Raw genomic sequence first — 57,671 nt, 5'->3', positions numbered from 1 at the left:
AAACAAATTATAAGCGGTTTGGCTGAAATTGGAGCTTTTGGACCCTACATTCCTGAGCAATACGGAGGAGCAGGTTTAGATCAAATATCATACGGTTTAATTATGCAAGAGATAGAAAGAGGGGATTCAGGCGTTCGTTCGACTGCCTCTGTTCAATCTTCATTGGTTATGTATCCTATATGGAAATATGGAAATGAAGAGCAACGAATGAAATATTTACCAAAACTTGCTTCAGGAGAATATTTAGGATGCTTCGGTTTGACCGAGCCTAATTATGGTTCCGATCCCGGAAGTATGATAACCAATTATAAAGATATGGGAGATCATTATCTTTTGAATGGAGCAAAAATGTGGATTTCTAATGCCCCTTTTGCAGATGTAGCAGTAGTTTGGGCAAAGAATGAGGAAGGTCGAATCCACGGATTAATTGTTGAGCGCGGAATGGAAGGCTTTTCAACTCCGGAAACACACAATAAATGGTCTCTTCGTGCTTCGGCAACTGGAGAATTAATTTTTGATAATGTAAAAGTTCCGAAGGGAAATTTATTACCTAATAAATCGGGATTAGGAGCGCCACTAGGTTGCCTAGATTCGGCACGATATGGAATTGCATGGGGTGCGATTGGTGCTGCAATGGATTGTTATGATACAGCTTTGAGGTATTCAAAAGAGAGAATTCAATTTAATAAACCTATTGCAGGTACTCAATTGCAACAGAAGAAATTAGCAGAAATGATTACTGAAATCACCAAAGCGCAATTACTAACCTGGCGTTTAGGTGTTTTGAGAAATGAAGGAAAAGCAACAACTGCCCAGATCTCAATGGCTAAGAGAAATAACGTGGACATGGCTATCAATATTGCTCGTGAAGCTCGTCAAATACTAGGAGGAATGGGAATTACTGGAGAATATTCAATCATGCGCCACATGATGAATTTAGAATCTGTAATTACCTATGAAGGTACTCATGACATTCATCTTTTGATTACAGGTGCTGATATCACGGGAATACCAGCATTCAAATAGTTTAAAAAAGACATTAAACAAATCCTAAAAGTTTATCAAAAGCTTCTCAAACAAGAGAAGCTTTTTTTAATTTTACAAATATAATGTTTTGAAAGATAGCGTTTAACAACTGTTTTTTAACTTGTACTCGTATAAAACGGAATTATTGAAGTGTAAAAACAACATGATGTCTCAGTCAGATAAACTCCCAGTAAAAGTGAAAATATATCTAAAGCTAATAGCATTATTTTTTGTCTCAATTGCTTTTGCACAATGTAGCGTTGAAAATACCAACGCAAATACCAATACGAATACCAACACAGACACCGATATTGAAGTTGAGCCCATAAGCAGACAATTAAAGTACTTAGCACTCGGTGATAGTTATACAATTGGTGAAAGTGTTTGTGAAACCTGTCGATTTCCGGAGCAACTCAAGTTAGGATTGGAAAACATCTTTCCTAAAGATTTTTTTTCATTAAAAATTATAGCTACTACAGGTTGGACAACAACGAATTTGATATCGGCAATAAATACTCAAAATCCAGATTCAAATTATGATTTGGTAACTTTATTGATAGGTGTCAATAACCAATTTCAAAAAAAGCCGTTCTCGATTTATGAACAAGAATTCCCTCAATTAGTTAGTACCGCAATACGATTGGCTAAGGGCGATAAATCTAAATTGATTGTCGTTTCAATACCCGATTATGCCTTTACACCCTTTGGAAAAAGATTTGGAGCCCCTGACCCGACAGCTATTTCAACAGATATTGAACGCTACAATACATTTGCCAAAAATTATTGTGTAGCTAATAATATTGAATTTGTAAATATTACAGATATCACTCAGCAAGGATTAGAAGACCCTAATTTAGTTGCTAAAGACGGATTGCACCCATCGGAACTTGCTTATTCTAAATTTGTAGAACGGATTTTGCCCAAGGCAGTTTCAATTTTATCAAATTAAAACTAGTTGTGGAATTTTTATTTGCTTGAAGTAAATAATTCAACAAGGTTGAAGCGACATTCAATTCAATGCTATATTGCAAACAAATATCATTTTTTTTGTGAAATACAGTCTGTTTTTGTGGGATAGTTTATCAGAATTGTATATTTGCCCCTCGAATTAAAAATATAAAATAACTATTCAATAGAAGAATAACGGTATCCGTTGTTAATTTCCAAGTAATGAAGATCAGAAAAGGCACAAAAGAAGATATTTCAGCGGTTTTAGCTTTAATTAAAGAATTGGCAGTCTTTGAGAAAGAGCCAGAAGCGGTTATCTTGACAGTCGATGATTTAGTTCGAGATGGTTTTGGCGAAAACCCATTATTTCACACTTTTGTCGCATCAGTCAATAGTGATTCAAACGGTAACAAAACGTCGGAGGAAATTGTTGGAGTAGCTTTATATTATTATCGATATTCGACTTGGAAAGGCAGAACCATTCATCTTGAAGATTTGATTGTAAAAGAAAAAATGAGAGGGTCGGGCATTGGAAAAGCTTTGTACAAAGAAGTTATTGCTCAAGGCAAAAAAGACAATGTAAATCGAATAGAATGGGCGGTTCTTGATTGGAACACAACAGCGATTGATTTTTATGAAAAATCGGGAGCAAAAGTATTAAAAGATTGGCGTGTAGCGCAAATGGATAAAAATGGAATTGATAATTTTTTAAGTAATTTATAATGAGAGTTTTCAAATTTGGTGGAGCATCAGTTAAAGATGCAGATGGAATTAAAAACGTTTATGATGTTTTGCAAAAAGTAGGTTATGAAGATGTTTTACTTGTAGTTTCGGCTATGGGAAAAACTACCAATGCACTCGAAGTAGTAGTAAAAGATTATTTTGAGAAATCGTCTACTTTACAAGCGTCTGTTCAGGAAGTAAAAAAATACCACAATCAAATTTTGTTGGATTTATTTGAAGATGAAAAGAGCGAGGTTTTTACCGCTGTAAATAACTTGTTCTTTGATTTAGAATACTTTTTAAGCCATAATAAATCACCAAATTATAATTTTGTTTACGATCAGATTGTAAGCTTTGGAGAGCTAATTTCCACAACAATTCTCTCGCATTTTATGACTTTTATGGGTATAAAAACCAATTGGATTGATGTGCGTAGTTATATTAAAACAGATTCAACTTATCGCGATGCAGAAGTAGATTGGGATACTACTCAACAAAACATTTCAAAAAACGTAAAGAAAAAAGTCTTGAACATTACACAAGGTTTTTTAGGATATGACGACAACGGATTTACAACTACACTTGGTCGTGAAGGTTCAGATTATACAGCTGCGATTTTTGCGTATTGCCTCAATGCAGAAAGTGTAACGATTTGGAAAGACGTTCCTGGAGTGATGAATGCCGATCCACGTTATTTTGAAAATGCTAGTTTGTTGAATCAAATCTCCTACAGAGAAGCTATTGAATTAGCTTTTTACGGAGCAAGCGTTATTCACCCAAAAACATTACAGCCGCTACAAAAGAAAGAAATTCCGTTATATGTAAAGTCGTTTATCAATCCATTGCTTCCCGGAACAAGTGTTTCCAAAGGAGAAGATTTGGTTCCTTACATGCCTTGTTTTATTGTAAAGAAAAATCAATTGTTGGTATCACTTTCATCAATAGATTTTTCATTTATAATGGAAGAAAACATAAGCGAAATTTTTGGGTTGTTACACCAATATAAAATGAAAGTGAGTTTGATTCAAAATTCAGCTATTAGTTTTTCTATTTGTGTAGAAGACAAATTTGGAAATTTCAATGAATTGAAAAATATCTTAGCCAAAAAATTCAAAGTGTCTTATAGCGAAAATGTTTCTCTTTACACCATTAGACATTTCAATGAAAAAGCCTCACAAATGGTAGAAGAAAACAAGGAAGTCTTACTGAAACAAGTGAGTAGAGAAACGATGCAAATTGTAACCAAGGAAGTGATTTAAATCGTTTTTGAAACGAACATAAGGTTTCTAATCCCTTGAATTATCAAATAAAACACACTACTTTTGATGACTTGGCGTTATATTCTTTATGTTGAAAAAACTACTTTTTGGAGTTATTTTAGGCTTTTTTTCTGGACTTCACGCCCAACAGATTGTAACGCCGTATAAATCTGTAAAAATTCCTGTTTCGAGAGATACGATTCATTTGGAAAAAACGAGTATTAATTCCAGTTTTTTTAAAGTTTCGGATACACAATCTAATATCGTAGATTCCACCTTTTACTTTGTGAATTTTCAAAAAGGAACTCTAATTTTCAAAGAAAATTTCCCAAAAAGTATTGATTCTGTTACGATTGATTACTTGAGATTTCCAGATTATCTCACCAAAGAATACACCATTTATGACGACAGTCGTGTGATGAACAACGATTCAGGAGAGAATAATTTGTACAAAGTTTCTAATACAATTACCAAAAAATTTGTTCCTTTTGATGGCTTAAATACTTCGGGAAGCATCACCAGAGGCGTTACCATTGGGAATAATCAAAATGCGGTTGTCAATTCCAATCTCGACTTGCAAATTACTGGTAAAATTTCCAATACCGTTAGTTTGCGTGCCTCTATTCAAGACAGTAACATTCCGTTACAAAATGAAGGGTATTCTCAAAAATTAGACGAATTTGACCAAATTTTCATCGAATTATTTAGTGACAATTGGAACATTCGCGCAGGAGATTTATTTTTAGAAAATCGAAAATCCAGTTTTTTAAACTTTAACAAGAAGGTGCAAGGACTTTCGAGCAATTTTACCTTTGGAAATTCTGAAAATAAAACCTCTATTTTTGCTTCTGCTGCATTAGTACGAGGACAATATGCCAAAAGTAATTTTGTGGGTCAAGAGGGAAATCAAGGACCATATAAGTTAATTGGTTCCAGTGGTCAGCTTTACGTTTTAGTTATTTCGGGTTCAGAAAGAGTCTATGTCAATGGAATGCTGCTTCAACGGGGTGAAAATAATGATTACACTATCGATTACAATGCTGGAGAAATCACATTTACTTCACTTTTTCCCATTACTTCCGAAATGCGAATTGCTGTTGAATATCAATATTCAGATAGAAATTACACCCGTTTTGTAAGCTATTTTGGAGCCAATCACGAACGAGAAAAATGGAGTCTTGGTACTTATGTGTATTCTGAAAATGACGTTAAAAATCAACCTTTACAACAAAATCTTTCGACTGAACAGGTACAAATACTAAGTAACGCAGGTGATAATCCTGATTTAATGACTGCGCCATCTGCTTATGAGGATTCCTATTCAGACAATAAAAATTTGTATAAAAAAAATACCGCTGATGGCATTGAATTTTTTGAATATTCGAACAATCCGCAAGATGTTCTGTACAACGTAAAATTCAGTTTGGTTGGCAATAATCAAGGCAATTATACTGTATCCAACACTGCGGCAGTTGGTAAAATTTATTCTTATGTAGCACCAGTAAACGGAATAAAACAAGGAAATTACGAACCCGTGATGCGATTAGTTGCTCCAACTAAAATTCAAATTGCTTCCATCATAGGAAAATACAATCCCTCTGAAAAAAGCCATGTTGATTTTGAGTTAGGAGTTAGCAAGAATGACTTGAATCTTTTTTCGTCTCAAAACGACACTAATAACAACGGACTAGCAGGAAAAATAAATTCTAAAAAGCGCCTTTTTACAGGAAAATGGGAAGTTGATGCATTTGCTAATTTTCAATTTGTACAAGAAAATTTCAAAACCATTGAGCGACTGTACACTATTGAATTTGACCGGGATTGGAACCTAAATTCTGTCTCTGGAAATCAAAGTTTATTGGTTTCGGGTTTGAATTTTAATTTGCCCAAAAAAGGAATAGTGACCTATCAATTTGAAAAACTCGATTTTACCAAAACATTTTCAGGAAGCCGCCACAGCATTAATGGAATGCTATCATTCGATAGATGGAGCATTCAAAATAAAGGAAGCTTTTTAGCAAGTAATGCCACGATATCGGACTCAAAATTTCTAAGGAATCAAACACAAACACGCTATCATTTTAAGAAAAATTGGATTGGAGCAAGCATGCGATTGGAAGACAATCAAGAAAAAATCAAAGCGACCAACCAACTATCAGCGCTAAGTCAAAAATTTACGGAGTACGGTGCTTTTATAGGTCGAGGCGACAGCACAAAAGTATTCACTGAAATAGGCTATTTGAACAGAAAAAATGACAGTCTGCAAGATGGATTTCTCAAACGAGTGAATACCTCACAATCCTATTACATCAAATCTAAAGTAATTCAAAATGAGAGAAACGAATTGTCAATCTTTGTAAATTACAGGAATTTGAATTATGCAAATAACAGTCAACCCAATGAACCTTCGCTAAATTCTAGAGTACTGTATTCATCAAGATTTTTCAATCAATTGCTACAAAACACCACCGCTTTTGAGACCACATCAGGGAGCATTCCTCAACAGGAATTTACCTATCTCGAAGTCGAACCAGGACGTGGTGTGTATACCTGGAACGATTATAATAAAAATGGAATTCAGGAATTACAGGAGTTTGAAATTGCTCCATTTGTAGACCAGGCCAAGTATATCAGAGTGTTTTTGCCTCATCAGATTTTCCTAAAAACACATCAAAATAAATTTTCAGAGTCGGTTACTCTTAATCTTATTCAGTGGCAAAACGACAAAGGATTAAAAAAAATTCTTTCTTATTTTTACAACCAAACCACTTATTTAATTGACCGAAAAATAGAACGGAATGGGAATAATTTTGATCTAAACCCATTTAACACTTCTGAGGAGAATCTATTGGGATTGAATACAAGTTTTAGAAACAGCTTGTTTTATAATCGAGGAAAACAAAACCATTCGGTAACCTATACTTTTTTGAATAGTCGCACCAAAAATTTACTTACCATAGGTTCTTTTGATAGTAAAAACAGTTCACATCAACTACAATACCAGCATTTGTATAAAAAAAACTGGTTATTTACTATGGCTTCTCAAACCATCAAAACCATATCAAAGGTTGAAAACAGTAGCACAACAGATGATGTATCTTCTAGAAATTATAACATAGAAGGGTACAAAGTAGAACCAAAAATAGCGTACTTGTTTTCACGAAATGCGAGCTGGGATTGGTTCTGCGAATTTCAAAACAAGGAAAATAAAATAGGTAATTCAGAAATGTTAAAACAGACCAGAATTGGAACCTCATTTACCTATGCTAGCGAAAAAAAATTGACTATGAATGGCGAGTTTTCCTTATATCAAAACAAATTCAAAGGAGATGATTTGTCCGTTGTAGCATTTCAAATGTTAGAAGGATTACAAAAAGGACAAAATCTTACTTGGCGATTGTTAATCCAAAGGTCTTTAACCCAGTTTTTAGATATCAATCTGAATTACCAAGGACGAAAAAGCGAAACCAGCCAAACCATTCATACTGGGAATGTTCAGTTAAGAGCTTATTTTTAATTTTTTTTAGAATTAAATTAGTAACTTTATTGCTATTAAACTTTAAACATCGAATCATCATGAAAAAAGTAGTGTTATTATGTTTACTATTCGTTTTTTCTAGCACTTTTTATGCTCAAGAAACAAAATCAAAAAAAGCAACCAAAGCCAAAACTGAGAAAGCAGCAAAAGTAAAAGAAGAAAAAGAGAAAGCTAAAAAAGAGGCTGCAAAAGCAAAGAAAGAAGCCAAAAAAGCTGAGGACAAAGCTGAAAAAGAAGCAAAAAAGGCGCAAACGAAAACTAAAAAAGCAAAAACAGATGCTAAAAAGGAAACTAAAAAAATTGAAGACAAGGTAACTTCAAAAAATAAGAAAGAATCTAAAAAAGTAGAGGATAAAACCAAAGAAAAAGTTTCAAAAACAGAATCTAAAGCTAAGAAAGAAACTAAAAAAATTGAAGATAAAGTAACCTCAGGTACCAAAAAAGCCTCGCCAAAGATTAGAGAAACGACTGAGAGAGCGCCTAAAGTGGCTGACAAAGTTACAGGAACCTACAATGGTAAAAAAGTATATACTGGTCCAAGAGGTGGAAGATATTACATCAACTCAAACGGGAACAAAACCTATATTTCTGACGATAAGTAAAAAGTATCTTGAATAATAAAAACAAAAAACGCAACTTTTTAAGAGTTGCGTTTTTTTTGTGGAGAAGATGGGACTCGAACCCACGACTTCTTGCCTGCCAGGCAAGCACTCTAACCAGCTGAGCTACATCCCCAATTCAAGGGCAAAGATACATTTTTTTCTATTTAAAAAACCAAATTGCAAAATTCAAAGTAGAATCGTTACTATTTACTAAATTTGCATCAAAATCATCACAATGAGTAACATCAGAATCACCAAACAATTTAGTTTCGAAACAGGGCATGCGCTGTACGGTTACGACGGAAAATGTAAAAACGTTCACGGTCACAGCTATAAACTGTCAGTTACTGTTATTGGTAAACCTATCACAGACAAGAGCAACGTAAAATTTGGAATGGTGATTGATTTTTCTGATTTAAAAAAAATCGTCAAAGAAGAAATTGTAGACCAGTTTGATCATGCAACAGTTTTTAATGAAACCACTCCACATATTGAATTAGCCAACGAATTAAAATCACGTGGTCATCATGTTATTTTAGTTAATTATCAACCTACTAGCGAAAATATGGTTATCGATTTTGCCAAAAAAATAAGAAGCAGATTGCCAGAAGTTATTAAACTTCACTCGCTAAAACTACAGGAAACCGACACCTCATTTGCAGAATGGTATGCTAGTGATAATGAATAATTAAAAAACACTAAATTAGCCTCATGCAATTAGCCCAAAATAAAAAAATATACTTTGCCTCCGACCAGCATTTTGGTGCGCCAACACCCGAATTGAGTTTTCCTAGAGAACAGAAATTCGTTGCTTGGCTTGACGAAATAAAATCCGATGCTCAGGTTATCTTTTTATTAGGCGATTTGTTCGATTTTTGGTTCGAATACAAAACGGTTATACCTAAAGGATTTATAAGAGTTTTAGGAAAACTAGCCGAAATTCGTGATAGTGGTATTCCCATTTATTTCTTTGTAGGTAATCATGATTTGTGGATGTCAGATTATTTTGAAAAAGAATTGAACATTCCAGTGTATCACGACAACAAAGAATTTACTTTCAACGGAAAAACCTTCCTAATAGGTCATGGCGACGGAAAGGGTCCAGCCGACAAAGGCTACAAACGCATGAAAAAAGTCTTTACTAATCCGTTTTCCAAAACCTTGTTTCGATGGTTGCATCCTGATATTGGAGTTCGATTAGCGCAGTACCTTTCTGTAAAAAACAAACTCATTTCTGGCGAGGAAGACGTCAAATTTCTTGGCGAAGAAAACGAATGGTTGGTGCTTTATTCCAAACGCAAACTCGAAACCAAACACTACAATTACTTTGTTTTTGGACACCGCCACCTGCCTATGAAACTCGCTGTTGGCAAAAACTCAGAATACATCAATCTCGGCGATTGGATTGGCTATTTTACTTATGGTGTTTTTGATGGAGAGACTTTCGAGTTGAAGAAATTTTAGTAAAAAATATTTGCTTGAGAGAAAATTTAGCAATTACTACTGATGCTCATTTAAATCTTTCTGTAAATCCAACTTTCTAAACGATGGCGAAAAGAATCCAGTACCTAGCACAATCAAAAGCGTCATACTACCACCAAATACAACTGCTGTTACCGTCCCCATTAGTTTTGCTGTCAAACCGCTTTCAAAAGCTCCCAACTCGTTAGACGAACCCACAAAAATAGAATTCACCGCAGAAACTCTTCCTCTCATAGAATCCGGTGTTTTTAGCTGCAAAATCGTTTGGCGTATCACCACCGAAATGCCATCTACAACGCCACTCATAAATAAAGCAAAAACAGACAGCCAAAAAATGGTGGATAAACCAAACACAATAATGCAAACTCCAAATAAGAAAATAGCCGTGAGCAATTTCATTCCTGCATTTTTATTTACAGGGACATAAGCCGTGATAAACATCGTCAAAAAAGCTCCAACGGCTGGAGCAGCTCTCAAAATCCCAAAACCTTGAGGCCCTACTTTCAAAATATCTTGAGCAAATATGGGCAACAGCGCCACAGCACCACCAAAAAGAACCGCTACCATGTCTAGCGATAGTGCGCCTAGAATCGTTTTATTATTAAAAACAAATTTCACGCCTTCCTTGAGACTATCCATGATAGGTTCGCCAATTTTCGGATTCAAAATAGGCTTAGTCGTAATTTGGGATAAAGCCACCAATGACAAAACCGAACAGCCAAAAACAAAACACATCGACCAATGCACCCCAATCCAAGTAATCGAAAAACCAGCAACCGCAGGTCCTAAAACAGAACCTATCTGCCACACCGAACTGCTCCAAGTAGCTGCATTAGAATAAGCCTGCTTAGGAATAATTAAAGATAAAAGCGAAAAGATAGTAGGCCCTAAAAAGGCTCTAACAATTCCACCAAGAAAAACCAATCCATAAATACTATACAAAATGACTTTGGTAGAATAATCTTTAACTACCAGTGGCCAGGTTAACAAGAACAACCCCAAACTGATTACTGAAAAGGCAAAAATACATTTCAGTAGCAACCCTTTTTTTTCATTTTGGTCTACAAAATGTCCAGCAAAAAGTGCCATAGCAATAGCAGGAATAACCTCCATTAGTCCTATAATCCCTAACGAAAGAGGACTTTTAGTCAAACTATAAACGACCCACTCAATAACAATAAACTGCATTGACCAAGCAAAAACCATGGCAAATCGCAAGATTAAAAAAACATTAAATTCTCTGAAGCGCATGGCTGCATACGGATCGTTTTTTTTCATGATATTTTATAATTATTTAATATCTCTTATTCTCAATTGTGAACTCACTTTTCCGTTCCATTCGTTTTCGTCAATAGAATAGACCATGTCAAAGGTCTGTCCATTTTTTGTACTTTCCAATTTATTTCCTAAACCAAATCCAATAGCTCCTATTCCCTCAGTCCCGATACTTCGGGATTGTTTAACAAATAGTTTCAAGTGTTCATTGTCCTGACCTAATGGTTTCCCGTAACCCGTATCTATTACACTTTTAGTCAAAAAAACTGGGGTCATATTCTGCGGGCCGAAAGGTTCAAATTGTTTTAAAATCCGAGTCAGTTTGGGTGTAATCTCGGCAAAATCAATCTCGGCATCAATCGTAATTTCGGGAGTCAACAAATCGGGATGAATGGTTTCTTGTACCACTTTTTCAAAAGCAGCTTTGAAATCTTCATACTTTTCTGCCTTCAAAGTCATTCCAGCAGCATACATGTGTCCGCCAAATTGTTCCAAATGTTCTGAACAAGCTTCCAATGCATTATACACATCAAATCCTTTTACAGAACGTGCCGAAGCCGCATATTTGTCATCACTTTTAGTAAAAACCAAAGTCGGACGGTAATAGGTTTCAATCAATCGAGAAGCCACAATCCCAATAACTCCTTTATGCCAGTTTTCTTGAAAAACAACAGTCGTAAATCGTTCTTTTTCCTGATTTTCTTCAATTTGCAAAAGCGCTTCTTTAGTAATTTGCTTGTCTAAATCCTTTCGGTCTGAATTGTATTGTTCAATTTCAGCTGCAAATTGTTGGGCTTGCTCAAAATCAAATTCGGTTAACAACTCTACTGCATGATTCCCATGTTTGATTCTTCCTGCGGCGTTTATTCGGGGGGCAATAATAAATACTACATCGGTAATATCTAAAACCTTTTTTTTGATTTGATAGATTAAAGCTTTAATCCCAGGTCTCGGTTCGGAATTTATTACTTGTAAACCAAAATGGGCTAAAATCCGATTCTCTCCTGTCATAGGAACAATGTCCGCAGCAATGGCCGTCGCAACTAAATCCAAATAGGGAACTAAATCATCAATCGTTTGGTTTCTCCATTCTCCTAAAGCCTGAATTAACTTAAAACCAATGCCACAACCACACAATTCATCATAGGGATAAGTACAATCATCTCTTTTGGGATCTAAAACGGCAATCGCATCGGGCAAAACTGCTCCCGGTCTATGATGGTCACAAATGATGAAATCAATATTTCGTTCTTTAGCGTAAGCAACATGTTCTATTGATTTTATGCCGCAATCTAAGGCAATAATGAGCGAAAAACCATTGTCATCAGCAAAGTCAATTCCTTTAAAAGAAACACCGTACCCTTCATCATAACGGTCGGGGATATAGGTTGCAACGTTTGGATAATAGCTCTTGAGATAAGACGAAACCAGTGAAACCGCTGTTGTACCATCTACATCATAATCGCCGAAGACAAGAATATTTTCCTGATTAGCAATGGCGCTTTCAATTCGTTCCACCGCTTTGTCCATATCTTTCAACAAAAACGGATGGTGTAAATCGTTTAAAGTAGGTCGGAAAAATTGTCGGGCTTCCTCATAAGTTGTGATACCGCGTTGCAGAAGTAATTGTGCAATCAAACTATCCACTTGTAAAGCTTCGGATAGTGTTTTTATTTTTTCGAATTCGGGAATGGGTTTGATAGTCCAGCGCATAAATATAATTTTGAATGGTGTATAAAAATGAAATTCAAATTTACTATAATTTTTTAAAATGGAGTTCATCACCAATAAATTATGAACATTGAATTTATAAATTCAGAAAAAATTCGTTTCTTGTACCTCCAATTATTTTTTTACAAAACGTTAAATCTGTTACCAATGCATATTCAAGGACAAATTGTAGATATCAAAAATCGCCGCATTTTTTCAGGTGAAATTACGGTCGAAAACGGAAAAATTACTTCTATTACTGAAAAAGAACACGAGGTCAAAGATTATATTCTTCCGGGCTTTATAGATGCTCACATTCATATTGAAAGTTCGATGCTTGTTCCATCTGAATTTGCAAAACTGGCGGTGCTTCACGGAACCGTAGCAACCATATCCGACCCGCATGAGATTGCTAATGTATTAGGAAAAGAAGGCGTATATTACATGATTGAAAACAGTAAAAAAGTTCCGTTGAAATTTCATTTCGGAGCGCCATCCTGCGTTCCTGCTACCTCATTTGAAACCGCTGGAGCCATAATTGATTCTGAAGGAATTAAGGAATTGATGGCTTCGCCAGACATTTATTATTTGGCCGAAATGATGAATTATCCGGGTGTATTGTTTGACGATGAAGAAGTTTTGAAGAAAATAGAATGGGCAAAGCATTTCGGCAAACCAATAGACGGTCACGCACCAGGTTTGCGTGGTGAACCTGTAAAAAAATATATTTCCGCTGGAATAACAACCGATCATGAGTGTTTCACGTTTGATGAAGCTCAAGAAAAATTAAGCCTCGGCATGAAAGTTATTATTCGTGAAGGAAGTGCCGCCAAAAACTTCAATGCTTTGATTGATTTGCTTCCTGAGCATTATGAAAATATGATGTTTTGTTCAGACGACAAGCATCCTGATGATTTAATTGTGGGGCATATCAATTTGTTGTGTGCTCGAGCAGTTGCAAAAGGCATGGATGTTTTTAAAGTTTTGCAAGCTGCCTGTGTCAATCCGGTGTATCATTACAACATGAACGTAGGTTTATTGCAAGAAGGCGATGCAGCCGATTTTATTGTTGTGGAAGATTTAGTCCATTTTAAAATCCAACAAACCTATATCGATGGGGAATTGGTTGCGGAACATGGCAATTCGTTTGTACAACACGTTCCTTTTGAAACCCCAAATAATTTCAATATTTCAGCAAAAGAAGTTTCTGATTTTGAAATTCCAAGTACAGCGTCGAAAATTAGAGTAATTGAAGCCTTGGAAGGGCAGTTGATAACCAATGAAATTCATCATGAATCGCTACTGGAAAATGGAAAAATCGTTTCTGATGTAAAAAATGACATTTTGAAAATGGCGGTTGTCAATCGCTATCAAGATACTAAACCCGCCATCGCTTTCATCAAAAACTTCGGATTGAAAAAAGGCGCAATTGCTAGTTCCGTTGCTCATGATTGCCATAATATTGTTGTGGTGGGGACATCTGATGAGGAAATTTGTAAGGCGGTAAACCTAATCATAAAAAACACAGGCGGAATTTGTGCTGTGAATGGTTACGAAGCCAAATCCTTAGCGCTTCCAGTTGCCGGAATTATTAGCGACAAAAACGGCTGGGAAACAGGAAAATTATACGAAGAAATTGATGCTATGGCAAAAAGCTTAGGAAGCTCCTTAAAAGCCCCTTTTATGACTCTTTCTTTCATGGCACTGCTCGTTATTCCCGATTTAAAACTCTCAGACAAAGGATTGTTTAGTGGTAATTCGTTTACGTTTGTAGATTTAGAAGTGGAGTGATTACAAATGCCACGCAGATGACTCAGATTAAGCGGATTTTCAAAGATGCTTATAAGTGAAAGCTTCAAAAATCCGTTACATCCGTGTTCCAATGAAACGATGTTATTTTAAAATTAAAGTTTTGTCTCGGTAAAATGAAACCGTAAAAGCAACCCTTCCTCAAAAATTATTTGACACATGATTTTTATCATATTTAATGGTAGTAGGTGTATGTACATTTGTTAACAAACTTAAAACAAATGTAAAATGAAAAAATATAGTAAAAACGTAGAATGGATTAGAGTTTTTTTAGGAGTGTTTCTAATAGTGTATGCATTAAATAAATTTTTCCATTTCTTCCCTTCAAGTTACGGTCAGATGCCAAAGGAGGCTGAAGAGTTTTTAGATTCAACTCTAACCTTTTTGCCCTTCCTCTTTATTTTTGAAATTATTATTGGTTTGTTTTTAGTGTTCAACAAATGGCCCGCTGCCATTTATATTGTATTGTTTCCATTAACCGTTTCATTTCTTATATTTTCATTTACTAATAAAGATTTAGGAGATATGTGGCCAGCAATACTTGTTGCTATTTTAAACATCACAATGTTATATAGCGAAAGAGGAAAATACAAACCTATGTTTCAATAAAGAATGCTAAAAACGAAAACGGCAGACGTTGTAAATTAATTGTAATTCGTATTCTTAATTTATTTGTTTTATCCGTAAGGCAGTGAAATAGTATTATTTCAAAACCAAAGCCGTTCCTTCAAATTGAATTCCAGCCCAACCTGTTTTTATAAAATTACGGATATTCTGATGGTTTGTTCCCTCTGGGTTTGCTAGTACTTCTTCAAAATAGTAGGCGCCAAAACACGACAAGGTTTCTTCTTGAGATAGATGATGCAATTGTGCAAAAGCAAATAACTTGCACGAACCTGAATTTTCTCCTGCTGCGTTATGCTGTGAGCCATTCTGAAATGCTGTTGGTGTGAAAGTATAATTTTCATCAATCACAGCAAGGGTTTCCGTAAAATCTATCGTTTTTGGAGTTTGTTTGATTTTTTGTAGAAAAGAAGGAATGCTCATGAGTTTATATTATAATTCAGATTGTTTTTTATTCTCTTTAACCACAATTTTTCCGCCAACTACAACGACAATTTCGCCTCTTGGAGCTGTTTTTTCAAAATGGGTCAACACTTCTCTCGCCGTTCCACGGATGGTTTCTTCGTGTAGTTTAGACAATTCCCGACAAACACAAACCGGACGATCTTCGCCAAAATAAGTGATGAATTCTCCCAAAGTTTTCACCAATTTATGTGGAGAAACATACAAAATCATGGTTCGAGTTTCTTCGGCTAAGGCCAAATATCGGGTTTGTCTTCCTTTTTTTTCTGGTAAAAAACCTTCAAAAACAAATCGGTCATTGGGTAAGCCGCTGTTGACTAATGCAGGTACAAAGGCTGTAGCGCCCGGCAAACATTCTACTTCTATATTGTTTTCAACACAAGCTCGGGTCAATAAAAATCCAGGGTCAGAAATTGCAGGCGTACCTGCATCCGAAATTAAAGCAATATTTTCGCCTGCTTTCAATCGCGAAATTACATTTTCGATGGTTTTATGCTCGTTATGCATGTGGTGACTGTGCATGTGCGTGCTAATCTCAAAATGTTTTAAAAGTTTTCCGCTAGTGCGTGTATCTTCAGCCAAAATCAAATCGACTTCTTTTAGAATTCGAATCGCTCGAAAAGTCATGTCTTCGAGATTACCTATAGGAGTAGGGACGAGGTATAATTTTGACATTTGCTATGAGGATATTAAATCGATAAATTTATTTTAACCACATAGACACATAGTAAAGTTGAAGGTTTCAAGGCGTTTCACTTTTTACAAAAAACAGAGCCATGTTACAACAAGAATTGTTCTATTTCTTTCTTAATTCTATTGATTCTATGTGGTGAAAATTTTATGAAAATCTTTTTTCTAAAATTTCCATGAAACGAGCTTCATATTCTTCTTTTCCTTCCCAATTATTGTAATCTGGTTTTACCATATCATCAATAAAAGATTGTACTTCTTGAAACGTATCGAAAGTAATTAATTGAGACAAAACTCGGTTGTAATCCTCGCTGCTATTAGCAAAAAGGTGTTTCATAAAAGCAATTCTGTCGTTTAAACCAATGGTTATTCCTTTTGAAAGTCGGTCATTCAATGAAACTGTTCTTGAATCAGTGTCTTTATTGATGGAGATTACAGGCGATGAATCGGATAAATTTCTGCTTATCGAAATTACATTTTTAGGTTCGGTTTCTCTATTTTCCAATTCTTCAGGTTTAACAAAAACGGGGTCTGAATAATTTGGCCCTAGTAAATCGTCAAAAGTAATTTGAGTTGATTTGTTTTTTTGTTCTTCTTTAACTTCCTCTTTTACGTCTTCTATTTTGGATTCAAAAGCCAATTCAAAAGCAGGTCTAAAAACAGGCTCTTCAGCAACGACTGGTTCTGCTACTTTTTCTTCTTCTGCTAGCGCACTGATTTTTTCCTCTTGAATCTCTTCTACAGCTTCTCCTACTTCTTCCACTTCAGCTTGAACAGCTGCTACTTCTAGAATATTTTCTTCTTCAATACTTTCAGCAACGGATTCTGTAACTTCAGGCACTTCAGATTCTGTTTCTGTTGTTGCAACTACTTCTGCTTCAATTTCAGCCTGAGGTTCTTCTTCAACGGCTACGATAGCTGCAGGAGCATCAAAGGCTTCTTCTATCTTTTTTTCAATATCGGCATAGCCAATAGTTGGTTTTACATCGCCAAAATTTTCTTCTACAAAAAGTAAAACGGATAATTTCTCATATAGTTTTTGCGTTTCTTGATGCAATTGAACCAATTCCGATTTATTTTTAAGCTTTAAAATTCGATGTGCAATACTGATTAAATCAGCTTCCAACTTTTTTTTCATATCTACAGAATTATAATGAATACGGTGTATTTTATTTTTAATTAAAAGTGGCTACAAAACTTCCATTTGGCAAAATTTTTCTACTTTTGAAACGATGTAAAAGTATAAATTTTTTAGGTCAATTTGTTAGCGTTACAAAGTAATAAAAACTATTCATTTTAAGAGCAAGAAAAATACAAAATGTTTCTCGAAAATACAGTAAATCATAAAGAACAATTTGGTTGGATTGAAGTCATCTGCGGATCGATGTTCTCTGGAAAGACCGAAGAATTGATTCGTCGTCTGAAAAGAGCTCAATTTGCCAAGCAAAGAGTTGAAATTTTCAAACCTTCTATTGACACGCGCTATGACGAAGAGATGGTGGTTTCTCACAATAAAAATGAGATTCGCTCTACACCTGTTCCTGCAGCTGCTAATATTGCTCTTTTAGCTCAAGGTTGTGACGTGGTAGGTATTGATGAAGCGCAGTTTTTTGATGACGAAATTGTGAAAATTTGTAATGATTTGGCAAATAATGGCGTTCGCGTTATTGTTGCAGGATTGGATATGGATTTTAAAGGCAATCCTTTTGGACCAATGCCTGCACTTATGGCAACCGCCGAATATGTAACAAAAGTTCATGCCGTTTGCACCCGAACAGGGAATTTGGCCAATTATAGTTTTAGAAAAAGCAACAACGAAAAACTCGTTATGTTAGGAGAAACAGATGAGTACGAACCTTTAAGCCGTGCAGCCTATTATCATGCTATGAAAGAGAATCAAGAGAAAGAATTGGAGTCTAAAACAAAAAATAAAACCGAATAACTTTTGAGTTTAGACCTTAAAAATAGTGCTGCAATTCTACAAGCAAAATGGTTGGGAATCCATACCAACACTACCATTGAAAACATTTCTATTGACAGCCGTTCACTACAAAATGAAGACAAAACTTTATTTTTTGCCTTAGTTGGTCCAAATAACGACGCACACAATTACATCGCTTCTTTAATTGATAAAGGCGTTCAAAATTTTGTGGTGAATTATATTCCTCAAAATTTAGAAAATCAAGCTAATTTCCTCGTAGTTGAGAATACTCTAGACAGTTTACAGCATTTTGCAGCCCATCACCGAAGTCAGTTTAATTTCCCAATCATAGGAATCACGGGTAGTAACGGCAAAACCATTGTTAAAGAATGGCTTAATTTTCTCTTAAGCCCCGATTATAATATTATTCGAAGTCCTAAAAGCTATAATTCGCAAGTGGGCGTTCCCTTGTCTGTGATGGCGATTAATGAAAAACACAATTTAGGGATTTTTGAAGCTGGGATTTCTATGATAAATGAAATGGCAAAGCTAGAAACCATTATCAAGCCAAGCATTGGAATTCTAACCAACATAGGTTCCGCACATGATGAGGGTTTTGCTCATATTGGTGAAAAAATCAAAGAAAAACTGAAGTTATTTCAAAACGTAAAAGTTTTAATCTATAATAAAAACAAAACCATTGACGCTTTTATCAATCCAAAAATAAAAACCTTTTCTTGGAGCTGTAGAGATGAAAATGCGGATGTTTTTATTACCCAAAAATCGATTTTAGAGAAAACGGTTCTCAAAATTAAATATCATGATCACACTTTTGAGATTAAAATTCCTTTTCACGACGACGCTTCGATTGAAAATGCCATTCATTGCATGATGGTAATGCTCTATTTTGATTACGATTACAAAACCATCGAACATCGAATGGAATTATTGTTTCCAGTTGAAATGCGATTGAAACTCAAAAACGGAATTAACAATACCACCATAATTGACGATAGTTACAGCTCCGACTTTCAATCTTTGAAAATTGCATTGGATTTTTTAGAAAGTCAAAAACAGTACAAAAAGAAAACCTTAATCCTGTCGGATATTTTTGAAAGCGGATTGTCTAATGAAGATTTGTATTCAAAAGTTTCGCAGTTGATTATTTCCAATAAAGTAAATCGTGTGATTGGTATCGGTGAAACCATATCAAAATTCAAAAATAAGTTTCTCAACTGCATTACTTTTAAAGATACAGATGAATTTATCGCTGCTATTCATCATTTGAATTTTGGCAATGAGACCATTTTAATCAAAGGAGCAAGAGCCTTTCATTTTGAAAAAATTGTTGCTGCTCTAGCCGAAAAAACACATGAAACTGTTCTGGAAATCAACTTAAACGCAATTAGTCACAATTTAAATTTCTACAAATCAAAACTGAATCCAGAGACCAAAATGATGGTCATGGTAAAAGCATTTGGTTATGGAAATGGCGGATTTGAAATTGCCAAATTACTGGAACATCACAAGGTTGATTATCTTGGAGTGGCTTTTGCAGATGAAGGAATTTCGCTTAAAAATGCAGGGATTCGAATGCCAATTATGGTTTTAAATCCAGAAAACACCAGTTTTGAATCGATTATACAGCATCATTTAGAGCCTGAAATTTATAGTTTAAAAGGCCTAAAAGCATTTCTGAAAATTACAGAGCAAAAAAAGCTACATCGTTTCCCAATTCACATTAAACTCGATACAGGAATGCACCGTTTGGGTTTTGAGGAAGAACATTTAAATGAATTGATATCTATTTTAAAAGCTAACAAATCGGTTACTGTAAAAAGTATTTTGTCACACATGGCAACCAGTGATGATTTGAAGCATCGGGATTTTGCCCTTTCACAAATTGAATTATTTGAAAAATTATCATCCAAAATACGAAGTGAATTACATATCAATCCGATACGTCATATATTAAACACTTCTGGAATTAGTAATTTTCCGCAGGCACAATACAATATGGTTCGGTTGGGCATAGGTCTTTATGGTGTTTCAAACGATGCTGAAGAACAAAAACAGTTGGAAAATGTAGGAACCTTGAAATCTATCATTTCTCAAATCAGAACCATTGATGCAGGAGAAAGCGTGGGCTATGGTAGACGATTTATAGCAACTAAAACTACCAAAATTGGCACAATTCCTATAGGTTATGCCGACGGAATTTCGAGACATTGGGGTAATGGAGTAGGTTATATTACCGTAAATAATCAAAAAGCAACAATTGTAGGTAGTATTTGTATGGACATGTTGATGGTTGATGTTTCACATATTAATTGCGCTGAGGGCGATTCAGTAGTGATTTTTGGTGAAAATCCAACCGTGATTTACATGGCTGAAAAATTACAAACTATTCCATATGAAATTCTAACCAGTATTTCTCAACGAGTAAAAAGAGTTTTTTATAGAGAATAATTTTTTCCGTCACGATTGTTGATGTGTTAAAAATTTAATTAAATTCGTTGTATAAAATTAATTTCTAACTAAAACAAATTAAATTATGGGAATGATTTCAGAATTTAAAGAATTTATTGCTAAAGGAAACGCAATGGACTTAGCAGTAGGAGTAATTATAGGAGGCGCATTTGGGGCTATTGTAAACTCATTAGTTGCTGATGTAATTACACCAGCATTATTAAATCCTGCATTAAAAGCAGCGCAAGTTGAAGATTTAGCGGGTCTAAAGACCGATGGCGGAATTTTGTACGGAAAATTTTTAGCAGCTGTAATAAGTTTTCTTGTTATTGCGTTTGTGATTTTCATTTTTGTCAAAGCAATTAACAGCATGAAGAAAAAGCAAGAAGCTGCTCCCGCTGCGCCTGCAGGGCCAACTCAAGAAGAATTATTGACTCAAATTAGAGATTTATTGAAAAAATAATTTCCGCTACATTATATGTTCAATTTAAACCACGTCAAAAGCGTGGTTTTTCTTTTTTGTTATAAATACAACATTTTGTTATTTTTTGTGAACCCGATTGTTTTTATTCGAATAGTGCTTACTTTTGCATCTCAAAATAAATACTAAAAGTAAAATAGATACTATGAGAATTGCAGTTGTAGGTGCAACCGGAATGGTTGGTGAAGTAATGCTTCAAGTTTTAGCAGAAAGAAATTTTCCAGTAACTGAATTGATTCCTGTTGCTTCAGAAAAATCAGTTGGGAAAGAAATTGAATTTAAAGGAACAAAATATAAAGTTGTAGGGATGCAAACTGCAGTTGATATGAAAGCAGATATTGCTTTATTTTCAGCAGGTGGTCAAACTTCTTTAGACTGGGCTCCAAAATTTGCAGCCGCTGGTACAACCGTTATTGATAATTCGTCTGCTTGGAGAATGGATGCTACAAAAAAATTGGTTGTTCCTGAAATCAATGCTTCTCAATTGACAAAAGAAGATAAAATTATTGCAAATCCAAATTGCTCAACTATTCAAATGGTTTTAGCATTGGCTCCATTGCATAGAAAATATAATATCAAACGTATAATTGTTTCCACCTACCAATCTATCACAGGAACTGGTGTTAAAGCGGTGAAGCAATTAGAAAATGAATATGCTGGTATTCAGGGCGAAATGGCGTACAAATATCCTATCCATAGAAATGCAATTCCTCAATGTGATAGCTTTGAAGAAAACGGATATACTAAAGAAGAAATGAAGTTAGTTCGTGAAACTCAGAAAATTTTAAGCGATAAAACTATTGCTGTAACAGCTACTGCAGTTCGTGTACCTGTTGTTGGAGGTCATAGTGAGGCTGTAAATGTTGAGTTTTCTAATGATTTTGACGTAAACGAAGTTCGTGAAATTTTACATCATACAGATGGTGTTGTGGTTCAAGATAATTTAGATGCTTTTACCTATCCAATGCCTCTTTATGCTCAAGGCAAAAACGAAGTTTTTGTTGGAAGAATTCGTCGTGACGAAAGCCAACCTAAAACATTAAACATGTGGATTGTTGCAGACAACTTAAGAAAAGGAGCGGCTACGAATACTATTCAAATTGCAGAGTATTTGGTTGCGAATCAATTGGTTTAATATTTTTTCAAACCATTAAGATAATTAAGCTTTCTTAGGTGTGTCTTATTTTTCTTAAAAATCTTAATGGTTTCAATACATTTCCATTTAAGTTTTCAAATCTTAAAGATTGTTAATTTAAATGGTTTTTAATTTTTGCTTAGTTACTTTTGCTGTGATGAATAAGAAGAACTGCATAGTAAGTCTGATTTTTGGAGTAATTGTATTGTTATCACAACTTTTACAGTCTTTCCATTCGGGTTCACATTTAGCAAGTCTCTTTTCTGAAAAAGAATGTCATCATAAATACGCTGAAAATAAGACAGAAATTGGTCACGCTCATCATGATTTTGATCATTGTTTTACTTGCGAATTTACTTTCAGTGCGTCATTAAAATCTGAATTTTTTTCTTGGAATTTTAAGAAAACTGAAATTCCAGTTTCATATTCTTTTTTCTACTCCAAAGAAATTACACAATCGTTTCGAGGCAGTCTATTTGCTCTTCGAGCACCCCCAAGTTTTATTGTTTAAACTGAATTTATTTCAGTTTTCCCTGAAATTTTTCAGACCAAATATTTTTGGTCAACTCTGTTTTAACAATAAATACTATTCAAATGAAATCATTTCTACTTTCCCTATTTCTAGGGTTTTCTATATTTGTCAATGCACAAAACAAAATTATTGGTACTATAACTAACGCTCAAAACAAACCTCTCTCTGGTGTGAATATTATTATTTCTGAGATTCACAAAGAAACTATTTCAGACGAAAAAGGAGGGTATCAATTAGATAACTTGCCTATTGGGAGTTATAAAATAGTCTTTTCTTTTATGGGCTATGCAAAACAAACTAGAACCTTTCAAATAACTCAACAAGAAACTACGATTGACATTGTTTTAGAAGAAGCTGTGCATCAAATGGATGAAGTTATCGTTTCTACAGCTTTTAATAAGGTTCAATCTCAAAACGTAATGAAGGTAGAACATCAATCGATGAAATCACTTTCTCAAAAAGGAACTTCAACCCTAATTGAAGGATTGGCAACAATACCTGGAGTTTCACAAGTTTCTACAGGAACTTCCATTGGAAAACCAGTGATTAGAGGTTTGAGTGGCAACCGAGTTTTGGTATATTCACAAGGAGTTCGATTGGAAAATCAACAATTTGGAGAAGAGCACGGCTTAGGCTTAAATGATGCTGGGATTGAAAGCGTGGAAGTCATCAAAGGACCAGCATCTTTATTATATGGTTCTGATGCTATTGGCGGTGTTTTGTATTTTAATCCCGAAAAATTTGCTGCTGCAAATACATTTGAAGGAAATTTTAGTCAAAAATATTTTTCAAATACTAATGGAAGTAACTCGTCAATGGGTATAAAAACGTCTTCGGATAAATTTAAATTCCTTGCTCGTGGAAGTTATAATTCGCATGCCGATTACAAAATTGCTAATGGAAATCGAGTAACAAACACACGTTATAATGAAACCGATTTTAAAACAGCATTTGGGTATTCAAACTCTAAATTTAATTCTACTTTACGCTATAATTTCAACAAACTAGATTTAGGAATTCCAGAAAATGGAATAGCTGAACAATCGGCAACACACAAAACTACATTTCCAAAACAAGAGGTTTATGCTAATATTTTGAGTTTTAATAATACTGTTTTTTTCAACAATTCTAAATTAGATGCGGACTTAGGATATATTGCTAATGACAGAAGTGAATTTGAAGACAGTAATGTTGCCAATTTGCAAATGAAACTCAAAACGTACAATTATAATGTAAAATATTATTTGCCAAAACTTGGAAAAGTAGAATCTATAATAGGAACACAAGGAATGCATCAAACCAATGCAAATTTTGGGGAAGACTATTTAATTCCAGATGCTACAACGAATGATTTAGGACTTTTTGGAACGGTAAATTATGAATGGAATACCAATGTTATTCAAGCAGGAGCGCGTTTTGATAATAGAACTGTAACTTCTGTAGAACATGGAATTCAGGGAGACGAAGGGTATTTTCAAGCAATTGATAAAAAGTTTCAAAGTTTTAATTCGTCCTTAGGATTTAAAACTAATTTGGACAAAAAAACAACGTTGCGATTGAATTTTGCTTCGGGATTTAGAGCTCCAAATTTAGCCGAGCTAACCTCAAACGGTGTTCATGAAGGAAGCAATCGGTATGAAATAGGGAATACCAATTTAAGAAACGAGCAAAATTTTCAAACAGACTTGAATTTAGAATATCGAAATTCACATCTTGAATTATTTGTCAATGGATTTTACAATCACATTAATAATTATATTTTCATTTCTCCAAACGGAACTACAATTGATGATTTTAATGTATATGATTACACTCAAGCGAATGCAAATTTATATGGTGGTGAGGCTGGAGTTCATTTTCATCCGCATCCATTAGATTGGCTTCATTTTACAAGTAGTTTTGAAAGTGTAACCGGGAAGAAACAAAACGGGGATAATTTGCCGTTAATTCCAGCAAATAAGTTGAATAACTCTATTAAAACCGAATTTAAACCAAGTAAATATATTAAAGATGGTTTTGCAATTTTAAATATTGAACATACTTTGAATCAAAACAATCCAAGTCAATTTGAGACGAAATCAAATGATTATACGTTGTTAAATTTAGGTTTTGGAGGAAAAATAACACTTGGAAAAACTGCTTTTGATATTAATTTAAATGCCAATAATGTATTAAACAAAACCTATATTTCACATTTATCTAGATTGAAAACTGATGGAATTCCTAATATGGGCAGGAATATTGTTTTAGCTGTGAATTTTGTCATTTAAACATTGTTAAAAATTTATCTAATTCGTATAGAATTATTTAGTAATTTAGAATTGTTTTTAAAAATCAACTAACCAACTAAATTTATCTTTTATGAATTCTCAATTTTCATTACTTGTCAGAGTTACATTAGGAATTATGCTTGTTGTATTTGGTAGCAATAAGTTTTTGCATTTCATTCCATTACCTCCTCCAACTGGAGCTGCAGCAGATTTTATGAATTCTCTGGGTGCTACTGGATACATTTTTCCTATAGTTGGAATTCTTGAGGTCGGTATAGGAATATTACTATTATTAAAGAAATGGATAGCATTTGCATTAATTGTACTTGTGCCCATCTCAATTAATATTTTATTGTTTCATTTGTTTTTAGATATTCCTGGGGTAAGTGCGGCGCTATTAGTCGCAGTTTTGAATGGAATTTTGATTTACAAGCATTGGAAGCAATATACACCTTTGTTTATGTAATAGTTGTAATAAAATATGCTCAAAGGTCTGTCGAAAGTCAGACCTTTTTATTTGGTGTAAATCACAATAAACTATCAATCTTTAGTATATTTACACTGCCGTAAAAGAAAAATATGTTGAAATGAACATCGAATCTCAAATAGAAAAAATTTCCAGTTTTCAGCATTTAGAACTGCTGGCCAATCAGGTGGTTGAGGGTTTCATTTCGGGCATGCATAAGAGTCCGTTTCATGGTTTTTCTGCTGAGTTTGCCGAGCATAAAGTTTACAACTCTGGGGAGAGTACCAAGCATATGGACTGGAAATTATTTGCCAAGACCGATAGGTTGTACACCAAACGCTATGAAGAAGAAACCAATTTGCGATGTCATTTGATTATCGATAATTCATCGTCTATGCATTACCCAAAGTTAAAGTCGGGTCAGTCTTTTTACGAAAGTAAAATAGGATTTTCAGTCCTAGCATCGGCAGTTTTAATGAATTTATTAAAAAAACAGCGCGATGCAGTTGGGCTTAGTATTTATTCGGATAGTTACGAATATTATGCTCCCGAAAAAGGAAGCGACCGACATCATAGGATGTTGTTGAACCAATTGGAAAATCTGTTAGAAAATCCGAAGACAACAAAAAGTACAGATACCATTACTTTTTTACATCAAATTGCTGAAAAAATGCACAGGCGATCCATGATTGTACTTTTTACTGATATGTTTCAAACCGCAGATGAAAAAGCACTCTTTAATGCATTACAACATTTAAAACACAATAAACATAAGGTAGTTTTATTCCATGTTATAGATTCGGAGACAGAATTGAGTTTTAATTTTGACAATACTCCAAGAAAATTTATTGATATGGAATCGGGAGATGAGATAAATATATTTGCTGATACGATTAAAGAAGCATACGAAAAGCAAGCCGAGTCCTATTTTACTAGAATAGCACAAACGTGTACGCAAAATAAAATCAAATACGTTCCAGTTAGTGTAGGGGCTAATTTTGAGAAGATACTTACCACATACTTGGTTGAAAAACAAACTTTTGGTTAGTACAAGAGGAATTAAAAAAATATTTTTCAAACAAACGTTTGCAGATGTCAAAATCTGTAGTATATTTGCAACCGCAATCGCAAGATCGCCGAGCACATATGAAAGTAGATGTTAGGCGAGGCAATTAAGCAGAGGTTTGGTAGTTCAGTTGGTTAGAATACATGCCTGTCACGCATGGGGTCGCGGGTTCGAGTCCCGTCCAGACCGCTAAATTGGGAAAGGTTTTCAGAAATGAAAACCTTTTTTGCCCAAAAAAAGCATTTAAAATAGTTGTGTTGTTTTCGCTACGGCTTTGTAACCCGTAGCAGGTTTAGTAGTTAGACCAATGAAAAGCTTTCCCTTAACTGGGTAAGCTTTTTTGATTTTTAGTCATTTTGTTTTTTAAAACAACTGCGCTTTGTACTTCCAAACAGTCCACACAAACACTCCCAAATACATTATACAAACGACAAATTTTATAAAGCTAGAAGCCAATAATCCTATAAAAGAACCTGTTGCTGCTCTTAATGCTTTTTGGTGATTTTTAGAATCAAATAGTAATTCCCCTATCAAAGCACCTAAAAAAGGACCTATAACAAACCCAAAGGGAATAGGAGTAAAAATCCCTATAACCAAGCCTATATTGGTACCCCAAACTCCATAATTGCTACCTCCAAATTTTTTAGTGCCCTTAGCTGGTATCGTATAATCAAGAATAGAAATGAAAAGTGTGATGAATAAAGTAGTCCCTAAAATCCAATAATTTACAGGAACAGCATTTGTTAGGTACAAAAGTAAAACACCAAACCAACTCATGCTGGGGCCTGGAAGAATGGGTAGGAAACTACCTAAAACCCCTACAATCATACAAATAAAGCCAAATGTCAAAAGCAATACATCCATAACTAATTTTTTAGTATTTTTGAAAATTAAATTTGTATTTTTAGAAAAATTTAAAGAGCCTTTGTTTCGTCAACGAATATGAGAAAAATAATTCTAATAGTCTTATTAGCACCACTACTTTTTAATTCTTGCCAGTACTTCGAGAAACAAGTGCCTTCTAAAGAGGAATTGTTGCAAAAAGAGTTAAAGGCTATTAACTGGAAAGAAGTTGACGAATTTCCGTCTTTTACAAATTGTGATTCCGTACAAGACAAAACCCAAAAGAAGCAATGCTTTTTTGATTATTTAACCCAACTCATTCAAGAACGATTAAGTGTAGATACCTTATCGGTTTTGTATCCCCAGTTGGATACTATTGATGTGAAAGTCACCGTTTTCCCTAATGCAACCATGCAATTTGAGCCACAATTAAACGATACACTTTCCTATGACAAACCAAAGATTGACAGCATTCTCCATGCTCGTTTGGTAGGTTTTCCTAAAGTGAATCCTGCTATCAAACGAGGAATTCCTGTTAAGACTCAATTTGTACTTCCCGTAATTTTGAAAGTCGAATAGTTTATAGAAAGTTTTTTTCGGAGCTATTTCCAGCTATACGTTACAATCTTTGCTTTTTTGTCATTGCGAGTTTGCGAAGCAATCAAAAAAAGCAAAGGATTTCCACTGCTATCTGGGCTAGGGCTTTCGGCAATTTAAAACCGTCTCCCTTTCCATTCGTATTTCCCAAAAAAGGAAAACAACGCAACACTCACACAAAAAAACGGATACAGTAAACTGCTTAAAATCAAAAAGTGCATTCTTTTTTTACTAAAAAAGGAGTTGGTTTTTTGAAGAAGCATAAAATCAAATACAAATTTCACTAAAAATAATAAGGCAAAATGATTAGTCGAAATTTTCTCCACTACTAGCAATACAAGACCTATAATCATTGCCAGATTACCACCAAAAACAATAATCGCTAAATCTTTTCCAAAAACACTTTGATACGAACTCGTTTTTGATGCCCAACGCATTCTTTGTTGAAATAAAGACTTCCAATTATCTAAAGGTTTTGTATGAACGATATTTGATTTTGATTTCAAATAATGAACTTTTTCTGGAAAACGTTCCATGGCTTTTTGAACTAAAAAAACATCGTCACCGCTAGCCATTGTATTGTTTCCAATAAATCCATTCAATTGTTGGAACATTGATTTGGTATAACAAAAATTAGCGCCATTGCACATAAAACCAAGTCCTAAGCCAAAACTTCCGATAGTAGTTCCCTGTAAACTCAGTAAATCCAATTGCTGAAAATGATGTAAAAAAGATTTTTTACAATCATAGGAAACTGAACCTACAATCATAGAAACATCATGACTTTGGATGTAATTATCCAAAGTTAACAACCAATGTTCAGGAACTACACAATCAGCATCTGTAGTGATAATCCATTCGTTTTTGATAATAGGAATGGCTCTTGTAATGGCATCTTTTTTTGGGGAATTTGAGAGTCGCACATTTTCTAAAAGTGTGGTGTGGAACTCCCCATTTTGCATTCTCCAGTTATAAATTTGCTTCACCGAATCATCCTCAGAAAAATCATCCACTAGAATGATTTCAAATAAGGTTTTTGGATAATCCAGATTTTTAATGCTTTCTAAAAGCTGAGGTAAGTTCTTGCTTTCATTTCGGAATGGAACAACAATTGCAAAATAGGTCTTAGGTTTTATATCATTATTTTTATAGGTTTTTATTTGGTCAAAACCATAAATTAAATGCCCAATGGTAAGCGCATAAATAAGAAGAATCAATCCTAAAATTAGTGTCATGTTGTTTTTTGTATTTTAAAATTCAATACATAATAACTTCCAATACCAACAGGTAAAACTACGTTCAAAAACCACATTAAGGTTGAAATAAAAACCACAATCCATTCATTGACTCCTAATAATCCAAAGAAGTAAACTGCTACACTTCCTTTGACTGCAAAATCTAAAAATTGAAACGTAGGTAAAGACGACGCTAAAAAATAAATACTCGTTATGGCAGACATTAAAATGAGATACGGTAAATGGACATCGAAAGCTAAAAATAGAAAATAATACTGATGTGAAAAAACAAGATAACGACTCAATCCTAAAAGAATGTTTTTTTGATGAATAGGTTTCGGTATTTCGTTGATTTTATGAATCAATTTTTCGACAGAATAGCCTTTGATTGTAATCTTCTTTAATGAAAAAACAATAAGAAAAAGCAGCAAAAGCAGGCCAAAAAGAATCGCTACTGTTCTAGTTGTAATAATATTAAAATTAGCATTAAAATAGAGCAAACCAAAAATTCCGAAAATCACTGTAATGATCATTTGAATTCCATTGCAAATTAAATTGAGAAACACAATTTTTTTAGTCATTGATTTTTCAAAAAACAATGCTTTACCTGCATATTCACCCAAACCATTTGGTGTAAAGATTCCAGTAGTCAATGCGCCTAACACTTGGGAAGTAGCTTCTGATAAAGAGATTTTGCGTAAATAAGCAACCAAATTTTGCCATTTCAAAATTTCAAAAAAACGATTGGCAATACTAAAAGATACAATAAATAGAATACCCTCAACCGACTTGTTTTTTTGAAACAAAACGATGAACTTTTCCCAATTCAGTTGGTCGTTGTTGGCTAATTGGTTGTATATAAAATAAAATGCGCCAGTTACAATCAAAACTTTGATGGTAAAAACAAGGAATTGTTTAGCTTTGTGAGGAATTGAAATCATTGTTGCAAAGAAACAAAACTTTGAACTTGAAACGCTAAACTTGAAACAAAATCCTTTGGCACACGAACGCATCATATTAGGAATTGACCCAGGAACCACCATCATGGGATTTGGTTTGATTAAAGTAGTTGGAAAAAACATGCATTTCATTCAGCTTAACGAATTGCAATTGTCTAAATATGACAATCATTATCAAAAGTTGAGAATTATTTTTGAACGAACAATCGAACTAATCGACACCCACAATCCCGATGAAATCGCCATTGAAGCTCCTTTTTTTGGTAAAAACGTACAATCGATGTTGAAATTAGGAAGAGCTCAAGGCGTGGCAATGGCGGCAGGTTTATCGCGACAAATTCCCATTACCGAATACGAACCCAAGAAAATAAAAATGGCGATTACCGGAAATGGAAATGCCAGTAAGGAGCAAGTCGCTAAAATGCTTCAACAATTATTAGGATTAAAAGAATTACCTAAAAATTTGGATAGTACTGATGGTTTAGCCGCGGCAGTTTGTCATTTTTTCAACTCAGGAAAAACCGTTGGAGAAAAAAGTTATTCGGGTTGGGATGCTTTTGTAAAACAGAATGAAGAACGAATTAAAAAGTGATCAGTTTTCGGTTTTCAGTTTTCAAAACTGACCACTGACCGCTGATTACTGACCACTAAGATATGTCAGGAATCTACATCCACATCCCTTTTTGCAAACAAGCCTGTCATTACTGCGATTTTCATTTTTCTACTTCGATGAAAAAGAAAGACGAGATGGTTTTGGCATTGGCTAAGGAAATTAAAATGCGAAAAAGTGAGTTTGAAAATGAAGCTATAGAAACGATTTATTTTGGAGGTGGGACGCCAAGTGTATTGCAGATTGCAGATATACGATTTTTGATTGCAGAAATATATTCGAATTACAAAGTAGTTGAAAACCCTGAAATTACACTCGAAGCTAATCCTGATGATTTGTCCGAAGAACGAATTATCGAATTATCAGAAAGTCAAATCAACAGATTAAGTATTGGAATTCAGTCTTTTTTTGAAGATGATTTACAAATGATGAATCGCGCTCATAACTCGGATGAAGCCAAGAAATGCTTGGAAATAGCAACACATTATTTCGATAACATTTCTATTGATTTAATCTACGGAATTCCAAATATGACTAATGAAAAATGGAAACAAAACATAGCGACTGCTTTAAGTTTTGGGATTCCACATATTTCGAGTTATGCCTTGACAGTAGAACCTAAAACAACTTTAAACAAACTCATACAAACTGGGAAAGTGGCAAAACCTAAGGATGAAGTAGCACAAGAACATTTTCTGATTTTGGTTGAGATGCTAGAATCTCAAGGATTTATCCATTATGAATTATCCAATTTTGGCAAAGAAAATTATTTTTCCAAAAACAATTCCGCTTATTGGCTAGGGAAAAAGTACATAGGAATTGGACCCTCAGCTCATAGTTATGATGGAATTTCAAGAAGCTGGAATGTTGCCAATAATTTAGTATACCTCAAATCAATTCAAGAAAATAAATTGCCTAACGAAACAGAAATATTATCTTTAACAGACCGTTACAACGAATACATTATGACGGGATTGCGAACCATTTGGGGTGTTTCATTATTGCGAATTGAGAATGAATTTGGTACAATTTATTTAGAATATTTAATTAAACAATCCCAAAAATATTTGAAAGACGATTTGTTGTTTTTAGAAAAGGATATTTTGAAACCAACCAGTAAAGGAAAATTTTTAACTGACGGAATTGCTTCAGACTTATTCATGCTGAACTAGTTTCAGCATCTTTTCACATCTAATTTTCAATACAAAATCCGTTTCATCAGTGACCCATTTTTTGGAATTGGTTTTATTAAATACATTTGCAAGTGCATCCGTTGATGAGATGCTGAACTAAATACAGCATAAATGAATATCCAACAACTATATGAATTTTGTTTGTCTAAGAAAGGAGTTTCAGAGCATTTTCCATTTGATGAAGATACTTTAGTGTTTAAAGTTGGTGGAAAAATGTTTGCTCTAACTTCACTCAGACAATGGGAAAACAATACTCCGTCAATAAACCTTAAGTGTAGTCCTGATAAAGCCATTGAACTTCGTGCTGAATATGAAGCGATACGACCAGGATTTCATATGAGTAAAGTGCACTGGAATTCTGTAGATTTTAACAAAGATGTTTCAGATAAAATGATTTGTGAATTAATACATCATTCGTACGATTTGGTTTTCGAGAGTTTGACTAAGAAAATTCAGAATGAAATCACACAACTTGCAGAATAAAATAAAAACCATTAAGAGGTTAAGGTATATTAAGTAGCTAAGTCTTAACTTTCTTAATGCCTTAATTGTTCAAAGTAATTTTAATAAAGTTAAATCAAATTAAAGTGATTACAGTTAAAGGTTCTACAGTGTTTTTTTCTGTTTTTCTAGAAAGCCATTTGCTTGTAATTCTAATAATTCGGTAGCTTTTCGTCGTTGCAAATCGTATAGTTTTTTGTCTTGGGCAATATCGTCATAGACTTTATCGTGCATCGCAGCGCTTGTTTTTACCAATAATTCACGCTGGTATTTGTTTTGAGATAAAGTTGTTTTTAGTGCCGTTTCGATATCTTCTAATTTAAAATCATATTCTCCCTTTTGAGAAAGTAATTTGGCGATAATTGGCGAAGTTTCAATGGCTAAAAATAGTAACATGATAAATAAAGAAGGCAAAAGAGGCAAGGCATTCAAAGCATTTATTCTAGCCATTAATCCATCAAATCCATCGATAATAGGTTGGGTTTCGGTGATTTTTTTATCCAAATCGGTTTGAAGTGTTTTGGATTTACTATCGTTAAGTGCAATTTTCGCCAGATTGTTTTTTCTCAACGAATCAAGTTCTGCCGAAGCCAAATTGTGTTTGGCAATTTTTTCTTTAAAGACAGGACCTTTGCCTAATTTCATAGTGCCTTTAGTTCCTTCGGCCTCGGCAATATAGGTTTCGTATAAAGAATTTACTTCGGCTTCTTTCTTTGTGATTTCAGCTTTTAAAAGGTCGTTTTCGGCTTTGTTTTTGTCCAAATCAGATTTGAAATAGGTTGCTATTTCTTTTTTATTATTCAACGTCATTGCGTTTTTTTCTTTCAATAAAACGGTATTGATTTCTTTTTCAAAAATTTTGATTTCCAATGGTTTTGAAATCACTATAGCAATGATTATTGCTAATATAATCCTTGGCGATGCTTGTAAAAATTCACTACTAAAGGTATCTCGTTTTCTAATAGTGGAAACGATAAATCGATCAAGGTTAAAGATTAATAAACCCCAAATAATACCAAATCCCATGGCGATAAATGGATTGTCAAAAACAGTATAAAGAGCATAACTACTCGCTATCAAAGCCATAATTGCGGTAAAGAATACGGTCGCGCCAATACCAACATATTTGGTTTTTTCGCCTTCAGAACAACTTGTGAGTAGATTTCTATCTGCTCCAGAACAGAGAATAAAAAAGGATTGTAACATGATGATTGATTTTGATCCGCCAAGGCAGACAGGTTGATGATTAATTAGTGCAATTTTAACGCCAAAAGTTACCAAATGGTATAAATTGTTGATTGGTTTTGATTTAACCAATTCTAATTTTGTTGCAATAATGCTATTTTGGGGTTTACTGAAAATTGTGTGACAATTGAAAACTTTAATTTTATAATCATTTTTAACCATTAAGGCATTAAGAAAATTAAGCGTTTTATTGACTTAATGAACCTTAATATCTTAATGGTAAAATTTATTTCACACAAAATCCAGAAGAGCCCTATTTTTTGAGTTTAAAATACTGTTATTTTGCATCTGTTTCAAATAGTCAATACAGCAATGCAACAAGAAGTTTTAATTATAGGATTTGTATGGCCAGAGCCTAACTCGTCGGGTGCAGGAACAAGAATGATGCAATTGATAGAGGTGTTTCAAGAACAAAATTGGAAGATAACTTTTGCCTGCGCAGCGGCGGATAGCGAATACATGTTTGATGTTACTAGCATAGGTATTGAAAAAGTGACTATCGCTATAAATGATTCTAGTTTTGATTCTTTTGTTAAAAAATTAAATCCAAGTATTGTACTCTTTGACCGCTTTGTTGTTGAAGAACAATTCGGATGGCGTGTTGCTGAAAATTGCCCTAATGCCTTACGTGTGCTGGATACCATAGATTTGCATTGTTTGCGATTGGCACGCCAAAAAGCATTTAAAGACAACATAGAAATTTACCAAGCCGATTTGTTTTCAGATACGGCAAAGAGAGAAATTGCTAGTATTTTACGCTGTGATATTTCGCTTCTTATCTCAGAAATTGAAATGGATTTGTTGCAACACCATTTTAAAATTGATAAAAGTCTATTGTATTATTTGCCTTTTTTAGTGAAACCTATTGATGAAGCAACAGTTCAAAGTTGGCCCACATTTGAAGAGAGAAACCATTTTATTTTTATTGGTAATTTTCTTCATGAACCCAACTGGAATGCCGTTCAGTTTCTAAAAGAATCTATTTGGCCATTAATTAAGAAAAAACTTCCTGAAGCTTCTATGCAAATTTATGGAGCTTATCCATCACAAAAAGTGTTGCAATTGCACAAACCAAGTGAAGGTTTTCTCGTTTTAGGGCGAGCTGAAAATGCCGAAACTGTAGTACAAAAAGCGAGAGTGGTTCTCGCTCCTCTTCGTTTTGGAGCGGGCGCCAAAGGCAAACTGATTGAAGCTATGCAATGCGGAACGCCTAGTGTTACAACAACCGTTGGTGCCGAATCTATGAATGGTGATCTATCTTGGAACGGATTCATTGCTGATGAGGTTCAAGAAATCGCTAATGCTGCCATACAGTTGTATCAAGATAAAACCATTTGGCAACAAGCCCAAAAAAACGGAATTGAAATCGTCAATATAAGGTATGCCAAATCCTCATTCACAGCTCCTTTTGTAAAGCATATTACAGCCATTCAGGAGACACTACAAAAACATCGATTAAATAATTTTATGGGAGCCATTTTATTGCATCATACCATGGCAAGTACCAAATACATGTCTCGCTGGATTGAAGCTAAAAACGGTTTAAAATAATTGTTTTGACTTTCTACATTAAAAATATGCTACTGAAAATCAATTAGATAAAAATATTTTGTACATTTAGCATTCCCCAATTGTTATTTCATCCCCAAATTTCAAATTAAGTATTTATTCAACAACCTTAATACTAACCAATTTTGAAATTATGAAAACAATTAAACAAACATTTTTAGCAACTCTTCTCGGGATTTTGCTAATGAGTAATTCAAGTAGTGCTCAGGAAGACAAACAGTATCTTATTACTGCAACTACGCTGCATTGGAACATGAACAATGAAAATTTTTTTATGGATGAATGGAAAGCAGTAGAAAAAGAATATTTAGACAAGGTGGTAAAGAAGAATCCGTTAATCATTGGGCAAGAATTTTTGATGCACTATTTCACAGCAGATAACACCGAATTAATTCTAGTAACTACCTATGAATCATGGGATGCAATTGAAAAAGCGGGAGCTAAGGAAGATGAATTAGTAAAAGCGGCATGGCCAGATGAAAAAGCAAGAAATGCTTTTTTCGAAAAGAAAGCGAACTATTATGCGCACAATCATTCCGACGAAATTTACAGCACTTTTCCCGGAGCTAAAATGCCTAAAGCAAATTTTGATAAACCCGTTTTGTATTACATAAGAGAAAGCACTTTTGCCTATCCAAAAGACGGAAATAAGAAAGAGTTTACCGATTTAAGAAATCAATACTTAAACGCTGTCATTTTAAAAAATGATTATATCAAAGCCTATTACCCCAATGTACACGCTTGGGGAGCAGACAATACCAAATTTACTGAGGTTTTTGTGGTAGAATCTTTAGGAGATATCGAAAAAGCCTTAGACAAAAACGGCGAATTATTTAAAGCTACTTGGAACACTGATGAAAAAGCAAAAGAATTCAATAAAAAAGCTGAAAAATATTTTACTGGAGCTCATGGAGATTACATCTATCGTTTGGTTCCTGAATTGTCAAAATAAACATTACTTCAAAAGCTAAATAAAAGCGCCAGCGTAATAGTTGGCGTTTTTGGTTTTATTTATTTTCATAAAAGATATTTTAAATACTGATTTTTCACCTTTAATCATAGAAATCAAAAATTAAATACTAATTTTATATCATAACTATTTGTGTATGAAACATTTTTACCTTTTGTTTTGCTTCATCTTTGTTTGTACGGCAAACGGACAAATAATCAATTTTCCTGATCCTAATTTTAAAGCAAAATTGTTACAACCCAATGTTGCATACGACGAAAATTGGACGTTAAAAACTATTGATGAAAATAATAATGGTGAAATTGAAGTTAGTGAAACGCAAAACATATACTTTTTAGACGTTTCCAATAGCAATATTTCAGATTTAACAGGTATATCCTATTTCAAGGGGCTAAAATCTTTAAATTGTAGTAGAAATTTGTTGACCAGTCTAATTATTGATACTACAATAATTCTATACAGTTTAGAAGCTAATCATAATTTTTTATCATCATCTACTATAAGTTTTACAATGAATACTATTGTATACGGTTCTTTTGATTTGAGTTATAATAATTTAACATCGTTTTCTGCTGATGGCATTTACTATTCAGACATATTTAATTTAAGTCATAATCAACTTACTGATTTATCTTTCAATAATTGTCAATTTTATTATTTTTATATCGATAACAATAATTTAACCTCAGTTCAATTTACGGGAAATACTACTATTTATTCGAGCTCAAATTTTAGTAATAATCAATTCTCTTTGTTAGACTTTAAAGGTGTTCGTTTTGATAGTGAGAGCACCTTGTATTTGGGAAATAATACTATTGATAATGTACTTTTTGATGATGGTTATCCCAAACCGCAATGGCCATTCAAATATCAGCCTGGAAATATTGTTTACAGTTCTAACAATACTTTTTTTGATTTAGGAAATTTTAATAGAATTACAGATTGTGATCCAGAGAACACAGGACATCTCACTATAGAAAACTGTCCAAATTTAAATTATTTTATTTTAAAAAACGGGTTCAATCATACTGCCATTACTTGCAATGAAGGAGGTGATATTTTTCAAAATCCTGCATTAGGTTTATGGATTGATAATTGTCCCAGTTTATCTTTTATCTGTGTTGATGAATTGGAAAAACCTTATATCGAATCAACAATTAGTCGATGGGGTTTGCAAAGTCAGGTGGTAGTTAATTCCAATTGTAGTTCTACAGTTTTAGACACAGAAACATTTGCAAATGAAGAGCAATTTACAATTTCTCCTGTTCCAGCTCATACTGTTTTACAAATAGCAACAAACAATACTTTAGTGATTAACGGTATTGAAATTTATAACAATTTAGGTCAAATTGTACAAAATGAAAATAGTAATAATAGAAATATTGATGTTTCAAAATTGTCAATAGGGAGCTATTTCTTGAAGATAAAAACTAAAGATAGCATTTTTATAAAACGATTTTTAAAACAGTAATTCTATAAATGTTCTTTATTATTTAAATATCAACTCATCTCCACAAAATATTTATAAAACAACGGAATGGTTTCTATCCCTTTCAAGTAATTAAAAATCCCAAAATGCTCATTTGGGGAATGAATCGCATCACTATCGAGACCAAATCCCATTAAAATGGTTTTGCTTTTCAATTCTTTTTCAAACAAGGCTACAATAGGAATACTTCCTCCAGAACGAACGGGAATCGCAGGAACTCCAAAGGTTTCGGTATAGGCTTTGTTAGCTGCTTTGTAACCAATACTGTTTGTTGGGGTAACATAGCCTTGACCGCCATGATGTGGTTTTACTTTTACAGTAACTCCAGCTGGAGCAATACTAATGAAATGTTGGGTAAACAATTCGGTGATTTCCTCCCAATCTTGATGTGGTACCAAACGCATCGAAATTTTGGCAAATGCCTTACTAGCAATAACTGTTTTAGCACCTTCGCCAGTGTAACCGCCCCAAATTCCGTTGACATCCAGCGTAGGACGAATGGAGTTTCTTTCATTGGTAACATAGCCGCTTTCGCCATAAACAGCGTTGAGGTCTAAGGCTTTTTTATAGTCGTCTAAATTAAAGGGTGCTTTGGCCATTTCAGCTCGCTCTTCTAATGAAAGTTCTTCCACCTTGTCGTAAAAACCAGGAATAGTGATGTGATTGTTTTCATCATGAAGTGAAGCAATCATTTTGGCTAAAATATTGATGGGATTAGCTACGGCTCCACCATACAAACCAGAATGTAAATCGCGGTTAGGCCCAGTAACTTCTACTTCTACATAACTCAAGCCACGTAAACCCGTGGTGATGGATGGTTGCTGATTTGAAATCATTCCAGTATCAGAAATCAAAATAACATCACATCGTAGTTTTTCTTGATTGCGTTCTACAAACCAACTTAAACTTTTGGAACCCACTTCTTCTTCACCTTCAATCATGAATTTCACATTACAAGGCAAAGTATTCGATTGCACCATGTATTCCAATGCTTTTACATGCATGTACATTTGTCCCTTGTCATCACAGGAGCCTCGGGCAAAAATTGCGCCCTCAGGATGAATGTCGGTTGTTTTGATTACAGGTTCAAACGGGGGAGAAGTCCATAACTCGATGGGATCTGGTGGTTGCACATCGTAATGCCCATATACTAATACGGTTGGCAAGTTGGTATCAATGATTTTTTCTCCATACACAATCGGATAGCCAGGCGTATCACAAATTTCGACAACATCGCAGCCTGCTTTTTCTAAACTGGTTTTTACAGCTTCTGACATGTCTATAACATCTTGAGAATAAACAGGATCGGCACTTACAGAGGGAATTTTTAATAATTCGATTAATTCGTTAATGAATCGGTCTTTGTGTTCTTGAACATACGATTTGATGGTATCCATTGTTGTAAAGTGTTTTAGCAATTCAAAAGTACAAAAAAGACTAGTAGTAATTTTTGTGTTTTTTACTTTGAAAGTAAGAAGTTATGATTATATTTGCACTCACATTTCGCGGATATGGTGAAATTGGTAGACATGCCAGACTTAGGATCTGGTGCCGCAAGGCGTGTAGGTTCGAGTCCTATTATCCGCACTTTATAAATCTCTAATGCACTAATTACAAGTGTTTTAGAGATTTTTTATTTTTATATTCCCCGATAATTCCCCTAATTTTTATTTTTTCTGTTTGTTCATTTAATTTCATTAATTTCGATTAATTATCATAAAAACAATTAAATGGCAATTAAATTTTTTAATATTCTTGATATACAAACATTTTCAGATAAGTCTGAAAGTGAACAAAAAGCTATATTAATTGAAGCAGATATTTATAAAAAAGGCGAAAGCATTCCAATCGACTTTAGTTTGGAAGAGGGAGAAATTTGGAGGGGCAGTAATAGTTATCCAAAGTATCTGGGTCAAGATTTTGTATTTCAAGATATAAATTACAAATTAAATGATGATTTTTTAAATGAAGTTTTTCATGAATGTGTTAAATATTTTAAACTTAAAGAAGCTCCATTAATTGAAAATAATATCGAAACAATAAGACTTCAAACTGAATTTTTAGGTGATGGTTATATTTCGGAAATACTTCAAAAAGAGATAAAAAATTACAATAATTACCTTCAAAAAAAGCTCTTTAAGAAACTGCATAATTCAGATTTTGAAAATGAGCAACAACATTTTGATATACTCAAAAGTTTTCTAAGTATTAATTGGTATGATTTATCAGATTATTTATTTGGATTAAACAATATTCCAAATTATCACATTGTTTCAACTTACTACACTTATGTAAGAATGAAACGGACATTAATTTTTTTAAACTCAAAAAGGGTAATAGTGGAAGCTGTTGAAACAGACAATAAAAAAATAAGTAGACCAAAATTTATTGCAATGCTAAATGAGTTAGGTTTTTTCAAATGGGAATCGATTAAAGATTTAAACAATGACCATAAAGCACAAATTATTCTAGCTTTACTTGAACAAGATTATAATAACAAAAGTGCTATTCATAATGTTGTAAAGAATTTCCAAACACTAAATCCAAAAAGTGACTTAAACAACAAAAAATACACTGCATGGACTCACATGGGAGCGGTAAAAGAGATTTTCAATAAAATAACTAAAAAATTGTAATAATGTTTTATTTCAATTTGGTGGAATAACTAGTGGATTCCACCCCCTCCGACGTGAATTAATTTTGACTCATAATAATTTAAACAAATTAATATTATGAGAGAAACAATTCAAATCGAAAACATCAATTCAGAGGATTTCAAAAACGAAATCATTAATGGTGTAGTTGAGCAAATGAGAAATTTGACTCAAAATTCTACTGCAAAAACAGAAACCGACACGCTTCTCACACGGGAAGAAACTGCAAAATTACTTTCAATCTCTTTGGTTTCCCTTTGGAGTCTTACTAAGCAAAATGCTTTTCCTGTTTATCATATTGGTAAAAGTGTAAGGTATAAGAAAAGTGAGGTTCTTAGTGCATTGCAAAATAGATCTTCAATCTAAATTTATTTTGCAATGAACGATGAAAGTATAAACTATGATAAAGATGTCTTGTATCATCTTACTCAAATTACTCTTAATTGTGAATATTTACAATTGAACTACAACCGTGATCGAATAATCATTCGGTATGCACAAAACACCATTGAATCTATACAGTTAATTCAAAAATTATATCAATTCAGCAATAATTCAAAATTAATTGAAATAGGTAGAAACGTAAATAAATTATTTGAATCTGATGAGGATTTAAGTAAAGTATTAATCGTAATAGAAAACACAAAACGTATTACAAACCCTAGCAATGTAGCTTTTTTAAATTTCACACTATGAATGATATTGAACAATATATTAGAGTAGGAACTGACTACTACAGAATAGTTGAGATTCCATTGACCCACGACAAATTAAAAGTGTTAAAGAAATGGAATAAGCAGACGATAATTGACGATTATGGTAAATCTAAAATTGATGAGATTGCTAAATTTAAAGGCTTTTGTATAATTCCATCACACATTCAATTTGAGGGGGTAATTAATGGTTTTTACAATAAATATGAACCTTTATCGTATAAGCCAATCCAAAACGGAAAGTGGGAAAAAATAGAATTTTTCTTAAAACATATTTTTGGAGATCAATATCTATTGGGATTAGATTATCTAACGTTACTTTGGAGAAAACCAACACAAGTATTGCCGATTTTGTGTTTGGTAAGTACGGAGAGGAATACTGGAAAAACAACCTTTTTAAATCTGCTAAAATTAATTTTTGAGGGTAATATGACATTAAACACAAATGAGGATTTCAGAAGCAGATTTAATTCCGATTGGCTGGGTAAGCTACTAGTTGCCATCGACGAAGTTTTACTTGATAGAATAGAAGATAGTGAAAGAATTAAAAATTTGTCGACTGCTAGATATTATAAATCCGAGGCAAAGGGTAAGGACAGAGAAGAAGTAGAGTTTTTTGGTAAGTTTATTTTGTGTTCTAACAAAGAGGAAAACTTTGTTAAATTAGATAATAATGAAATTCGGTATTGGGTTCGCAAAATTCCTGTTTTGCAGAATGGTAGCAATACAAAGTTATTAGAGGATATGAAAAAGGAAATTCCAAGTTTTACTTATTTTCTTTCTAATCGAGAAATGGAAACTACCGAAAAAAGCAGGATGTGGTTTACGAAAGAGCAGATTCACACGGACGCTTTAAAAGTACTAATTCAAGGAAATAAAACAACATTAGAGAAAGAAATAGAAGAGTTAATTCTTGACGAATTAGCGTTTTTTGAAAAAGAGGAACTTTGTTACACAGCTCAAAACATAGTTGAAATGTTGAGTAAGAGAAACGTAAAAGTAAATAATAATTATGTTAAGACTATTCTCAATGATAAATTTAATCTAGTTTATGAAAAAAACAGTAGTTATCAATTGTATCGTTCGGATCATTCAAACCCTGAATTTTTGGATTTCACAAACCAAAAAGGTAGATTTTATAGATTTACAAAGGATGTTTTTGATGAAAAACCGTTGAAGCGTTGAAAAGTACTGTAAAAGCTTTGATAATTAATGGTTTTCGTTATCAAAACTTAATCAACTCGGTTTCAACACTTGAATTAACATAGGAGTTAATCCTTAAAAAATGTAACAGTTACAATAAATTTTCAAAAACAAAAAGTTTGTTCTTTTTCAATCTGGTGAAGAATGGTATTGCAAATGGGAAATTTTTTAGATCGTGTTGATTTGACTTTTGAAGGTAACAGAGCCATGATAAATTTAAACTTTGAATCAAACATTTTTAATGCACTAGGCACTAAAGACCTTCAAAATGAGCACAAAAAAAATAGATTGGTTTTGACATATTACAAATCACAAATTTATTTATATGAATTAAAGGGAAACGATACTTGGTCCATTGAAGAAAAAGACGAATTCTATCCCTGTTTATTTTTTCGTTTGAATGAAGTGTTTAAAATTATCAAACCATATATTGATTCAACAAAAAAAATAAACCTCAACAAATTCATTTTTTTGTCATTATAAATAAAAAAAGCGGTTATCCCACGAGGTACGCTTCCGTAATCCTAAAGACGAGGGGGAAAACCGCTTTGTTTTGTCAAATGTATAAAAAAATACAACAATTAAAAAAATGAAGACAATAAAATTGAATTTTTGTTTTAAAGCATGGATTAAAACTTATTTGCTTTCGGTAAAATGCAAAATAAAAAATAAATAAATTTCTTGTAATAAGCGTTTTATAGATTTTTAAAGAACGGATAATAGTACTACAACAATGTGGTAATTGTAAATTAATTGCTAACTTTGATCAAACGGATTCAAATGGAGACCTTGTAGGTGATGTTTGCGACAATTGTAAAACAGTAAACAACCCAGACCAAACTGACACTAACCATAACCGTATAGTAGATGTTTACAAAGGCTTAGCTTAAGGAGAAGGACAACTAGCGATTGCAGGTACGCCTTCTTTACATTCTCGATTTGTTTGTGACAAACAATATGAGTTAAGCAACCATCTAGGAAATGTACTCTCCGTTATATCTGACCGAAGTATTTTTAAAGAAAACATAGGGTGTTTTCCAGACGTTCTTAGATATTCAGATTACTATCCTTTTGGGATGCTAGTGCCGAATAGGCACTATTCAACGCCAGCCTACCGTTACGGCTTCCAAGGACAGGAAAAAGATGATGAATTAAAAGGAGAGGGAAATAGTTACGATTTTGGGGCTAGGATGTACGACCCGAGAGTGGGACGATGGTTTAAGACAGATCCGATTTTTGAACGATATCCTTATGATTCTCCTTATATATTTGCTGGAAATAGCCCTATATCTGTTATTGACCCTGATGGTGCGCGAAAAAAGAAAGTCACAAATATTTACAATGAAAATGGTGAATTTGTCAGACAAGAAATAAAAGTTGTAGATTATAGCTTTATTAAAAAGAGCGAATATAATAGAGATAAACTTATTCTGTTTGGCAAAGAAATTTATAACGACCAAGTCATAGAATATGATTATTATGATTCAGTTGACCTGGAGATGGCCGTTCAAGATGCCAACGGTAAGATAATATATTCCGAAATAATCCAAAAAGATATTTTAGCGGAGAAAAGAATCGATAATGTGAACCCGTCAACATCAGGACTTGTATCAAACGCCGTTTCTTTATCTGATAGAGCTGAAGATATGGCTGTAGAATCGAAATCAAATGGAGGTGGTTATGATTTTTATAGCAAAAAAGGCGAAGGTTCGGGAGTTGTCGCAGTTAATAGAGAAAATACCGACATGGTTAATGGCGATGACATGATGGCTTTGTTGCAAGTTGGCAAAGGTATTGGAGATAAGATGAGTAATCCTTCAGATCCATTTCCCACATCGGTTTCACGAAAATCAGATGCTGTGAAGTTTATGGAGAAATTCAAAAAAGGATTTAAAGTTGCTGAAAAAATCATGAAATACGTAGAGAAGTTCAAAAATCAGTTGTCAAAGTGTGAAATTTGTAATAGATATTTTGGCCCTAATAAAAAAGAAGTTGATTCTACAAATTTGTCTAATAGTCAAAAGACGGATACAAAAAAAATAACTCCTGAACAACATTAATATGAATTATGTAAGACACCTACTTATATGCTGTTTTTTTGTTACTTATTCTTGTAATAAAATGTCAACCGAAGAAAGCGCGTTAGGCGATTCAAAATTATTAACGTATCAACATTCTGATTCACTCGATCGAAAGACAATCGACTATTATGACCGAAATAATTTCCGGTACATGAGAGAGAGGTGGTTGGAAAATGGCTATAAGCGTGTTTTTTACAGATATTATAAATCTGGAAAATTACAATTGAAATACAAAACGATTAACGGGGAATTAGAAGGCAAGTTTGTAACATATTATGACAATGAACTGAACACAGTTAAAAAAACGGTAAACTTTAAAAAAAATGATGAAAATGGTAGGTCGATAGAATATTGCAGCTGTGGAAAAATAGTCAACGTTTCCGAATTTATAGATGGTAAAAAAGTATCCGACAGCAATTCTAACCACACAGAGTGATTGAACCAGCTACCCCGCTCTCCGAAATGTTCCTATGTAAAGCTCAGCAGATGTCTCCCGACTTTGCGTCAATAATAGTAAAACATTTATCACAATAAAAAAACTACAACCCTAGAAAAGTTGTGGTTTTTCGATTATATTTACCTTACGTTCTTTTACAAAATGTTAGATATCCTTTTGGGATGCTTGTGCCGAATAGACACTATTCAACGCCAGCTTACCGGTACGGCTTCCAAGGACAGGAAAAAGATGATGAGTTAAAGGGCGAAGGAAATTCTTTGAATTATACCTTTAGGATGCACGACCCGAGAGTAGGAAGGTTTTTTGCTGTGGATCCATTGGCAAGAAGTTATCCTTGGAATAGCCCTTATGCTTTTAGTGAAAATCAAGTCATAGCTTTTGTTGAACTTGAAGGTAAAGAAAAAAATTGGGCACAAGCTTGGAAGGATGAAAAAAGAGAATTTAAAGCACTATTCAAAGCGTCAACTTGGCGTGAAATAAGAGAAGAAATACATCAAGCTTTTAATGAAGATCCCAATAATCCAAAATTTATTAAGCCTCAAGGTGCAGTTGAAAATACTGTTTTTATAGGGGGACAAATAATCGCTAGTTTCCATCCAGTAGTTGCTATGAATAATTTGCAGTCTGGATATAATAGAGGCTTAGATTCTTTTGGCAATGAAATGACTACCACAGGAATGGTTCTTGAAGCTGGAGGATTAATACCTGCAGTTAAGTTAGGGAGAATTCTTAAAGTAGCAAGTGAAACTACTAAGGTGATGCCTTTTGTGGAAAATTTTCAACGAATCATTACTATAGCGGTAAAATCTTCATCAAATATTGAAAAAATTATAGTCACCGGAGAAAGAGTTACGGAAAAATTTATAGTAATTGGACGTAATATGGAAGAAAGAATTCATCCATTAGCAGAAAAGCTAAATAATACAGGAGTTGTTGCGGAGTCGTGGCGAGGTTTCGATGAAACTTTAGATGAGGCAACGAATTTAGCTAATAATAAGTCTTGGATAAAAGAAAAGATTGCAGATGGATATGGAGTTATTGATGCTGGTTTAGATCCTTATTGGACTAAGCAAGGAAATTTTGAAAAAGGGGTGTTTTATGAAATGGAAATGAAAACAGTACAAGAAGCAAATTTTGGGTCTAAAGCAGAAATAAACGTTGTGGCACCTTAAAATAAATTAATATGGATAAAGATTTTTTTTTAAGTTTTGTGAAGGAATCATTTTTGTTTCTGAATACTGATTATAAATTTATTTATAAAGGAATTAAGGATACGAGCCGTAACTTCTCTATTTTATATGAAAAGAATGATTTAATTGTTGAATTAAAATATAATAAACCTAATAAGTATTTTGAAGTTTCTATTTTTAATAATGTACACGAAATAGAAGAAATTAATCATGATATTGACTCAAGTATTGGTTTAACATGGTTAATTATAAAATATGAACCTACAAACAATAAAGAGATTAATAATCTAAAAATTGATTCTTTAGAAGAAATGATTAAATATAAAGCATTATTATTAAGAAAATATGGAGATTCCATTTTATCTGGTAAGGAATGGTTTTCCTGGGGCGATGTTATCAACTCACAAAAGTAAAATATGTAGCTTGATGTTTTGGACATCTTTACTGGCTCCATGGTGCGATCAATTTGTAACACTAAGCTAGTGGGATGCCTCTAGCTTATACCCGTATAGTTGTGAGACAAACGGGGAGGAAGTCAAAATAAATAAACGAATAAGCAACAAGTAAAATTGTTTTTATTTAATGCATTTTCCTAACGTTCTTACACAAAATATCCCCGCTCTCCGGAGTGTTCCTATGAAAAGCTCCGCAAATGTCTCCTGACTTTGCGGATTTTTTTTACTTAAAATCAAACATTATGAAAGAAGGTTATGTAATTAGAGACCAAACATTACCTCATTTTTTAACCGCTACAGTTGTAGATTGGGTAGATTTATTTTCAAGAAAATATACGGAGACAGCATCATAAAATATTTTAAGTATTGTATAAAAAATAAAGGAATGATTTTGAATAGTTATGTAATAATGAGCAATCATATACACATGATTGTGCAATCTGACAGAGGTGAGCTTTCAGATTTACTTCGTGATTTTAAAAAATTTACTTCCAAAACAATTCTAGAAAAAATTCAAACTGAACCTGAAAGTAGAAGAGAATGGATGATGGAACGTTTTCAATTAGCCACAGCAACCCATTCTAGAAATAAGAATTTTCAATTTTGGCAATATGGTAATCATGCCGAAGAGATTTATTCAGAAAAGTTTATGTGGTCAAAAATAGATTATATTCACTTTAATCCCGTTCGAGCTGGTATAGTTTCAAAACCACAAGATTATATTTATTCTAATGTATCAAATTATGTTGAAGGTAAAGGAATTATCGATATCGAATTAGTTGAAATTCCTGTTGTGAATGTTTTAAATTCATTCGTAAAATACAATAGTTATGAGTAATCGTTTTTTATAAAAATCCTGCAAAGTCGGGAGACATTTGCGGAGCATTTCGTTAATATAGAATACTTTGCAGAGTTGGGCTATTTTTTTATGTTCCATTTATAAAACAAATTAATAATTGCGTAATTGTATTATGCGTAATAATTTTATTATGCACAATTTTATTACGCATTATTGTGTAATAGTTTAATGCGTAGTAAAATTATTACGCATTTATATACTACGCAAATTGAAACCAAAAAAACACTAGAAAAAAAATTGTTTTTTTTCAGTCAAATGAAAATCCGCCAATTAGGAACATCGAATATCAAGCCATAGACTTCGAATAGCTGGGTTGCTTTTTTTGTTTAAAAAGTATCCTATAGCTCCCTTACTCCAAAAAAAACAATCTAATTTCAATCTTTCAATAAAAGTGTATTTTTGGCAAAAACCAAACTATGAAAAAGACAAGTCCTATTATTCCTCTATTCAAAAAGTTTATTAAAGAAACAGAAACTGGAAAACGACTCAAAAAAAATGGTGAAAAGATAAAGGCAAATTCCATTACAAATTATCATTATGTGTTGCAAAATTTGATTCGCTTTTCTACTGATATCTCCTTTGATTTGCGGTTGTGTGATGCCGCTAAATTGGACAAACGCGAACTGCAATCTGAAAAGAACTATTGGAAAAAATTTTATCAAAAGTATACCGAATATTTGTACAAAAATGACTGCCATGATAATTATGTAGGGGCTAATATAAAAATTATTCGAACGTTTTTTAATTATCTTAAAAATGATAAGGACATGTCAACTGGTGATTTTCAGCGTCTATTTTATGTCCGAAAAGAAGAAATTGGCATTTTCGTACTAACGCCAGAGCAGCTCAAGTTCTTGATTCATGACAAACTGTTTGAACAATCTCTCAGTCCTAGCCAAAGGCGTATAAAAGACATTTTTGTTTTTGGTTGCACTACTGGATTGCGGTACTCCGATATTTTTTTGCTAACCAATAAAAATTTTGAGTTGATGCAGGGCGATTGGTATCTCAAACTTAAATCCCAAAAGACCAAAACCTTTAGTTTTATTAAGCTTTCTCCTTATGCAGTGACTATCTTCCAAAAATACGAACAAAAAAATAGTAAGTCTACACTATTTGGGCAAATCAGTTTGTTTAACTTTAACAAAAACCTAAAACTGATTGGTGAACAAGCGGGCTTTACAGACGCTATTGAAGTTTCGCGGGAAAAGCAAGGTAAGACTCAAAAAATTGTTAAAAAAACAGATCATTTAAAAAACCGATTTTGTGATAAAATGAGTTCACACATGATGAGAAGAACCGCTATAACAACACTTTTAATTCTAGGAATGCCAGAACATTTAGTACGTAAAATTAGTGGCCATAGCCATGCGAGTAGCTCTTTTAACCGTTACGTGCATTATGCTCAAGGTTATATTGATGTAGAGATTGGTAAAGTGCACGAAAAGCTAGAAAGTTATGAAGTGTAAAAACAGGCAATTACGCCTGTTTTTTTACGCTTTATTTATTTGCTACAAAGTCGGGAGACTTTGTAGAGCGGTCCTAACTTTATTCATACTTGTCGAGCGGGGAGACATTTGCTTAGCTTTGCCGATACACACTTCGGCGATCGGGGGGCATAGCACTAGTAATCGGGGGGATTGTCTAAATCATCCTATTTTATTTTATCTTTTTTTCTATAATGATTAGCAAACGAATAACTAACACCGAGAACTATAGCACTAATAAAAGAATAATTCCAATTTATACCACTATTAGGTTCTTTATTGTATAGAAAATATACATTCAAAATAAAGAAAGGAACAAAAGTTATTAAAATAGCAATAAAATTTCTCATAATTATTTGTTTTTATATTTAAATCCTGCATTAACAATTTCTGCTGAATCTGTAATTTCCTCCGTCAAATACATTTCGCTAATTTCTGGTTTCATTTTAGAATATTTTACTTTGTAATATTTTTTTAAAGGAGAATCTTTTTTGTAATCATCACACACATAATTAATATATTTCAACTTATCAACATAATATTTATATTCAATATAAGAGTTTCCTCCATCATCAGTTCCTGAATACCTAACAGCTTTACCGACAGTAAAAACACAATTACTCTTAAGGTAAGTTTCACGCTGCATGCCTTTGTATTGTATAATTATAAACACTATAAAACTAATTATAATGATACTATTAAATATCTTTTCTTTGGTTATTTTCAATTTATTACTTTAAATAATTAATTGTTATTTATCACTTTTATTTACTTCTTTATTTACTTCTTTTTTCACAGCACCACTAACTCCTTTTGTCCCCATTATTAGAACATTTTCCATATATGTTCCGACACCAGCGCTAAATTGTGGGAGATTTAAAAGTTTTATTTTACTTCCGAAGCTGTCGCTTATCTTTCCAAAAGAAAAATCTAGAGCGAATTCATTAAAAGATGAAAATCTATAATTTCCTGTACTTTTGTCTTTCAGAAATGAAGATTTAATAAAAAGCCCACCAACCCCACCAAAAGGACTAGTGAAAATATTTTTAGTTACTGAAATAGAATTGACATCAAAACCAGAAGCTAAATATTGCCCCCCAGAAGTAGTTGCGAATCCAAGTAAAGCACCTTTTGCACTGTTTAGTGTAAATGCTTCAGCCACTGAGGTTCCTACATACCAAGAAGAATATGCCTCATAACCTCCAGCTACTATAGGTGCAGCCTCTACCGTAATTGGCAAAGCGGGCAAAGTTGCTATTGCGACAGCAAATCGCCAATCTGTTGAAGGTGCATATTCAGCATTATATGCAGCATTAAGCTCAGGAGAAATACTACTTGCTCCTGTCATTGCTCCAAGAACATCATTAACTCCACCCGCCACTGCTTGTAATGCTTTTGTTGCAACATTTACATTTTTAGTAGCTCTAACAGTAACTTCTGCTAATTCAGTAGCGGGATAAGCTTCTCCTGTATAGTTTCCAGCCGAATCTGTTTTTTCCCAATTATCTCCTTTTGGCTGTGACTCTGGATTGACTTTAGTATTAGAAGGCTCCAAACCTTCCAACTCTACCATATCAATAACCCTATTCCCACTAAACTGATAAGGAGAATAATATGGGTATTTAGCCTCAAGAGGGTCTCTAGCAAAAAACCTTCCCACCCTCGGGTCGTGCATTCTAAAAGTATAATTCAACGAATTCCCTTCCCCCTTTAACTCATCATCTTTCTCTTGCCCTTGAAACCCAAACCGATATTTCCCTGAATTCCCATGCCTATTAGGCACTAGCATCCCGAAAGGATTGAAACATTTTGTGTAAGAACTTGAGGTAAATGTATTAAAAAAGCAACTCTATTACAAGTTGCGTTATTTAAATTACCTCTGTTGCAAAACGCTCTATTTTATCTTTGTAAGTAAGTAGGCATTTGATTCAATCGAGAACCAGATTTATAAATAAAAAAAATCCGCAAAGTCAGGAGACGTTTGCGGAGCTTTTCGTTATAATAGAATACTTTGCGGAGCTGGGGTTTTATATACTACCTCTCAAAGTCAGGAGACTTTGCGGAGCGGGGGAAAATGCCGATTGCTTTTTTTAATATATCACGTTCTAGTTCTGCATCTTTCAACTTTTTCTCTAATTCGTGAATCTTTTCTTGTTCTGGTGTTAGTTTAAGATTTCCTTTTCCAGGAAAACTGCCTTCGCCAAATTCTTCGTATTCTTTTCGCCATTTGTAAAGTAAGGTAACTTTTATTCCAAGTTCTCTTGCCAGTTCTGAAATATTATCTCTTTCATTACTTAATTGGACTGCTTTTGTCTTAAAAGCTGGATCATAGATTTTTCTTTCTCGTTTCATATGTTAAAAATAAGATTTTATTCTTAACTTTAACTGGAAGCTAAATTAGTATATCCAAATATTCGCTTTATAAATTTCTTTCTCACTATTGCTTAAAATTAGCTTTCTGTTTTCATCAGGTTTATATTCAAATGATTCAACAATACCGTTTGAATATTTATATATGATTGAATCAGTTGTGTTTAAATTACCCTCTCTATAAAGAATGATTCTTTTTTGATAATCAAAAACTTTAACATAAATCCTGTATTTGTGATTATTATTTTTAACTTTTAACTTTTCAATTACTAAATATTTTTCATCATTTTTTTTAAAGAAATGATGATTTACAATTAAAATAAAAAATATTAATATAAAAAAGTATTTCATTTCAATCTTGTATTTGGGTTTCTGCTTTTTTTCCATTCCTTGTTTTCCAAAAAATTGTACCACCTTCAACAGCAGTCGCCTCATAACGCATTTTATTTTGGTTCCTATAATGAGCTTTCCCTCGATCATAATTCCACGCCCTACTATGCTGCGGAGCCACAAAAGAGCTTTTTCCTTGTTTATTCTCCACTGCTGTTTTAAATTTAGTATATAAACTCTTACTCATTGTCCAACCTAATGTAGCTGCATGCGATTCACAAGATTTTTTCCCTTTGGAAGTAGAATAAGTATCTTTACACTCTTGACCGTTTACTAAACCTTGTTCTATTCCATCCCAACTATCTGCTCCATTACTATAATCAATACCTCCTTGTTCAGCATTAATAACTGCTGCAATTGAAGTTTGTTTAAAATTGCCATTCCTCTTTTCATCAGTAGTTTTAATAAATGCTTTAGCTAAATCACTTCCTTCACCATAAGCCGCTTTATTTGGATGATTCTCGTGTACGCTTGCAATACCATAAGCTTCTTTAACACTTGAATGAGAACTCTCTGCATAAACAATTGAGGATTTTTTTACCAAGGTACTATAATCAATTCCTAAATCTGTAGAGAAATTCGCTGATATCTCAGTAAATGTTTCCGAAGGTATGTCATCTTTAATAGCTGTATTAATTTGTGCCATAACATCTTTTTCGACGGTATTACTATTAATAATCATCACTTTTGTTGACTCACCAACTTTGCCAATAAATTTTCCATCAGCGGCATAATAATATTCTAATCCATCTTCATCGACACCAGAAATGGGAGAATTACTAGCAAACTGATATGGTGTTAATTCTGGGTATTTTTTAGTTAAAGGATCTATACTAAAAAATCTTCCTGTTCTAGAATCGGTAACTCTCATACCATAATCATAATGATTTCCTTCTCCTTTAAGCTCGTTATCTAACTCCTTGCCGTTGAAGCCATAACGATATGAAAATGAGCTACCGTGACGATTTGGCACTAACTGTCCAAAAGAATCCTAGCCATCATCAACAAGAACGTGAGGTAAAAATAGCATTTATTATAATGTAAAAAGCAACTCGTTGAAAAGTTGCTTTGTTTATTTTATTTGCTTTGTGCGTCTGGGCAAGATGCTCTAACGAGCTCATACCTGATGCTCGAACCTGCTTGGAGAATACTTCGTAGAGCTGGAGAACCTTCTGTAATCAATAGATATTACTATTTCTTTTTTTCAATTACAATTACTTTGTGCGTAGCCCTAAATTCATTGCTAATTATCCTAACAGTTTGCTCCATCTTGCCATCCATAAGTTGTAATGTATCAATCATAACTTTATCAAATATAACTCCATCTAAATAATTCGTTCCTACTTTGTTAAAGGATATATTAAATAAGGGAATACTAGAATGTTCTTCAGCAAGCAAAGTATCCTTAAGTAGAGGTTTAATACTTTCGATATTTAATAATTTATTGTTTTTATAAAATCGATATTCTATGGACCTATACTTTTTAATATCCTCTAAACTAGTAGTGATTTTATCAAATTTTCCTTTATAATCTATTTTTCCCTCATATATTTCATTTACAAACATTGTATCTGGTAAATCAAAATGAAACTCATAAACTGCTTGTTTTGCAATTTCACTTTCTTTTTTTATTTCATTTTTTTTGCATGAGCAAAGGATAATAAATATATTTAGTAAACAAAGAATCTTAAATGTTTTCATCAAGTTGTAATTTTTATCTAACAGCATTTTTTCTCATTGATTGTTGTTCTTTTTTTCTTTTATTCTGTTTGGCTATTTCTGGTATTTTCGATAAATCTCTTTTATTTACTGAAGTGTCCTTTTCAACTCCTTCAATAACTTGGGAATCATTATTTGCCATTTTATCTGTAGAAAAAAACTGTCGTACTTGAATAGTTATGACTTCCACATTATCATATGCTGTAGCGGCATTTTTAAACTCTTCATTAATTTGTTTCCCTTTATCAAATACAGCTTGCATAGCCTTTAATTTGTTATTGTCACCCTTATTAATCATTGAACCTGGTCTTCCAAATCCTTTTCCAGAGCCAAGAGCCATAAAGAGATAAGTTGCATCAATAAGTTCGGGGTTCGGAGCAAAACTGTTATTTTCTATATTGGTAGAGCTATTTTTATCGTATAACTTATACCCATGTTTAAAATGCATTTTATTATTTCCTTTTAAGTTGTCGCTGTGCTCTTTAGGAATTAATTCTATTTTGCTATCTACATATGCAGCAGCCTTTTTTACAGGCTCAATGATATACTGCTTAATAGGCTCAACAATAGAAGCATTTGGGCCTTCAAAAATTTCTCCAGATGTAAAGACTTCAAGCATTGCCTTTACATCTTTTTTCATATCTTTTACACTTTTTTTTGCTTCTAAACCTTCTAACTCAACAGCATCAATAACTCTATTTTCGCTAAAAGCATACGTTGAATTCCATGAATATTCTCTAAACAATGGGTCAACACTAAAAAATCTTCCAACTCGTGGGTCGTGCACACGATTTTCGAAGTTTAACGAGTTCCCTTCACCTTTCAACTCATCATCTTTTTCTTGCCCTTGGAAGCCATACCGGTAGGTTTCTGCCGAGCCATGGCGGTTTGGAACGAGCATACCAAAAGAATTCTAGCCATTATCTATAAGAACGTGGGGTAAAAATAACATTTATTATTATGTAAAAAGCAACTCGTTGAAAAGTTGCTTTGTTATTTTATTTGCTTTTTGCGTCCGAGCAAAATGCTCGAACGAAAGCATTACCTAATGATTGAACAAACCAGATTGTGGTTATATTATCAATTTAATTCTGAAATACTATTTATATATTTATAATTAAATTCTTCAAAAAAACTGTCATTATAATCTGCTGAAATAACTTCATTCTTTATCTTAATCAATCTATTTAAATTGTAATAATATTCTTTATTAACAACTTTCTTTTTAAAAAAATAAGTTTCTCTAAGTATTTTATCACCATCCGAATAAATATTTAGAGAATCTAATCCTTCCGCTATTTCTGTATCACTATTGTTAGAGACATAGGGTAACAACATAAATATTTTATCTCCTTTAGTTTTATAATGATATTTATAAATGAAGATTGAATTGACAATTTTTTTTGAAATAGATAAATTATCATTATACAATCTCTCTATTTCTTTAAAATTAATATCATCATACAAATTAAAAGTATCTTTATAAATTATTCTCTTTCCCAAAATATTCGCTTTATAAATTTCTTTCTCACTATTGCTTAAAATTAGCTTTCTGTTTTCATCAGGTTTATATTCAAATGATTCAACAATACCGTTTGAATATTTATATATGATTGAATCAGTTGTGTTTAAATTACCCTCTCTATAAAGAATGATTCTTTTTTGATAATCAAAAACTTTAACATAAATCCTGTATTTGTGATTATTATTTTTAACTTTTAACTTTTCAATTACTAAATATTTTTCATCATTTTTTTTAAAGAAATGATGATTTACAATTAAAATAAAAAATATTAATATAAAAAAGTATTTCATTTCAATCTTGTATTTGGGTTTCTGCTTTTTTTCCATTCCTTGTTTTCCAAAAAATTGTACCACCTTCAACAGCAGTCGCCTCATAACGCATTTTATTTTGGTTCCTATAATGAGCTTTCCCTCGATCATAATTCCACGCCCTACTATGCTGCGGAGCCACAAAAGAGCTTTTTCCTTGTTTATTCTCCACTGCTGTTTTAAATTTAGTATATAAACTCTTACTCATTGTCCAACCTAATGTAGCTGCATGCGATTCACAAGATTTTTTCCCTTTGGAAGTAGAATAAGTATCTTTACACTCTTGACCGTTTACTAAACCTTGTTCTATTCCATCCCAACTATCTGCTCCATTACTATAATCAATACCTCCTTGTTCAGCATTAATAACTGCTGCAATTGAAGTTTGTTTAAAATTGCCATTCCTCTTTTCATCAGTAGTTTTAATAAATGCTTTAGCTAAATCACTTCCTTCACCATAAGCCGCTTTATTTGGATGATTCTCGTGTACGCTTGCAATACCATAAGCTTCTTTAACACTTGAATGAGAACTCTCTGCATAAACAATTGAGGATTTTTTTACCAAGGTACTATAATCAATTCCTAAATCTGTAGAGAAATTCGCTGATATCTCAGTAAATGTTTCCGAAGGTATGTCATCTTTAATAGCTGTATTAATTTGTGCCATAACATCTTTTTCGACGGTATTACTATTAATAATCATCACTTTTGTTGACTCACCAACTTTGCCAATAAATTTTCCATCAGCGGCATAATAATATTCTAATCCATCTTCATCGACACCAGAAATGGGAGAATTACTAGCAAACTGATATGGTGTTAATTCTGGGTATTTTTTAGTTAAAGGATCTATACTAAAAAATCTTCCTGTTCTAGAATCGGTAACTCTCATACCATAATCATAATGATTTCCTTCTCCCTTTAACTCGTTATCGAGTTCCTTACCATTAAACCCGTACCTATAGCTATCACTAGAGCCGTGTCGGTTAGGCACTAGCATCCCGAAAGAATATACGTATTTTGTGTAAGAACGTGAGGTAAATATATAAAAAAAGCAACAATTTTACTTGTTGCTTTTTTGTTTATTGACTTGTTTTGTCTACTCAACTGTGTAGGCTCGGAAAAAATTTCCGCGCTATCGTTCACGATAATAATTTGTTATATCCGAGCTATAGGGTATTTCAGGACAAGACAGTTAATATTCTAATAATCCCTTTCCTGTTATTTTATATAACAAACCTAATAGTATATAAACTATTATTAATATGATAAAAAACAATAACCAATATTTTAGGATTCTGTTCCTTATTACCTTAATTTTTAATATATGAATAAGGCCAATTGCTAATCCGTAGGCAAATAATACAATAACAAGAAATAAAACAATAATCAGGACAAATACGGAGCTGTTTATATCTAAGAACATAATTTTTTATTTATGAATTTGAATAGTAGTCCCAATGGATGTATTTTTTTGCCCATACTCCCACTGCTTTTGACTAAAAGGAATATTTTGTTCTTTAAGATACCCTCCTAATAATTCAGCCTGTGTAGATGTTAAACCTTTAAATGTACTTTGTTTGCCAGTGGTAATTTTGATATAAGCGTCAAACATAAAAATATTATTTTCTTTCGTTTTCCCATTTTTTTGAATATACTTAAATATATCCAAATTTGGATTACTATTTGTTATATCACTTGAAAATCCTTTTTTATATAAGTTTTTAAGTGTATATACATAATTCATATATTCAATAGGTCTATCACTTATATTATCAGCAATTTTACCATGCTTTGGACCACCTTCTGCATGTTCAAAAGTTATATTTCCTAAAAAATATCTTATCAGTGGGGCAGTCAATGGCTCATCTACTCCATGGTCACCATACATTACTCTTTCACCATTCTTGATGTAACTATGAGCCCAAGCATCTCCAACTTTATGTAATTGATATAATTCTCCTTTCATTACTCTAACTAAAGCATCATGCAAAACTTCCTTTTGTAATCCTCCTGTTAATCCATGATAGTCAGTTTGTAATTCAGGAACTGACCATGTACCTAAACCACCATCACTACCCCAACTTAAATTTGGATGTCTAGGGTTTGGCGTTATACTCATCGTATTATCTCCATGAACTGTATGGTCATATTTTTCGGCAGCAACAGCCAATTGTCTAGCCCTAGCTGGTTTCATACCCATGGCTATACCCATTGCATAAACTGTCCAAAAATGTCCATCTTCTTCCCAGTTCCCATCTTTATCCTTATACCTCATAGGATTATCAAAAGCAAATCTATAAGGTGACCATTCAGGTGCTCTGGATTTCATTTTATCAGCACTGAACCACCGTCCAACTCTGACATCTAACATCCTTGCTCCGAAGTCATAGCTGTTTCCTTCGCCTTTGAGTTCATCGTCTTTTTCCTGTCCTTGAAAGCCGTATCTATAGCTATCACTAGAGCCGTGTCGGTTAGGCACTAGCATCCCAAAAGGATAGTAATTTAATCCCTGCTAAAAACAATATATATAAGAACTGATTCACTTTATAAATACCTAA

55 protein-coding genes, 3 tRNA genes and 2 pseudogenes (1 of these 60 cut by a window edge) are annotated in these 57,671 nt (G+C 33.3%); 38 read left to right on the top strand and 22 right to left on the bottom strand.

The window, feature by feature from the left end:
• From AC23L6_RS08810 to AC23L6_RS08785, 6 genes are all read left to right on the top strand, one after another.
• Positions 1-1,026 carry the 3' portion of an acyl-CoA dehydrogenase family protein gene (locus AC23L6_RS08810; protein ID WP_487561796.1) on the top strand. The gene continues 153 nt to the left of window position 1, outside the view, so only the last 1,026 of its 1,179 coding nucleotides appear in the window; its start codon lies beyond the left edge, outside the window; the stop codon is at positions 1,024-1,026.
• A 163-nt stretch (positions 1,027-1,189) separates the two neighbouring features.
• Positions 1,190-1,975, top strand: a complete 786-nt coding sequence (locus AC23L6_RS08805) for an SGNH/GDSL hydrolase family protein (RefSeq protein WP_487561795.1) — start codon at positions 1,190-1,192, stop codon at positions 1,973-1,975.
• Positions 1,976-2,196: 221 nt separating this feature from the next.
• The gene (locus AC23L6_RS08800) at positions 2,197-2,697 is read left to right on the top strand and encodes an N-acetyltransferase family protein (RefSeq protein WP_487561794.1); all 501 of its coding nucleotides are present in this window, start codon (positions 2,197-2,199) and stop codon (positions 2,695-2,697) included.
• Complete coding sequence (locus AC23L6_RS08795; protein ID WP_487561793.1) at positions 2,697-3,956, top strand: aspartate kinase; 1,260 nt, start codon at positions 2,697-2,699, stop codon at positions 3,954-3,956. The genes AC23L6_RS08800 and AC23L6_RS08795 overlap by 1 nt, the downstream gene beginning before the upstream one ends.
• 88 nt (positions 3,957-4,044) lie before the next feature.
• On the top strand, positions 4,045-7,473 hold the full coding sequence (locus AC23L6_RS08790) for a hypothetical protein (protein ID WP_487561792.1): 3,429 nt from the start codon (positions 4,045-4,047) through the stop codon (positions 7,471-7,473).
• Positions 7,474-7,532: 59 nt separating this feature from the next.
• Positions 7,533-8,096 (top strand): hypothetical protein, encoded by a 564-nt coding sequence (locus AC23L6_RS08785; RefSeq protein ID WP_487561791.1) that lies wholly within the window; start codon positions 7,533-7,535, stop codon positions 8,094-8,096.
• A gap of 59 nt (positions 8,097-8,155) precedes the next feature.
• Here the strand turns inward: AC23L6_RS08785 and AC23L6_RS08780 are convergent.
• Positions 8,156-8,229 (bottom strand) — tRNA-Ala (locus tag AC23L6_RS08780).
• Positions 8,230-8,331: 102 nt separating this feature from the next.
• Here AC23L6_RS08780 and AC23L6_RS08775 point away from each other — a divergent pair.
• Positions 8,332-8,784: a 6-pyruvoyl trahydropterin synthase family protein gene (locus AC23L6_RS08775; RefSeq protein WP_487561790.1), complete on the top strand. Its 453-nt coding sequence runs from the start codon at positions 8,332-8,334 to the stop codon at positions 8,782-8,784.
• 23 nt (positions 8,785-8,807) lie between these two features.
• Complete coding sequence (locus tag AC23L6_RS08770; protein WP_487561789.1) at positions 8,808-9,560, top strand: UDP-2,3-diacylglucosamine diphosphatase; 753 nt, start codon at positions 8,808-8,810, stop codon at positions 9,558-9,560.
• A gap of 36 nt (positions 9,561-9,596) precedes the next feature.
• Here the strand turns inward: AC23L6_RS08770 and AC23L6_RS08765 are convergent, their stop codons facing one another.
• Positions 9,597-10,856 (bottom strand): MFS transporter, encoded by a 1,260-nt coding sequence (locus tag AC23L6_RS08765; RefSeq protein ID WP_487561788.1) that lies wholly within the window; start codon positions 10,854-10,856, stop codon positions 9,597-9,599.
• Positions 10,857-10,868: 12 nt separating this feature from the next.
• On the bottom strand, positions 10,869-12,566 hold the full coding sequence (gene recJ / locus AC23L6_RS08760; RefSeq protein WP_487561787.1) for a single-stranded-DNA-specific exonuclease RecJ: 1,698 nt from the start codon (positions 12,564-12,566) through the stop codon (positions 10,869-10,871).
• 165 nt (positions 12,567-12,731) lie between these two features.
• On the opposite strand from recJ, the gene ade reads away from it, so the two are divergent.
• Both ade and AC23L6_RS08750 read left to right on the top strand, forming a co-directional pair.
• The gene (gene ade, locus AC23L6_RS08755) at positions 12,732-14,354 is read left to right on the top strand and encodes an adenine deaminase (RefSeq protein ID WP_487561786.1); all 1,623 of its coding nucleotides are present in this window, start codon (positions 12,732-12,734) and stop codon (positions 14,352-14,354) included.
• Between the two features lie 246 nt (positions 14,355-14,600).
• Complete coding sequence (locus AC23L6_RS08750; protein ID WP_487561785.1) at positions 14,601-14,981, top strand: hypothetical protein; 381 nt, start codon at positions 14,601-14,603, stop codon at positions 14,979-14,981.
• 93 nt (positions 14,982-15,074) lie between these two features.
• Here the strand turns inward: AC23L6_RS08750 and AC23L6_RS08745 are convergent, their stop codons facing one another.
• From AC23L6_RS08745 to AC23L6_RS08735, 3 genes are all read right to left on the bottom strand, one after another.
• Positions 15,075-15,419 carry a HopJ type III effector protein gene (locus AC23L6_RS08745; RefSeq protein WP_487561784.1) on the bottom strand — a complete coding sequence of 115 codons (345 nt, stop codon included), beginning with the start codon at positions 15,417-15,419 and terminating at the stop codon, positions 15,075-15,077.
• Positions 15,420-15,428: 9 nt separating this feature from the next.
• Entirely contained in the window at positions 15,429-16,133 is a 705-nt protein-coding gene (gene rsmI / locus AC23L6_RS08740; protein WP_487561783.1) for a 16S rRNA (cytidine(1402)-2'-O)-methyltransferase, read from the bottom strand.
• A gap of 163 nt (positions 16,134-16,296) precedes the next feature.
• Positions 16,297-17,286, bottom strand: a complete 990-nt coding sequence (locus tag AC23L6_RS08735) for a hypothetical protein (RefSeq protein ID WP_487561782.1) — start codon at positions 17,284-17,286, stop codon at positions 16,297-16,299.
• A gap of 180 nt (positions 17,287-17,466) precedes the next feature.
• Between AC23L6_RS08735 and AC23L6_RS08730 the strand changes: the two genes are divergently transcribed.
• The 9 genes from AC23L6_RS08730 to AC23L6_RS08690 all read left to right on the top strand — a co-directional run bounded on the left by AC23L6_RS08730 (position 17,467) and on the right by AC23L6_RS08690 (position 26,677).
• On the top strand, positions 17,467-18,090 hold the full coding sequence (locus AC23L6_RS08730) for a thymidine kinase (RefSeq protein WP_487561781.1): 624 nt from the start codon (positions 17,467-17,469) through the stop codon (positions 18,088-18,090).
• A 3-nt stretch (positions 18,091-18,093) separates the two neighbouring features.
• Positions 18,094-20,538: a bifunctional UDP-N-acetylmuramoyl-tripeptide:D-alanyl-D-alanine ligase/alanine racemase gene (locus tag AC23L6_RS08725; protein ID WP_487561780.1), complete on the top strand. Its 2,445-nt coding sequence runs from the start codon at positions 18,094-18,096 to the stop codon at positions 20,536-20,538.
• A gap of 85 nt (positions 20,539-20,623) precedes the next feature.
• A complete protein-coding gene (gene mscL / locus AC23L6_RS08720; RefSeq protein ID WP_487561779.1) occupies positions 20,624-21,001 on the top strand; it encodes a large conductance mechanosensitive channel protein MscL in 378 nt (125 codons plus the stop codon).
• A 163-nt stretch (positions 21,002-21,164) separates the two neighbouring features.
• Entirely contained in the window at positions 21,165-22,154 is a 990-nt protein-coding gene (locus AC23L6_RS08715; RefSeq protein WP_487561778.1) for an aspartate-semialdehyde dehydrogenase, read from the top strand.
• A gap of 157 nt (positions 22,155-22,311) precedes the next feature.
• A complete protein-coding gene (locus AC23L6_RS08710) occupies positions 22,312-22,665 on the top strand; it encodes a hypothetical protein (protein WP_487561777.1) in 354 nt (117 codons plus the stop codon).
• An 83-nt stretch (positions 22,666-22,748) separates the two neighbouring features.
• Entirely contained in the window at positions 22,749-24,956 is a 2,208-nt protein-coding gene (locus AC23L6_RS08705) for a TonB-dependent receptor (RefSeq protein ID WP_487561776.1), read from the top strand.
• A 91-nt stretch (positions 24,957-25,047) separates the two neighbouring features.
• Complete coding sequence (locus AC23L6_RS08700; RefSeq protein ID WP_487561775.1) at positions 25,048-25,422, top strand: DoxX family membrane protein; 375 nt, start codon at positions 25,048-25,050, stop codon at positions 25,420-25,422.
• A gap of 121 nt (positions 25,423-25,543) precedes the next feature.
• Positions 25,544-26,470 (top strand): DUF58 domain-containing protein, encoded by a 927-nt coding sequence (locus tag AC23L6_RS08695; RefSeq protein ID WP_487561774.1) that lies wholly within the window; start codon positions 25,544-25,546, stop codon positions 26,468-26,470.
• Between the two features lie 133 nt (positions 26,471-26,603).
• Positions 26,604-26,677: transfer RNA gene (locus AC23L6_RS08690), tRNA-Asp, on the top strand.
• A 174-nt stretch (positions 26,678-26,851) separates the two neighbouring features.
• Here AC23L6_RS08690 and AC23L6_RS08685 read toward each other — a convergent pair.
• Complete coding sequence (locus AC23L6_RS08685) at positions 26,852-27,352, bottom strand: DUF456 domain-containing protein (protein WP_487561773.1); 501 nt, start codon at positions 27,350-27,352, stop codon at positions 26,852-26,854.
• 78 nt (positions 27,353-27,430) lie between these two features.
• Here AC23L6_RS08685 and AC23L6_RS08680 point away from each other — a divergent pair, with 78 nt between their 5' ends.
• Entirely contained in the window at positions 27,431-27,910 is a 480-nt protein-coding gene (locus AC23L6_RS08680; protein WP_487561772.1) for a hypothetical protein, read from the top strand.
• A gap of 134 nt (positions 27,911-28,044) precedes the next feature.
• Here AC23L6_RS08680 and AC23L6_RS08675 read toward each other — a convergent pair whose 3' ends face one another.
• Both AC23L6_RS08675 and AC23L6_RS08670 read right to left on the bottom strand, forming a co-directional pair.
• The gene (locus AC23L6_RS08675; protein WP_487561771.1) at positions 28,045-29,163 is read right to left on the bottom strand and encodes a glycosyltransferase family 2 protein; all 1,119 of its coding nucleotides are present in this window, start codon (positions 29,161-29,163) and stop codon (positions 28,045-28,047) included.
• On the bottom strand, positions 29,160-30,104 hold the full coding sequence (locus tag AC23L6_RS08670) for a hypothetical protein (RefSeq protein ID WP_487561770.1): 945 nt from the start codon (positions 30,102-30,104) through the stop codon (positions 29,160-29,162). The genes AC23L6_RS08675 and AC23L6_RS08670 overlap by 4 nt, the downstream gene beginning before the upstream one ends.
• Before the next feature lie 55 nt (positions 30,105-30,159).
• Between AC23L6_RS08670 and ruvC the strand changes: the two genes are divergently transcribed.
• The 3 genes from ruvC (at position 30,160) to AC23L6_RS08655 (ending at position 32,408) form a co-directional block, all read left to right on the top strand.
• The gene (gene ruvC, locus AC23L6_RS08665) at positions 30,160-30,714 is read left to right on the top strand and encodes a crossover junction endodeoxyribonuclease RuvC (protein WP_487561865.1); all 555 of its coding nucleotides are present in this window, start codon (positions 30,160-30,162) and stop codon (positions 30,712-30,714) included.
• 62 nt (positions 30,715-30,776) lie between these two features.
• Entirely contained in the window at positions 30,777-31,904 is a 1,128-nt protein-coding gene (gene hemW, locus AC23L6_RS08660; protein WP_487561769.1) for a radical SAM family heme chaperone HemW, read from the top strand.
• A gap of 132 nt (positions 31,905-32,036) precedes the next feature.
• Positions 32,037-32,408 carry an MmcQ/YjbR family DNA-binding protein gene (locus AC23L6_RS08655; protein ID WP_487561768.1) on the top strand — a complete coding sequence of 124 codons (372 nt, stop codon included), beginning with the start codon at positions 32,037-32,039 and terminating at the stop codon, positions 32,406-32,408.
• Between the two features lie 123 nt (positions 32,409-32,531).
• On the opposite strand, the gene AC23L6_RS08650 is transcribed toward AC23L6_RS08655, so the two are convergent.
• Positions 32,532-33,632 carry a DUF4407 domain-containing protein gene (locus tag AC23L6_RS08650; RefSeq protein WP_487561767.1) on the bottom strand — a complete coding sequence of 367 codons (1,101 nt, stop codon included), beginning with the start codon at positions 33,630-33,632 and terminating at the stop codon, positions 32,532-32,534.
• 351 nt (positions 33,633-33,983) lie between these two features.
• Here AC23L6_RS08650 and AC23L6_RS08645 point away from each other — a divergent pair, with 351 nt between their 5' ends.
• From AC23L6_RS08645 to AC23L6_RS08635, 3 genes are all read left to right on the top strand, one after another.
• On the top strand, positions 33,984-35,222 hold the full coding sequence (locus AC23L6_RS08645; RefSeq protein ID WP_487561766.1) for a glycosyltransferase: 1,239 nt from the start codon (positions 33,984-33,986) through the stop codon (positions 35,220-35,222).
• A gap of 151 nt (positions 35,223-35,373) precedes the next feature.
• Positions 35,374-36,192 carry a hypothetical protein gene (locus AC23L6_RS08640; RefSeq protein ID WP_487561765.1) on the top strand — a complete coding sequence of 273 codons (819 nt, stop codon included), beginning with the start codon at positions 35,374-35,376 and terminating at the stop codon, positions 36,190-36,192.
• A 154-nt stretch (positions 36,193-36,346) separates the two neighbouring features.
• Complete coding sequence (locus AC23L6_RS08635) at positions 36,347-37,681, top strand: T9SS type A sorting domain-containing protein (protein WP_487561764.1); 1,335 nt, start codon at positions 36,347-36,349, stop codon at positions 37,679-37,681.
• A 29-nt stretch (positions 37,682-37,710) separates the two neighbouring features.
• Here AC23L6_RS08635 and AC23L6_RS08630 read toward each other — a convergent pair whose 3' ends face one another.
• Entirely contained in the window at positions 37,711-39,096 is a 1,386-nt protein-coding gene (locus tag AC23L6_RS08630; protein WP_487561763.1) for a dipeptidase, read from the bottom strand.
• Between the two features lie 108 nt (positions 39,097-39,204).
• On the opposite strand from AC23L6_RS08630, the gene AC23L6_RS08625 reads away from it, so the two are divergent.
• The 12 genes from AC23L6_RS08625 (at position 39,205) to AC23L6_RS08570 (ending at position 48,780) form a co-directional block, all read left to right on the top strand.
• Positions 39,205-39,286, top strand: a tRNA-Leu gene (locus AC23L6_RS08625).
• 143 nt (positions 39,287-39,429) lie between these two features.
• The gene (locus AC23L6_RS08620) at positions 39,430-40,335 is read left to right on the top strand and encodes a hypothetical protein (protein WP_487561762.1); all 906 of its coding nucleotides are present in this window, start codon (positions 39,430-39,432) and stop codon (positions 40,333-40,335) included.
• Between the two features lie 96 nt (positions 40,336-40,431).
• Positions 40,432-40,719 carry a helix-turn-helix transcriptional regulator gene (locus AC23L6_RS08615; RefSeq protein WP_487561761.1) on the top strand — a complete coding sequence of 96 codons (288 nt, stop codon included), beginning with the start codon at positions 40,432-40,434 and terminating at the stop codon, positions 40,717-40,719.
• 12 nt (positions 40,720-40,731) lie between these two features.
• Positions 40,732-41,049 carry a hypothetical protein gene (locus tag AC23L6_RS08610; protein ID WP_487561760.1) on the top strand — a complete coding sequence of 106 codons (318 nt, stop codon included), beginning with the start codon at positions 40,732-40,734 and terminating at the stop codon, positions 41,047-41,049.
• On the top strand, positions 41,046-42,251 hold the full coding sequence (locus AC23L6_RS08605; RefSeq protein WP_487561759.1) for a primase-helicase family protein: 1,206 nt from the start codon (positions 41,046-41,048) through the stop codon (positions 42,249-42,251). The genes AC23L6_RS08610 and AC23L6_RS08605 overlap by 4 nt, the downstream gene beginning before the upstream one ends.
• 174 nt (positions 42,252-42,425) lie before the next feature.
• Complete coding sequence (locus tag AC23L6_RS08600; RefSeq protein ID WP_487561758.1) at positions 42,426-42,752, top strand: hypothetical protein; 327 nt, start codon at positions 42,426-42,428, stop codon at positions 42,750-42,752.
• Between the two features lie 425 nt (positions 42,753-43,177).
• On the top strand, positions 43,178-44,329 hold the full coding sequence (locus tag AC23L6_RS08595) for an RHS repeat domain-containing protein (RefSeq protein ID WP_487561864.1): 1,152 nt from the start codon (positions 43,178-43,180) through the stop codon (positions 44,327-44,329).
• A 61-nt stretch (positions 44,330-44,390) separates the two neighbouring features.
• Positions 44,391-44,786, top strand: coding sequence for a toxin-antitoxin system YwqK family antitoxin (locus tag AC23L6_RS08590; RefSeq protein WP_487561757.1), 396 nt, complete (start codon positions 44,391-44,393; stop codon positions 44,784-44,786).
• Between the two features lie 182 nt (positions 44,787-44,968).
• Complete coding sequence (locus tag AC23L6_RS08585) at positions 44,969-45,979, top strand: RHS repeat domain-containing protein (RefSeq protein WP_487561756.1); 1,011 nt, start codon at positions 44,969-44,971, stop codon at positions 45,977-45,979.
• An 11-nt stretch (positions 45,980-45,990) separates the two neighbouring features.
• On the top strand, positions 45,991-46,410 hold the full coding sequence (locus AC23L6_RS08580) for a hypothetical protein (protein ID WP_487561755.1): 420 nt from the start codon (positions 45,991-45,993) through the stop codon (positions 46,408-46,410).
• A gap of 349 nt (positions 46,411-46,759) precedes the next feature.
• Positions 46,760-47,290, top strand: coding sequence for an REP-associated tyrosine transposase (locus AC23L6_RS08575; protein WP_487561754.1), 531 nt, complete (start codon positions 46,760-46,762; stop codon positions 47,288-47,290).
• A 437-nt stretch (positions 47,291-47,727) separates the two neighbouring features.
• The gene (locus AC23L6_RS08570) at positions 47,728-48,780 is read left to right on the top strand and encodes a site-specific integrase (protein ID WP_487561753.1); all 1,053 of its coding nucleotides are present in this window, start codon (positions 47,728-47,730) and stop codon (positions 48,778-48,780) included.
• 185 nt (positions 48,781-48,965) lie between these two features.
• Here AC23L6_RS08570 and AC23L6_RS08565 read toward each other — a convergent pair whose 3' ends face one another.
• From AC23L6_RS08565 to AC23L6_RS08515, 11 genes and pseudogenes are all read right to left on the bottom strand, one after another.
• The gene (locus AC23L6_RS08565) at positions 48,966-49,148 is read right to left on the bottom strand and encodes a hypothetical protein (RefSeq protein WP_487561752.1); all 183 of its coding nucleotides are present in this window, start codon (positions 49,146-49,148) and stop codon (positions 48,966-48,968) included.
• A 2-nt stretch (positions 49,149-49,150) separates the two neighbouring features.
• Complete coding sequence (locus AC23L6_RS08560; protein ID WP_487561751.1) at positions 49,151-49,444, bottom strand: hypothetical protein; 294 nt, start codon at positions 49,442-49,444, stop codon at positions 49,151-49,153.
• Between the two features lie 105 nt (positions 49,445-49,549).
• On the bottom strand, positions 49,550-50,587 hold the full coding sequence (locus tag AC23L6_RS08555; protein ID WP_487561750.1) for an RHS repeat-associated core domain-containing protein: 1,038 nt from the start codon (positions 50,585-50,587) through the stop codon (positions 49,550-49,552).
• A gap of 245 nt (positions 50,588-50,832) precedes the next feature.
• On the bottom strand, positions 50,833-51,150 hold the full coding sequence (locus tag AC23L6_RS08550) for a transposase (protein ID WP_487561749.1): 318 nt from the start codon (positions 51,148-51,150) through the stop codon (positions 50,833-50,835).
• Positions 51,151-51,195: 45 nt separating this feature from the next.
• On the bottom strand, positions 51,196-51,555 hold the full coding sequence (locus tag AC23L6_RS08545) for a hypothetical protein (protein ID WP_487561748.1): 360 nt from the start codon (positions 51,553-51,555) through the stop codon (positions 51,196-51,198).
• Positions 51,521-52,534 (bottom strand): annotated as a pseudogene (locus tag AC23L6_RS08540) (RHS repeat-associated core domain-containing protein); the annotation flags it as partial. The pseudogene AC23L6_RS08540 and the gene AC23L6_RS08545, both read right to left, overlap by 35 nt.
• Positions 52,535-52,749: 215 nt before the next feature.
• Positions 52,750-53,259, bottom strand: coding sequence for a hypothetical protein (locus tag AC23L6_RS08535; RefSeq protein ID WP_487561747.1), 510 nt, complete (start codon positions 53,257-53,259; stop codon positions 52,750-52,752).
• Between the two features lie 13 nt (positions 53,260-53,272).
• Positions 53,273-54,178, bottom strand: a complete 906-nt coding sequence (locus AC23L6_RS08530) for an RHS repeat domain-containing protein (RefSeq protein ID WP_487561746.1) — start codon at positions 54,176-54,178, stop codon at positions 53,273-53,275.
• 179 nt (positions 54,179-54,357) lie between these two features.
• Positions 54,358-55,128: a hypothetical protein gene (locus tag AC23L6_RS08525; RefSeq protein WP_487561745.1), complete on the bottom strand. Its 771-nt coding sequence runs from the start codon at positions 55,126-55,128 to the stop codon at positions 54,358-54,360.
• Entirely contained in the window at positions 55,094-56,110 is a 1,017-nt protein-coding gene (locus AC23L6_RS08520; protein ID WP_487561744.1) for an RHS repeat-associated core domain-containing protein, read from the bottom strand. Before AC23L6_RS08520 ends, AC23L6_RS08525 begins: the two co-directional genes overlap by 35 nt.
• Before the next feature lie 432 nt (positions 56,111-56,542).
• Positions 56,543-57,601 (bottom strand): annotated as a pseudogene (locus AC23L6_RS08515) (RHS repeat domain-containing protein); the annotation flags it as partial.
• Positions 57,602-57,671 lie beyond the last annotated feature (70 nt).

The sequence above is a fragment of the Flavobacterium sp. R1_16 genome (assembly GCF_057652095.1).
The sequence above is the reverse complement of the archived record's forward strand: the minus strand, read 5'-3'. Positions and strand labels throughout refer to the sequence as shown.

What these genes read in the sequence shown, in the direction of transcription:
- AC23L6_RS08805 (WP_487561795.1), top strand. Translation starts at nt 1,190, where the DNA reads ATGATGTCTCAGTCAGATAAACTCCCAGTAAAAGTGAAAATATATCTA.
- AC23L6_RS08800 (WP_487561794.1), top strand. Translation starts at nt 2,197, where the DNA reads ATGAAGATCAGAAAAGGCACAAAAGAAGATATTTCAGCGGTTTTAGCT.
- AC23L6_RS08795 (WP_487561793.1), top strand. Translation starts at nt 2,697, where the DNA reads ATGAGAGTTTTCAAATTTGGTGGAGCATCAGTTAAAGATGCAGATGGA.
- AC23L6_RS08790 (WP_487561792.1), top strand. Translation starts at nt 4,045, where the DNA reads ATGTTGAAAAAACTACTTTTTGGAGTTATTTTAGGCTTTTTTTCTGGA.
- AC23L6_RS08785 (WP_487561791.1), top strand. Translation starts at nt 7,533, where the DNA reads ATGAAAAAAGTAGTGTTATTATGTTTACTATTCGTTTTTTCTAGCACT.
- AC23L6_RS08775 (WP_487561790.1), top strand. Translation starts at nt 8,332, where the DNA reads ATGAGTAACATCAGAATCACCAAACAATTTAGTTTCGAAACAGGGCAT.
- AC23L6_RS08770 (WP_487561789.1), top strand. Translation starts at nt 8,808, where the DNA reads ATGCAATTAGCCCAAAATAAAAAAATATACTTTGCCTCCGACCAGCAT.
- AC23L6_RS08765 (WP_487561788.1), bottom strand. Translation starts at nt 10,856, where the DNA reads ATGAAAAAAAACGATCCGTATGCAGCCATGCGCTTCAGAGAATTTAAT.
- recJ (WP_487561787.1), bottom strand. Translation starts at nt 12,566, where the DNA reads ATGCGCTGGACTATCAAACCCATTCCCGAATTCGAAAAAATAAAAACA.
- ade (WP_487561786.1), top strand. Translation starts at nt 12,732, where the DNA reads ATGCATATTCAAGGACAAATTGTAGATATCAAAAATCGCCGCATTTTT.
- AC23L6_RS08750 (WP_487561785.1), top strand. Translation starts at nt 14,601, where the DNA reads ATGAAAAAATATAGTAAAAACGTAGAATGGATTAGAGTTTTTTTAGGA.
- AC23L6_RS08745 (WP_487561784.1), bottom strand. Translation starts at nt 15,419, where the DNA reads ATGAGCATTCCTTCTTTTCTACAAAAAATCAAACAAACTCCAAAAACG.
- rsmI (WP_487561783.1), bottom strand. Translation starts at nt 16,133, where the DNA reads ATGTCAAAATTATACCTCGTCCCTACTCCTATAGGTAATCTCGAAGAC.
- AC23L6_RS08735 (WP_487561782.1), bottom strand. Translation starts at nt 17,286, where the DNA reads ATGAAAAAAAAGTTGGAAGCTGATTTAATCAGTATTGCACATCGAATT.
- AC23L6_RS08730 (WP_487561781.1), top strand. Translation starts at nt 17,467, where the DNA reads ATGTTTCTCGAAAATACAGTAAATCATAAAGAACAATTTGGTTGGATT.
- mscL (WP_487561779.1), top strand. Translation starts at nt 20,624, where the DNA reads ATGGGAATGATTTCAGAATTTAAAGAATTTATTGCTAAAGGAAACGCA.
- AC23L6_RS08715 (WP_487561778.1), top strand. Translation starts at nt 21,165, where the DNA reads ATGAGAATTGCAGTTGTAGGTGCAACCGGAATGGTTGGTGAAGTAATG.
- AC23L6_RS08710 (WP_487561777.1), top strand. Translation starts at nt 22,312, where the DNA reads ATGAATAAGAAGAACTGCATAGTAAGTCTGATTTTTGGAGTAATTGTA.
- AC23L6_RS08705 (WP_487561776.1), top strand. Translation starts at nt 22,749, where the DNA reads ATGAAATCATTTCTACTTTCCCTATTTCTAGGGTTTTCTATATTTGTC.
- AC23L6_RS08700 (WP_487561775.1), top strand. Translation starts at nt 25,048, where the DNA reads ATGAATTCTCAATTTTCATTACTTGTCAGAGTTACATTAGGAATTATG.
- AC23L6_RS08695 (WP_487561774.1), top strand. Translation starts at nt 25,544, where the DNA reads ATGAACATCGAATCTCAAATAGAAAAAATTTCCAGTTTTCAGCATTTA.
- AC23L6_RS08685 (WP_487561773.1), bottom strand. Translation starts at nt 27,352, where the DNA reads ATGGATGTATTGCTTTTGACATTTGGCTTTATTTGTATGATTGTAGGG.
- AC23L6_RS08680 (WP_487561772.1), top strand. Translation starts at nt 27,431, where the DNA reads ATGAGAAAAATAATTCTAATAGTCTTATTAGCACCACTACTTTTTAAT.
- AC23L6_RS08675 (WP_487561771.1), bottom strand. Translation starts at nt 29,163, where the DNA reads ATGACACTAATTTTAGGATTGATTCTTCTTATTTATGCGCTTACCATT.
- AC23L6_RS08670 (WP_487561770.1), bottom strand. Translation starts at nt 30,104, where the DNA reads ATGATTTCAATTCCTCACAAAGCTAAACAATTCCTTGTTTTTACCATC.
- hemW (WP_487561769.1), top strand. Translation starts at nt 30,777, where the DNA reads ATGTCAGGAATCTACATCCACATCCCTTTTTGCAAACAAGCCTGTCAT.
- AC23L6_RS08655 (WP_487561768.1), top strand. Translation starts at nt 32,037, where the DNA reads ATGAATATCCAACAACTATATGAATTTTGTTTGTCTAAGAAAGGAGTT.
- AC23L6_RS08650 (WP_487561767.1), bottom strand. Translation starts at nt 33,632, where the DNA reads ATGTTACAATCCTTTTTTATTCTCTGTTCTGGAGCAGATAGAAATCTA.
- AC23L6_RS08645 (WP_487561766.1), top strand. Translation starts at nt 33,984, where the DNA reads ATGCAACAAGAAGTTTTAATTATAGGATTTGTATGGCCAGAGCCTAAC.
- AC23L6_RS08640 (WP_487561765.1), top strand. Translation starts at nt 35,374, where the DNA reads ATGAAAACAATTAAACAAACATTTTTAGCAACTCTTCTCGGGATTTTG.
- AC23L6_RS08635 (WP_487561764.1), top strand. Translation starts at nt 36,347, where the DNA reads ATGAAACATTTTTACCTTTTGTTTTGCTTCATCTTTGTTTGTACGGCA.
- AC23L6_RS08630 (WP_487561763.1), bottom strand. Translation starts at nt 39,096, where the DNA reads ATGGATACCATCAAATCGTATGTTCAAGAACACAAAGACCGATTCATT.
- AC23L6_RS08620 (WP_487561762.1), top strand. Translation starts at nt 39,430, where the DNA reads ATGGCAATTAAATTTTTTAATATTCTTGATATACAAACATTTTCAGAT.
- AC23L6_RS08615 (WP_487561761.1), top strand. Translation starts at nt 40,432, where the DNA reads ATGAGAGAAACAATTCAAATCGAAAACATCAATTCAGAGGATTTCAAA.
- AC23L6_RS08610 (WP_487561760.1), top strand. Translation starts at nt 40,732, where the DNA reads ATGAACGATGAAAGTATAAACTATGATAAAGATGTCTTGTATCATCTT.
- AC23L6_RS08605 (WP_487561759.1), top strand. Translation starts at nt 41,046, where the DNA reads ATGAATGATATTGAACAATATATTAGAGTAGGAACTGACTACTACAGA.
- AC23L6_RS08600 (WP_487561758.1), top strand. Translation starts at nt 42,426, where the DNA reads ATGGGAAATTTTTTAGATCGTGTTGATTTGACTTTTGAAGGTAACAGA.
- AC23L6_RS08590 (WP_487561757.1), top strand. Translation starts at nt 44,391, where the DNA reads ATGTCAACCGAAGAAAGCGCGTTAGGCGATTCAAAATTATTAACGTAT.
- AC23L6_RS08585 (WP_487561756.1), top strand. Translation starts at nt 44,969, where the DNA reads ATGCTTGTGCCGAATAGACACTATTCAACGCCAGCTTACCGGTACGGC.
- AC23L6_RS08580 (WP_487561755.1), top strand. Translation starts at nt 45,991, where the DNA reads ATGGATAAAGATTTTTTTTTAAGTTTTGTGAAGGAATCATTTTTGTTT.
- AC23L6_RS08570 (WP_487561753.1), top strand. Translation starts at nt 47,728, where the DNA reads ATGAAAAAGACAAGTCCTATTATTCCTCTATTCAAAAAGTTTATTAAA.
- AC23L6_RS08565 (WP_487561752.1), bottom strand. Translation starts at nt 49,148, where the DNA reads ATGAGAAATTTTATTGCTATTTTAATAACTTTTGTTCCTTTCTTTATT.
- AC23L6_RS08560 (WP_487561751.1), bottom strand. Translation starts at nt 49,444, where the DNA reads ATGCAGCGTGAAACTTACCTTAAGAGTAATTGTGTTTTTACTGTCGGT.
- AC23L6_RS08555 (WP_487561750.1), bottom strand. Translation starts at nt 50,587, where the DNA reads ATGCTAGTGCCTAATAGGCATGGGAATTCAGGGAAATATCGGTTTGGG.
- AC23L6_RS08550 (WP_487561749.1), bottom strand. Translation starts at nt 51,150, where the DNA reads ATGAAACGAGAAAGAAAAATCTATGATCCAGCTTTTAAGACAAAAGCA.
- AC23L6_RS08545 (WP_487561748.1), bottom strand. Translation starts at nt 51,555, where the DNA reads ATGGAAAAAAAGCAGAAACCCAAATACAAGATTGAAATGAAATACTTT.
- AC23L6_RS08535 (WP_487561747.1), bottom strand. Translation starts at nt 53,259, where the DNA reads ATGAAAACATTTAAGATTCTTTGTTTACTAAATATATTTATTATCCTT.
- AC23L6_RS08530 (WP_487561746.1), bottom strand. Translation starts at nt 54,178, where the DNA reads ATGCTCGTTCCAAACCGCCATGGCTCGGCAGAAACCTACCGGTATGGC.
- AC23L6_RS08525 (WP_487561745.1), bottom strand. Translation starts at nt 55,128, where the DNA reads ATGGAAAAAAAGCAGAAACCCAAATACAAGATTGAAATGAAATACTTT.
- AC23L6_RS08520 (WP_487561744.1), bottom strand. Translation starts at nt 56,110, where the DNA reads ATGCTAGTGCCTAACCGACACGGCTCTAGTGATAGCTATAGGTACGGG.